Raw genomic sequence first — 54,870 nt, 5'->3', positions numbered from 1 at the left:
ACACCGGCATGTTCGAGCTCTATGGCGACGCCGCAAAAGTGTTCCAGAAGAACATCCTCGACAAGCATCCGGTCATCCTCGGCCTGTTCTCCGGCGCCGGCGGGCGTTTGATCCTGTATCGGCCGGGCCAGCCGCCGGCCGAAGCGCCGCAGGTGCCGATCGTCTATCAGCTGCTGAAATCCGTCGGCCACAGCACGATGGCGCTGGCCGAGGTGGTCGGCCCCTACGTCGACAATCCCGACAACAAATCCTGGCGCGGGTCGATGATGGCCTATCGCAGCCGCATGCAATCGGCGCTCGACGGCCTCGATGCGACGCCGATGCAGGCGGACTGGCGCGACAACAATCGCGCCATCCTGACCAACAACCTCGCCTTCATGGACGAGTGCATTTCTGCCGGCGCGATCCCGTTCGCGAAGCTGGAAGCATTCGGCAAGAAACAGGCGCCGCTGCTGGCCAAGAACGTCGCCTGGGCCGCGCAAACCCAGGTCGGGCACTGGATGGGCGTGATCGCGGACTGGAAGACCCAGCTCGGCGCCGACTGGGACAAGACCTATGCCGCCAGCAACACGATCTACGTGGCGCGGCAGAACAACGTGATCTTCAGCGTGCTGGCGCAGTTCTTCGGCCCCGATGCCATCAACACCCGCCTGATGCTGATCGAAACCATCTCCTTCACCACGACGCCACAGGACATGCTGGAATCGCTGACGCGGATCATTGCCGATCGCTCGGTCGGCGCGCTGTTCTTCGGCAGCTATCACCTGATGGACTATGAGCTGATGGGGGGCGATGCGCGCGCGGCGATCATCGCGGAGGCCGGCAAGCGCGGCATGGCGCCGTTCCTGCCGCCGCTGGTTCCATTCGGCTCCAAGCAATGGCCGACACTTGTCACGCCGGGCCCCGGCCCCGCGACGATCGCCGATCTCAAGTAAGCCGCCGCCCGACGATTGTCGGCGTTGCGAATCATCGCGGCTTTGCCGCAACACTTGCAGGACCCGCGGGCGCGTCTGATGAGATCGGCCGCGTCACGCCGTTGAAGCGTTGATGGGGAATGAAGAGCATGCGGCCTTCGCGACGTGAGTTCGTGAAGTGGTTATCGGCGGGAGGCATCTCGGTCAGCCTGTCGCATCTCGCGTCCGCCAAGGACGCCGCCTTCGCGACGCATGAGACGCTGCCGGGGCGCGGCAAATTCAATCCGGCAATGCGCGGTGCCGGCCGTGTCGACGGCGTCGCCAAGGTCACCGGCGCCAAGCTCTACGCCTCCGACTTCCGCGCCAACGATATGCCCGGTTGGCCGCAGACCACCTCGCACGCCATCCTGGTCCGCGCCAATGACGCGACCCATGTCTATACCGGCATGGACCTCGGCCGGTTGACGGGTGCGATGAAGCCGTCGGTTGTCGTCACCGCCGCCGATCTCGACCGCATCGGAACGCGCGTGCCGGAATTCTACACCGGCGACCTGTTCTGCCCGGCCGGCAAGACGCCGACCTATCTCGGCCAGCCGGTCGCGCTGCTGATCTTCGAAACCTTCGACGCCTACGACCGGGCCCGCCTCGCGCTGCGCGACGGCACGTTCGTGATGTTCGGCGAAGAAACCGGCCCCGTCGAAGTCCCGCATTACGGCGCCTATCGCTTCACCCGCGTGGCCGGCGCCACACCCGACGCGCCTGACGTCTACTCGCCGCTGCAGGCCGGCTGGGTCTCGCCGAAGAAGCTGCAGAGCGCGCCGCTGCCGGTATGGTCGCCGCTCGCCAAGGAAACGCCGGCGGACTATTCGAAGGCCGCGACCCATGGCGAGCAGATCCGCGCCGAGCTTGCGGCGGACAATGCGTCGTTGCTGGTGCTCGACCGCGAGTTCGAGACCCAATCGGTCGATCCGATGTTCCTCGAGCCCGAATGCGGCATCGCCTGGTACGGCAAGGCTGGCAACCTCGAACTGGTGCTCGGCGTGCAGTCGCCCTATGAGGCGACGGAGTCGATCACCTATCTCCTCGACAAGGCGCGCGCGCCGTTCAAGCCGGCGCAGATCAACGCGCAGTTCGCCTATGTCGGCGGCGGCTTCGGCGGCCGCGATCACACGCCCTTCGTGCTCTATGTCGCGCTCGCCGCGGTGTTCTTTCAGGGACGCCCGGTTCGCCTCGCCCATGACCGCTACCAGCAGTTCCAGGGTGGCATCAAACGCCACCCCATCAAGATGCGCTCGCGGATCGGCATCGATCGCGCAACCGGCCTGATCAAGGCATTCGCCGCCGATCATGTGCTCGACGGTGGCGGTCTCGCCAACTTCTCGGTCAATGTCGCGACGGTCGCGGCGACGGCTGCGATCGGCATCTATGACGTTCCCAAGGTCGACGTCACCACGGTCGCCCTGCATTCGCGCGGCGTGACTGCGGGTTCGATGCGCGGCTACGGCACCTTGCAGAGCATGACCGCGCTCGAGGTGCTGATCGATGAAGCGGCCGCCGAGCTGAAGCTCGACCCGATCGAGTTCCGCCGCCGCAATGCGCTGAAGCAGAACGGCCGGACCATGACCGGCAATCCCTACATCGTCTCGGTCCGCACGCCCGAAATCCTCGACAAGCTCGAGAAGCATGCGATCTGGCAGCAGCGCGCGCAGTTCAAGCAGGCCACGTCCGGCGTGCTGGTCGGCACCGGGCTCGCCTGTGTGACCAAGGACTACGGCACCGGTGCGGATTGTTCGCTCGGACGGGTCGAGCTCGAACCGGACGGCCGGATCGCGATCTTTTGCGATCACGTCGAGATGGGCAATGGCATCGGCACGGCGCTCGCCAATCGCGTCGCGCAGCATCTTGGTGGCATCGCCGACGAGGTCGCGGTCTCCCGCGTCGACAGCTACGACGTGCTTGGGCTCGTCACGTCGGGCGATCCCTACACGATGGACCAGAAGACCCAGGACGCGGCGGAGAAGAGTCCGCGCTGGGTGCCCTCGATCAGTTCGGCGACCTCAGCCTCGATCGGCGCCCATGTCGGCACCCACTCCTCCGCCGAGGCGGCGCGGGTCATCTTCCGTTACGGCCTGTGGCCGGCGGCGCTGGAGCTGTGGCGCATTGCAAAGACCGACCCGCGCGCCAGGCAATGGGCCGGCGCGACCTGGAAGGACGGGCAACTCGTGATGCCCGGCCTCGAGCCGCTCGCACTCCCCGTACTGGCTGCGACCGCGCATGCGCGCGGCTTCGTCACCGGTGCGGTCGCGCACAGCTTCTCGCGCTGGGGCTGGTCACGGGCGCGCTTCCCTATGTTCGGGGAGCAGTATCGCGCCGAGATCGACGCGCTGGCGATCCGCAAGGGCCGCGGCAAGTTCGAGCGGATCGACCGCGTCAGCGTCAAATTCCCGCCGACCGACAACAACCGGATCGGCGTCGCCTACACTTCGATGTGCGGCACGGTGGTGCGGATCGAGATCAACCGCGCCACCGGCGCCTTGCGCATCGCCAAGGCCTACAGCGTGTTCGAATGCGGCCAGGCGCTGGTGCCGGAGGTCGTGATGGGACAGTCGTATGGCGGCTTTGCCATGGGGGTCGGCTACGCGCTGCTGGAGACGCTGCCGCCGTTCGAGGGCGGCCCCGGCAACGGACAATGGAATCTCGGGCAATACCTGATCGCGCGTGGCTCCGACCTGCCGCTGCGCGACCTCGAACTCGAGCTGCTGCCGCCGCTGACGCCCGACGAGCCGCCGAAGGGCATCGCCGAGGTCGTGATGATCCCGATCGTGCCGGCGCTGCTCAACGCCATCCATGACGCCACCGGACATCGCTTCCGCTCGCTGCCGGTGACCACGAGCCTGCTGAAGGGAGCGCTCGCGTGACGACACTCAGCCTCACCATCAACGGCCGCAAGCACGGACCGCTCGAGGTGCGCGACGACCTCACGATGAACGATTTCCTGCGCGAGGTACTCGGCATGACCGGCACCAAGTTCGGCTGCGGCGCCGCGCAATGCCTGAGCTGCGCCATCATCGTCGATAACCCCGATGGCACCAGCACCACCACGCCGACCTGCATCGTGCCGGCGGTGGCCTTCCAGGGCAACAGCATCCGTACCGTCGAAGGCCACGCCAAAGACGGCGAGCTCTCGGCGCTGCAAAAGGCCTTCATCGACCATTTCGCCTTTCAGTGCGGCTACTGCACCGCCGGCTTCCTCAATGAGGGCCAGGTGCTGCTGGAGCGGCTGGCGCGCGCGCCGGTCGCGCGCAACGAGCTGGAGCAGACCATTGCGGACGCGCTCGACAGTCATCTGTGCCGCTGCACCGGCTACGTTAGATATCACGAGGCGGTGCGCGACGTGATCCTCGCGGATTCCAAACGCTATCTGATCGCCAACAACTGAACGCGCGGGAATATCTGACATGACATCCGAGGCGCGGTTTCGGGTTGTTGCGGTGGTGGCAGCGCTGGTCTCAAGCGCCTGCGCCGGCTATGCCGCGTCGGAAACCAAGAGTCACGCGCTCGCCTCGCCGGAGAGCTTTGCGGCGATCACGGATGTCGAGAAGCGCTCGGCCGCAATCTTCACCGAGCTCGGCAAGGTGCTGACCCATCCCCGCTGCACCAACTGCCATCCCGCCGGCGACAGCCCGCGGCAGACCGATTTCGGCCGCATGCACCAGCCGCCGGTGACGCGCGGCGCCGACGGTCACGGCACCGAGGCGATGCGCTGTCCGGTGTGCCATCAGAAAGCGAATTTCGAACCGGGCCGCGTGCCCGGCCATCCCGAATGGCACCTGGCGCCACGCGAGATGGCATGGGAGGGCAAGTCGGTCGGCGAGATCTGCGCCCAGATCAGGGACCCCGCACGCAATGGCGGCCGCAAGATGGAAGACCTGATCGAGCATATCGGCAAGGACACCCTCGTCGGCTGGGCCTGGAAGCCCGGCTTCGGCCGCTCGCCTGCACCGGGCACACAGGAGCAGGCCGGCGCGCTGGTGGAAGCCTGGGTGAAGACCGGCGCCGCCTGCCCCGCGCCGTGAGCTCAAGCGTCAAACACCGCAAGACCCGCCGCGGCGACTTGCGCGTCCTGGGTTGACTGCATGCCCGATACGCCGATCGCACCGATCACCCTGCCCTCACGCAGGATCGGAAGACCGCCTTCCAGCGGCGTCAGGTTGGTCATGCCCAGCAGCCGCAGGTGAAGGCCGCCGTCGGCAAGCGCGGACTCGAACGCCGCTGTCGGTCGCCTGAAATCGACGCTGGTCCTGGCTTTCTGCTGCGCAACGAGCACGCTGCCATGCTGCGCCTGATCGAGGCGATACAGCAGCACGAGATGGCCGCCACTGTCGGCAATGGCGATCACCATGGGCCAGCCATGATGCTGCGCTTCGGCACGCGCCGCGTCGGCGATGCGCGTCGCCTCGTCGAGCGTGATCGGGTTGCCATAGAGAGGCATCAGGGCCGCGAGAGGCGCTGTTGCCGTGCAGGCGTCTGGTTTCGTCATGAGGAAGCTCCGGTTCATTGGGGAGCCCACTCAGACCACGTCACAACTCCGGTGATAATACCCGACAGAATTGATATATTATCTCGACCTTCGGGAGAATGACCCTGACCTCGTTTGCGGATTACACGACGTTTCTGACCATCATCGACGAGGGCAGCCTGACCTCGGCAGCCACACGTCTCGGCAAGTCGCTCCAGTCGGTGAGCCGTTCGCTGGCGCGGCTCGAGGACGATCTTGGCGTCGAGCTGGTATCGCGAACGACGCGGCGGCTGCGTCCGACAGCGGTCGGCCTCGAATTCGCCGGCCGCATCCGCCTGGCGCTCACGACCATCGACGCAGCGCGCGAAGATCTGCTCGCCAGCGACCGGCGGCTTGCCGGCACCATCCGCATCGGCACGTCGAGCCTGTTCGGCCCCGAATATGTGGCTCCTGTCCTGAGTCAGTTCCTGACACGGAATCCGGACATCGACATTGAACTCGTCCTCTCTGACGAGCGCGTCGACCTCGTCGCCGAGAAGCTGGACTTCGCCATCCGCATCGGCCATTTGCCGGACTCGAATTTGCGAACTCGCAGCCTCGGTGGACTGAACTGGGCCGTATTTGCCGCACCGGCCTATCTCGCCGCACATGGTCGTCCCGAGCATCCGCGAGAGCTGTCCGGTCATGAATGCGTGCTGCGAGCCAGCGATGACGACCGATGGGTGTTTGGCGGCAACAGGCGGCGCATCGAGGTGCATGGTCGTTTTCGCTCGGAAAGCGCTGCGGCCCGCAATGTGGCCGTCTCGTCCGGACTTGGCATCGGCCTCGCCCCGCTCTGGCAGGTGCGCAAGCTCATCGAGCAGGGCATCGTCGAGCAGATCCTTGTCGGCCACGAGCCACCGGCAATTCCGCTCCAGATCATCTGGGTCAGGCCGAGCACCGGCACCCTGCCGCGGCGCGTCCGTGCCGCGATGGAATTCCTCGCGGCGCGCCTCTCTGCCCTGCGAATATGAGTAGCAGCCTTCCCCACATCGCAGCCGTCGGCGCCGGCGCCGGCGCCGGCAAAACCCCCTTCCCGCGACGATGGCATCATACCCCTGATTTGCCCGACGGGTCAAGCGAATTTCGCCAAATCGAAAAAGCGCAATGCCAACCAGGCCGGCTACTGTGCATGGGGTTGTTTTCGCGTTTTTTGTCGATCGGCCCCGGACGGCACGCGTTAGTGCCGCTTGAAATACTGCACCTCACGCTCGTGCTTCTCGGCCGCTGAGCGCGACTTGAACGTGCCGAGATTGCGCCGCCGTCCCGTCTTCGGATTGGCCTTGCGCGAATAGAGCCGGTACTCGCCGGATTTGAGTTTGCGGATCATGTCGTCACTCCTCGTCCGTCTCCGACGTCAACGAGGTGCGCGCAACGAACGTTCCAAATAACGCCGGCGAGCGGTCAGGGTTCGAGCCCGGTCTCGCGCAACACCGGCGCGACGTCGGGCGAAGCGAGATAGCGCAGCAGATGATCCGCCGCGTCAGCCTTCGGCGACGCCGCCATGCGACCGGCGGAGAACACGGCCGGCGTTTGCAGGTCGCGCGGGATCGGACCGATCACCTCGGTGCCATCGACCTGCTTCAGCTCGCTGATCTGCTGGACCGCCAGATCGGCCTCGCCGGTGACGAGCTTCTCGGCGGTGAAACCCTGCGGAATGATCACGGCGCGCGCGTTGATCTCGGCGGCAATGCCGAGACGCTCGATCAGCTGCGCGAACAGGATGCCGCTGGCGCCGAGCTTCGAATAGGCGACCGCGCGAGCGTCGAGCAGCGTTGCGCGCAACGCGGCTTCGGTTGCGATATCGGGATGCGCAGCGCCGGCCTTCACCGCGAGACCGACATAAGAGCGCGCGAGATCGACGCAACTCGTGGCAACGACGTGCCCCTCGTTCGCCATTTCGTCGAGGCCCTCACGCGTGAGGATCACGAGATCGGCCCCCTCGCCGCCGCGCAGGCGCTGCAGCAGCGCCAGTGTCGGCGCGAAATCGGCATCGATGCGGACACCGTGCGCGGCCTCATACTGCGCTGCCAGCCGCGCCACCGCGCCCTTCAGCGCCAGTGTCGACAGCACACGGACCACATCGACCATATCGGTCACGCCCGCCGCATCAGCTTGAGCACGGCGGTCAGCCGCAGACTGCGCTTGCCGGCGAGCGCGGTGGCGTCGAGCACGGCACTCTCATCATCATAGCTGCCGGAAAAACCGATGCCGACCTCGTGACCGCCGAAGATCGGGTGCTCGCCCATCGCCGAGGTGTGCTCCTGATTGAGGATCTGGCCCTTCCAGCGGCCGTTCTCGGCGGTGTAGCTGCCGAGATAGTAGAAGCACGCATCACCGCCGAGGATGCGGCCCTTGTTGAGCAGCATCACGCCGGTCAGCCCGCCATCGACGCCGTCGAGCATGCGGATGTGGATCGAGTAGAGGCCGTCGACGATACCGCTCTCGCCGACCCCGCCGGCGATCGGGATCTCATCCTCGCGGATCGGCGTCATCACCGACTCGAAAGCGACGCCGGGCAATTCCTTCAATTCGCCCTTGAAGCGATACAGCTCGCCCTCCGGTCGGCCGATGGCGATCAGCGTCGCATCGTCGGTGCCGGCCATCGCGCGGTAGTTCGGATCGGGATTGTGCCGGACGGTCTTGATCTCGGTTGCGACCTCGTCGCCGGTCTTCTGGTAGGTCCCGATATGGGCAAAGGCCGAATTGCCGCCCAGCATCTTGCCGTCGCGCGCAGACATGACACTGCGCCCGACCGCCTGGCCGAGTTGAAACCGAACCTTGTAGAAGCCTTCAAACAAGTGCCGTGTCCCCGGCGCCCGAAATGCACCCGCAATCTATCGCGTTTTCGAGCGAAGTGGATACCGGTTCGCGCGAAGAAAACACGTCGAACAACAACCAGTGGTTCATAACGCAGGGAAACGGCTTTCGCTGTGAAGCAGCGCACATGCGTGCAAATCAAATAAAAAGTCCGCCAGGGCAGTCGCCCTGGCGGACTGAATTGTGGTCCCAGACGAGATGTCGGGGTCCGAACGCCTTAGGCCGCAGCCTTCGCGCCGGTCGGAACTTCCGCGATCGTCTTCAGGATCTGCGAAGCGATCTGGTAGGGGTCGCCTTGCGAGTTCGGGCGGCGGTCTTCCAGATAACCCTTGTAGCCGTTGTTGACGAAGGAGTGCGGAACGCGGATCGAAGCGCCGCGGTCAGCCACGCCGTAGCTGAACTTGTTCCAGGGCGCGGTCTCGTGCTTGCCGGTCAGGCGCTTGTCGTTGTCCGGACCGTAGACAGCGATGTGATCCATCAGGTTCTTGTCGAAGGCCTTCATCAGGCTCTCGAAGTACTCCTTGCCGCCGACCGTACGCATGTACTCGGTCGAGAAGTTGGCGTGCATGCCCGAGCCGTTCCAGTCGGTGTCGCCGAGCGGCTTGCAGTGGAATTCGATATCGATGCCGTAGCTCTCGGTGAGGCGCAGCATCAGATAGCGAGCCATCCACATTTCGTCAGCGGCCTTCTTGGAGCCCTTGCCGAAGATCTGGAATTCCCACTGGCCCTTCGCCACTTCGGCGTTGATGCCTTCGTGGTTGATGCCAGCGTGGAGGCAGAGGTTGAGATGCTCTTCGACGATCTTGCGGGCGACGCTGCCGACGTTCGAGTAGCCGACGCCGGTGTAGTACGGGCCCTGCGGCGCCGGATAACCGGACGTGGGGAAGCCGAGCGGACGGCCGTCCTTGTAGAAGAAGTATTCCTGCTCGAAGCCGAACCAGGCGCCGGAATCATCCAGGATGGTGGCGCGCTTGTTCGAGACGTGCGGCGTCTTGCCATCGGGCATCATGACCTCGCACATCACGAGAACGCCGTTCTCGCGGGCGCCGTCCGGATAGCAGGCAACCGGCTTCAGCACGCAGTCAGAGCTGTGGCCTTCAGCCTGATTGGTGGACGAGCCGTCGAAGCCCCAGAGCGGGAGCTGTTCGAGGGTCGGGAACGACGCGAATTCCTTGATCTGCGTCTTTCCGCGCAGACTCGGCGTCGGCGTATATCCGTCGAGCCAGATATACTCGAGCTTGTACTTGGTCATTGAGCCTCTCTGTTGATGATGCAGACTGTTGATGATGCAAACACGTGAGGAACCGAAAGCCAGTCGGTCGCCGCACGCGTACCCGGCCACCATCGGCCGGCTCCTACCAAGCAATTAAAATGCCAGTCGCTGCAATGCGGCACCCGTCGTTCTCGCGGATGTCCACACTCTGCATGACATTTTTTGCTGCGACATAGGAGCGCGGCTGGCATGCGCCGGGGGCAGTCGGATTCCGCTTTCGAGCCCGCCGGAGCGCCCGATTCTCCGGCAAATCGGCCCTTACCCAGCCCCGCCGATTAAAGCGGCGGCACCCCCGTGCGACAATCATCGTTGTCGACAGCGGCCCCCGGCAACCATCCTCCGCGCTCAAGCGTTGGTCAGGCGATCGCTGCCCCACAGGAAGCAAACCCGACTTTGCCCACGAATTAGCCAGAATATGACTTCTTCTTAGGCATCTTGCGCCCTGAACGGACCAGGCAGATATCCAAACCAGTAACCAACCGAGAAGGAGTCGGGCGCAGCATGGAGGCTCGCGTTCCCGACGCAAGGAGCGACTGCGATGATCAACCAAGGGTTAAGTCAGGGATCTGCCAAGATCTATCAATTCCCGGCCGGTGGCCGGGCCGCACTCGGCGGCCGCCGCTATGGCGAGCCACGGACCTCCCTCGAGGTCGAGGCAATGAACGCCGCCAACTGCAGCGATAGCTGGTACCATCAGGCGGCGATCGAGGACGCCAAGCCGGGTCGGGATCACTGATGACGGACCGATGTGGAGACGAGGCGCGCCGGAGAGATCAGGCGATGCCAGGCAAGTGAAGAAGGGTCGGAACGAAACGTTTCGGCCCTTTTTCTTTTAGGTGAGATCGCAAGACGTCACCGGCCGTTTTGCATGTTTGAGCGTGGCCAGTCCGGCCTTGCTGATCTTCAGCGTGACCCCGCCCCCCGTGTAGCGCGAGCCCGTCAGCGCCAGCCGCTTCTTCAGCGTCACCGCCTTGCCATCGAGCTGCAGATGCGCACGCGTGTCATATTGGAAAAAACCGGCCACGAACTGCGTTCCGTCGGCGCAGCGGTAGCTCCTGAAGGACTGCGCCGATGCGGGCTGAGATGCCAGCGCCCCGCTCAGAATTGCGCCGCACAGAATGCCGATCCCACGATAATTCATATTCTCACCCCGACAGGACGGTTATAGACCAAGACGCTCCTCTTTGAGCATGATCTTTTCGGAAAACCGCTTCACACTTTTCCGGATCATGCTCGATCGAGCCAACACGCCTTTGTCTCCAGCAGGTCTTGTCCGATGCAAAAATCCCCTGCCCGTCATCTCAACCTCGCCGGCGCCAGCAATTTCCGTGACCTCGGCGGCTATGCGACCCGCGACGGCCGCACAATGCGGTGGCGACAGATCTTCCGCTCCAACCATCTTGCGCACCTCACCAACGACGATGTGACGGTGGTGCGTGGGCTCGGCGTCACGCGTGCGTTCGATTTTCGCGGCGTCGCCGAGCGCACCGAGGCGATGTGCGGCATGAACGACGTGACGGTGCATTCGCTGCCTGTCGAGCCAACGGTGGTCGCGGCACTGCGCGCGATCGCAAGTGAGCGGGCGCTGACGACGGAGGACGCCATCGACGTGATACGCGAGTCCTATCGCGGCTATGTGCAGGACAATACGCAGCGCTACCGCACGCTTTTTGCACACCTCCTGGAAGACCGCGCGCCGCTGGTGATCCACTGCACCGCCGGCAAGGACCGCACCGGCTTTGCCTGCGCGCTCATCCTGCACGCGCTCGGCGTGCCCGACGAGGTGATCTCCGAGGACTATCTGCTCACCAACCAGTTCTACAAGCGCGACCCGTCCGTCACCAGCGATCTGCCCGACGAGGTCAGGCAGGTGCTCGGCTCGGTGCGGATGGCGTTCCTCGGTTCGTCGTTCGAGGCGATCGAAGCCGATTACGGCGGTCTCGACGCCTATTTCCACGATGGCCTCGGGCTTGGCGCAGTCGAGCGCAAGGAGCTCGAAGGTCGCTACCTGCAGTCCTGATCATTCACCGCTCTTCTGCACCGAGACGATGCGCGCCGCCGGCTTGCCGTTCTTGCCCGCAATATCGACCTGCACGCGGTAGTACGAGAACGGATCGCTCTTTGGGATGTAGAGCATCACGCCAAAGCGCGCGTGGCCGCCATTGTCGAGCTTGATCGGCGCGTCGTCGCGGACGCGGAAGGCATAGTTGTCACGCTTGGCCGCCGGCAGCTTCCCTTTCAGCGCCGGCGAGACCAGCGCCAGCAGATCGACACTCTCCGCGGTTGCACCGTCGATGCGATGATAGCCGAACGCATCGGTATTCCAGCGGCTGTTGGCGAAGTCGATCACGGCGCGGCTGTCGGGCGACCATGCGGTGACGAAATCAAAGCGGTTCGGCCGCATCTCCCCGTTCATCCAGTACTCGCTGCCGAGCTTGGCGAGCACCTGGCCGTCGGAAAGGCGGATCAGGAGATTCTCGACGTCGCCATTTGGAAATTCACCCTTTGCCGGCAAGCCGGCCGAACTGCGCCACGCGACCGCGTACTGTTTGTTGGGAGAGATCGTATCGGCCAAGACGCGCATCGCGCCCTTGCCCTCGCCGCAGACAAAGCTGTCGCCATCAGCCACGCAGGCATCGGCATGAGCACTCAGCGGGGCGAGCAATGACACGGTAAAGACGAGATACCTGAGACCGATGCGCATCGGCCGATCCTACCGGCCGCGTGCATCAGTCGTAAAGCACGACTTGAACGCGCCGGCCATCAGGCCGCCGCTTCAAGCTCCATCTCGGCGTCGAGATCGGCGATGACGTCCTCGAACGCCTGGATCGCCTGCTGAAGCGCTGCGATCTGCATCAATTCCCAGCTGCCAACTGGTCCGTTGCGGTTTTGCAGCGCCACCACGAGATCGCGCCGCTGCTCCTTAAGCTGAATGAGCGGTAAACCGTGATCCGGAAGACTTCCCATTGACGAACCCCCTGCTGGTCGAGGCCTGCTTGTATCCGACAGGGTTCTGCGAACGGCTTACAGAACTGGCGCAAATTTTAGCGAACAGGCGTACCCCGTAGTCTTACGTAGTCGGCGTGGATGTGCGTGCCAGAGCGTCGATGATCGCCTCGAACAGCGCCTGGGTGATACAACCGGTCGCCCATTCTCCGGTGTGAAGATTGTTCTCCTTGCCATCGTCGAGTTCAGGAAGCGGAATCCCGTCAGCAACCCATCGTTTCATGAGCGCAAATCGGCGAAACAAGTTGACGTTCCTGCCGGCGGAGACTTGGGCGATCATCGACATGAAATCATCGGCCCGCTTGGGCTTGTTGGCGATCGCCTGGGTAAACTGGGAATCCATGACCACGACGTCGAGCGGCAGCACGGCGAGCACATCGAGGCCGGCCTCGAACGTCGCTTGCACCTCGGCGATATTGTAGCTGTCCTTGAAGATCGCGTTGGTGCCGACCTGCCAGATCACCAGCGCAGGCGCCTCGGCAACGACGTCAGCCTCGATGCGCGAAAATTCTTCCGGCGCCTCCTGTCCACCGACCCCGCGGTTGACCACATCGATCAGCCGGCCGAAGAACTGATCCTGGCGCCGCAACAGCGTTTCGAGTCGCGGCGGATATGGCTGAACGCCGTCGCGGGTGCCAGCCGTGGATGACGATCCGAACGCGACCACCTTGATCTTGCGCTGACGCTTGAGCGCGGCCGCAAAACGCGGCAGCCCGTGTTCCAGCTTGACGATCTCGGGATGGGTCTGACACGGCCTTGGCTCGGGCATCGCAAGACATCCTGTGAGCGAACAATCCTCTGAATGCCCGCATCAGGACCCGCTTTTCGCGGCATTGCAAATGAAATCCGCCTGATCATAGTGGGCACTGCTGCAAGCGCCGAGGAGAACCGCATGAAAGGACAAGCCATCGTCATCACTGGTGCCCTCGGTGCGCTCGGCAAAGTGGTCGCAGCGGAAGCGCTGGCGCGCGGCGCGCGGGTCGCCGGCATCGATCATGCGGCATCACAACTTGCGGCCACGGCCGATCGCATCGAGCTCGGCGGCGTCGATCTCACCGATGTTGCACAAGCCAAACAGGCGATCGACAAGGCAGCCGCGCATTTCGGCCGGCTCGACGCATTGATCAATATCGCCGGCGGCTTCACCTTCGAGACGGTGACGGATGGCGATCCCGCGACCTGGCAGCGCATGTACGCGCTCAACGTCGCGACCGCACTCAATGCCTCGCGCGCCGCGATCCCGCATCTGGTCGCCGCGAGCAACGGTCGCATCATCAATATCGGCGCGATGGGGGCGCTGCAGGCAGGCAGCGGCATGGGCCCCTACGCGGCATCCAAGGCCGGCGTGCATCGCCTCACCGAAGCGCTCGCCGCCGAGCTCAAGGGCAAGATCACCGTGAATGCCGTGCTGCCCTCGATCATCGACACATCAGCCAACCGCGCCAGCATGCCGAAAGCCGAATTCGCCAAATGGGTGACGCCGAAGGAGCTCGCCGATGTGATCCTGTTCCTCGCCAGCGACGCCGCCAGCGCCATCACCGGCGCGCTGCTGCCGGTGAATGGACGGGTCTAATCCGGGATCAACAACCTCAGCCGCGACCTGAACCGGATGCTCTGCTTGCCGGCGAGCGCCATGCCTTCGGTCTCCGCAGTCGTGTCGGTGTAGCTCCCGGAGAAGCCGATGGTGACGACCTTGCGTTCCCAGACCGGGCGCTCACCATAGGTCGGCGAGTGCTCCTCGTTGGTGCATTCGCCCTTCCACTTGCCGTCGGCCGCGGTGTAGCTGCCATAGGCATAGAAGAACGAGTCGCCGCCGCGCAGCTGGCCGTCGCGCACCATCATGACGCCCTGATTGCCGCCGCTGACACCATCGAGGAACTCGATGGCGATGTGATAGAGCCCGTTTCTGATCATTGAAGTGGTCGCGCCTTGTCCCGGCCCCACTTTAGCCGTTCCGCTAACGCCCGGGCAATGCGCTGGCCTGATCCGCGCTATGCTCGGCCAAATGAGTCGCGGCGTAGCCGCCGGAGCCTGTCTGTTGGAAACCGCGCTTTACCTGCCCGTCAAACGCTTCCTCGAAAAGCTTGGCTTCACGGTCAAGGGCGAGGTCGGCGGCTGCGACCTGGTTGCGCTCAGCGATGGCGATCCCCCGGTCGTGGTGATCGGAGAGCTCAAGCTCGCCTTCAATCTCGAGCTGATCCTGCAGGCGGTCGATCGCGCTGCTGCTGCCGATGAGGTCTGGATCGCCGCAAAGATTTCCGCCCGCGGCAAGGGCCGCGAGAGCGATTCACGCTACCGCAATCTCTGCCGCCGGCTCGGCTTCGGCATGCTGGGCGTCACCAGTACCGGTGACGTCGAGGTGCTGGTGAAGCCGCCGACTGCAGCCCCTCGCCGCGATCCCAGGAAGCGCTCCCGGCTGATCGCCGAGCACCAGAAGCGCAAGGGCGATCCGGTCGCCGGAGGCTCGACCCGCGCGCCGATCATGACCGCCTATCGCCAGCAGGCGCTGGCCTGCGCCGCGGCGCTGTCGGCCGGTCCGCGCAAGGTGCGTGACCTCCGCGCCGCAGATCTGCCTGACGCCGGCAAAATCCTGCTGCACAATGTCTATGGCTGGTTCGATCGCGCCGAGCGGGGCGTCTATGTGCTGACCGAGGCCGGCCGCGCCGCCTTGAAGCGCTGGCCGCAGACGCCAATTGATCTCACGGGCGCCGCAGCGCCCTGACATTAACCAAGCAGAGGGGGGCGACATGATCATCGTAACCGGCAGTGTGACGGCCCGCCCGGACACTTTTGACGATGTCCGCAAGCTCAGCCTCGCCCATGTCCACCGCTCCCGCACCGAGCCGGGCTGCATCTCGCACAGCGTCAATATCGACTGCGAAAACCCGCTTCGACTGGTGTTTTTCGAGCAATGGGCCGACCGGGCCGCGCTGCAGGCCCATTTCACCGTACCCGCCTCCCGGGAGTTCGTCCGGTCCGTCCAATCGCTGACGGCGGCCGGAACCACGACCACCCTCGGGCTTTATGACGCCCAGAAAATTGAGAAGCTCTGACAAGGCGATTTCGAGCCAAATGGCGACCGCCCCTTGCATGGCTGGGATGCCACACCAAATTCATATTGCAATGCAACATAAGGAAGCATAGGTATCACCCGCGATTCAGAAATGAGGCTGAGATGAGCGGCGATTGGAATACCAAGTATGGCACCCGGCGCGTTCGGCATGACCCGCCGACGCTGGAGGAGGCAATCTTCGCCGCCATCGGCATCACCGACGACCAGGAAGCCCAGGCCGAGATCGCCTCGTCGCTGATGGGCCTGCCCTATGACGACGTGCTGGCCGAAGTGAAGAAGACCGCCCGCGTCTCGGCGCGCACCGGCATCGCCACCCGCGTCATCGCCGGCGAGCAAGGCGCCCAGCGTTCGGTCGTGGTCGAGCGCCGCGTCGTTCGCCGCTTCGCCACCGACAAGCGCTCGGCTTAAGAACCCACCTTTCAAGCAAAAGGGCAACTCGCTCACGCGGGTTGCCCTTTTTGATTCCTCTTTTGATTCCTGGCGACGTGGTCGACCCCTACGCGGCGCGACCCCAGCCATACATCTGCATCACCATTCGCCAATAGGCGCGGTTCATCTTGACGATGGTGTGCGCGGCCTCGATCGGCGTCACCGCGGCGGCGGTCGCCGCCAGAGGCTCCGGCTTGCTGTCCTGGCTCAGATCGATGCTGCCGGTGGATTCACCGTGGCGGAAGGTCAGATGCGCGCCGAACTTGTGCGCCAGCGCCTTCATCGCATCGTTCTGCGCGCCGGTGGTGATGCGCAGGCTCTGGTAGCCCTTGGCGTGGGCCTCCGCGATCAGCTTGCGGAACAGGATGCTGCCGACGCCCTTGCGCCGCACCGACTGCTCGACACTGAAGGCGATCTCGGGCTGCGCATCCGGCGACTGCTCCGGCGGATGCAGCTCGGCCGCGCCGCGCACGATGCCGTCCTCGAAATAGGCGATGATGACGGTGCCGTCATTGGCGCACTTCTCGGCATAGCGGGCGATGAAGCTGTCGTCGATGAACCCGTGAAACCGATCATGCCGGCTGGTTCGGTCCAGTCTTAACAGATGATCGCGCAGCAGGGGCAGCTCCTCCTGCTGGCTGAGAGTCCGCACGGTGCCGACAGCGCTCGCGGAACGTGTAGAATGGTAGTTCATTTCATATCTCCTCGTGGCAGCCCTCGAGGAGGCGTCGACTCCCTAACACCAGCTATATTGTGCGCCGCACCATAAAATTCAAGTATCAGGATTCATTTAAGTCTATACATTGGTATGATTGAATAAAATGTCGCTTTGGCGACCCTTTACCCCGATCATAATACCATCTGCGTTTGGGTTACGATCGCGACCAGCCTGCCATCCTCCGTCTCAAGCCGCGTGGTCCAAACCTGGGTCCGCCGTCCACGGTGAACCGGCGTCGCCGTCGCAACCACCGTGGCCCCCTCCTTCGCGCCGCCGATGAAATTGGTCTTGCTCTCCAGCGTCGTGGTGCCCTTGGCGTCCTCAGGCAGGTTGATCACGGTCGCGGCCGCCCCAACCGAGTCGGCAAAGGCCATGATTGCCCCGCCATGGATGGTATGATTGAGAGTGCAGAGGTCCGGCCGCACCACCATTTTGGCGACGACGCGATCCCTGTCAGCTTCGGTGAAGGTGATGCCCTTCAGTTCCGCGAACGGCATCTTCATCGACTGGATCTTTTCGAGCGGCGTCATGGACCCTCCGTTCCGTCGTTTCGTGGTTGATGCGGAGAATGGCCGCCGCGGGTCATTGAGGCAATGACGTCAGAGGTAATGGCGCCGTGACAAGGCGCCGCCGATTTTGCATATCCCTCCGATGCACCACTTCCCTCCCCGCCGGATCGTCTGCCTCACCGAAGAGACGGTGGAGACGCTGTACCTGCTCGGCGAGCAAGACCGCATCGTCGGCGTCTCCGGCTATGCGGTGCGGCCGCCGCAGGTCCGTCGCGAGAAGCCGCGTGTCGCCGCCTTCATCTCCGCCGATATTCCAAAGATCCTCGCGCTCGAGCCGGATCTCGTGCTCGCCTTCTCCGACCTGCAGGCCGACATCGTCGCCGACCTCGTGCGCGCCGGGGTCGACGTCCACGTCTTCAACCAGCGCGACGTCGCCGGCATTTTTGCGATGATCCGCACTCTCGGCGCCATGGTCGGCGCCGCCGAACGCGCCGACCAACTCGCGCGCGATTTCGAGCAGCGCCTCGCTGCTATCGCAGCTCAGCCCCGCCCCGGTTCGCGCCCAAAGGTCTATTTCGAGGAATGGGACGATCCGCTGATCTCCGGCATCGGCTGGGTCTCCGAGCTGATCGAAATCGCCGGCGGCGACGATGCGCTGCCGGATCTGCGCCGGCACCAGGCGGCGAAGGACCGCATCATCGCGCCGGAGGTCGTGCGCGAGGCTGCGCCCGAGGTGATCCTGGCGTCCTGGTGCGGCAAGAAGGTCGTGCCCGATCGCATCCGCAAACGCGACGGCTGGAGCGATATTCCCGCCGTGCGCAATGATCGCATCGTCGAGATCAAATCGACGATCATTTTGCAGCCGGGCCCCGCCGCGCTCACGGACGGGCTCGACGCAATCGTCGCAGCATTATGGCCGCAGCGCGATTGAACGAACGGTCAGGCACGACACACCAACAGCCATGAACAACATTGTCCGCAGCCTGGCGCTCGCCATCGGGCTCATCGCGAACCTTGCATCCGCGTTCGCCGATCCCGTCACGCCGCCCGGCAGTCGCATCAGCCTGACGCCGCCCAAAGGCTTCGGTGTCGCGACGACCTTCACCGGCTTCCTCAACCAAGCAAACGGCGCCTCGATCATGCTGGTCGAATTTCCACCGGTCGCCTTCAAGCAGATCAGCAGCGGCCTCAACGCGGAAGCCGTCGCCAAGCACGGCATGCGCCTCCTCTCACGCGAGACCATCGACGGCCTGCCCTATGAGCAGGTGACGATCCGCGCCGAGCAGCGCCTGAACGGACAGCAGTTCGACAAATGGATGATGACGATCAACGGCCTCGACGTCGTCGGCATGGTCACCGTCACGGTGCCGAAGCCCGCGCCCGCGCAACTGTCCGACGCAGTGATCCGCGCGGCGCTCGAGAGCGTCCGCATCAATGCGACATCGGCCGGCGATCCCATCGCCGCGCTGCCGTTCTCGATCGAGCCGACCGCGCGCTTCAAGTACCGCAAGCCGCTGGCCGGCCGCGGCATGCTGCTCAAGGAGACGCCGCCCCCGCCGGAGGGACAGCTCGACGACATCGGCTTTATCGTCTCGCTCGCTGCCGACACGACGGTCGCGTCAGCCGATCAGAAGAGCTTTGGCGAGCAGCAATTCCAAAACTCCAAAGCCATCACCGACAAGACGATTTTGAGCTCAAAGCCGATCACGACGCCGACCGCCAGCGGTTTCGAATTTCTCGCCGAGGGCAAGCAGTCGAGCGGCCGCCCGCTGCGCTATCTCATCGTCGCGCTCTACCCGGCCGGACGTCCCTTCATGCTGATGGGCGTCGCGCCGGCTGAGCGCTTCGACGAGGCGCTGCCGGAATTTCGCGCGATGGTGGAGAGCTTCAAGTCGAAGATGTAGCTTGCTCGCTTTCGTAGGGTGGGCAAAGGAGCGTAAGCGACGTGCCCACCACCCGCGGCGTGCTCGCGATGGTGGGCACGCTACGCTTTGCCCACCCTACGGCATCACGCCTTCTCCACACCGCACCATTCGGCAATGAACAGCGCGGTCGCTTTCGTCGACTTCCGCAGCGAGTCCAGCTCGACATATTCGTTGAAGCCGTGCATCGCCGCGCCACTGGCACCGAAGCACAGGCTCGGGATGTTGTGGTTCAGCCCATAGAAGCGCGTATCGGTCAGCGCGGTGAAGGCGCGGTCTTGCACCGCGCCGCCATAGACCGCCTGATGCGCCTTCGCGAAGGCCGCTTCCGGCGCCTCGGAATTCACGAGCTCATAGCCCTCCGACAGGAAGCCCGACCACTCCACGACAGGCGGATTGTTGGACAGGAAGCGATGATCGCGCGCGGCCGCGGAGACGCAGGCCAAAATCTCCTTCTGGCACTCCGCGATCGACCAGCCCGGCAGCACCGCGATCCGGCAATCGACGTCGCACCAGGCCGGCACGCTGGAAGCCCAGTCGCCGCCCTTGATGATGCCGGGATTGAAGTTGATGGGATGGACGACGTCCTTGAAATGACGGTCGGCCTTGGCGCGCTCGTTCCAGGCGATCTCGAGCTTCTCGATCGCATGGATCAGATGATACGCCGCCATGATCGCGTTCGAGCCGGCGCCGGCCTCGAACACATGCACGGGGAAGCCGCGCACCTTCAGGCGAAACCAGATCACGCCGACCTGTGAGCGGATCATCGCACCGTTGGTCGGCTCCGGGATGAAGCAGGCATCGGCGCGATAGCCGCGCTGCAGGGTCGAGAGCGCGCCGACGCCGGTGCTCTCCTCTTCGATCACGGACTGGAAGTGAATGCGCGCGGTCGGCTTCAAGCCGGCATTCTTGATCGCATCGAGCGCATAGAGGGCGGCGATGGTGCCCGACTTCATGTCGCAGGCACCGCGGCCGTACATTTTGCCGTCCTTGATCACCGGCGAGAACGGCGGCGTCTCCCACATCTCGAGCGGACCGGTCGGCACCACGTCGCAGTGCCCCTGCAGGATCAGCGATTTGCCGCCATTGGTGGTCGGACGGTAGGTGCCGACCACGGTACGCGCCCTGGAGAAATCGTGCTCGATCGGCCCGAAGCCGCGCAGATCCTTGAGATCATCGAGATTGATGTGCCAGTCGTCGACCTCATAGCCGCGCTCGCGCAGGAGATCGCCGATCATGTCCTGGCATGGCCCCTCGGCGCCGCGCGTCGAGGGGATCGCGACGAACGCCTGCGTCGTCGCGAGCTGCGCATCGAAGCCTGAGTCAACCGCGTCCAGGATTCGTTGTTGCGTGTCGGCGTTCATGCGGCAGCTCTCCTTTTTGAGATTTTGTGAGAGCCTATAGCCCGATTTCACCCCTCGGGGTATTGCACAAAATAGGCATCCCGGAGCGCATCATCGAGCACACGGCCTTCCCTGTAACCATCGAGGCTGTCCGGCCGCGTCACACCATCCAGCAACCTTGAACAGGGTTCCGGCTTGCCGAGCACGGTGCGCACGGGAATCTTTTCGGCATAAATCGGCAGCTCGTAGTCCTCGTCATCATCGGCCACGCCCTTGGCACGGATTTTCGCCGAGGCCTCCTCGATCTCCATCGCGATGAACGACGTCGCCTTGATCTCCTGCTTGCTGCTGGCACGCAGGCTCGCGGTGCGATCCGGAAAGAAGCGATCGACCATCGCCACGACCGCGCGCTGCTTCTCGTCGGGATCGGTGACAAGGTAAGCCGATCCGAACACCATCACCGCACGATAATCGGCCGAGTGGTTGAAGCCGCAGCGCGCCAGCACCAGGCTGTCGAGATGGGCGACCGTGAGGCAGACCTTCTGTCCCTCCGATTGGTTCTCCAGCATCCGGCTTGCGCTCGAGCCGTGCCAATAGAGCTTCGTCCCCTCACGCCAGAAGAAGGTCGGCGTGCAATAGGGCTGGCCATCGATCACGTACGAGACATGGCACAACATCGACGAGTCGAGAATCCGGTGCACGGTCTCGTGGTCGTAGAAGCCGCGGTCGTGGCGGCGCTTCACCCGGTTGCGGGATGACAGCGGATAGGAGGTGGAAGCGCCTTCAGTCACGGCAGGTCCTCGTGCGTTGATGTCGCGGCACAGTTGTACCTGCCGATTTGGTCTGCGATAGTGCCAATTCCATGCGAAAAATTCCGACCAATTCCGGTCCCTCGCCGCGCAAGGCCGAGCTGCCGCTCGACCTCTCCGGTCCGCACATCACGGCAAGCGCCGCTTCGCAGCACCGCCTCTATCAGGCGCTGTGCCATGCGATCGTCGGCGGCCTCGTCAAACCCGGCGAGCCGTTGCCGCCGTCGCGGATGCTCGCCAGGCAGACCGGCTTCCGCCGCAACGCCGTCACCACGGCGTATGAGCGGTTGATCGCGGATGGATTTGCCGAGGCGACCGTCGGCTCCGGCACCTTCGTCGCGTCGCGGATTCCGGCCCGCGCCGCCGACGCGAGGCAACGCAAGATCGAGATCGCGCCGCCGCAGCACACACCGTTCGCGCTCGGCTGCACCCATATCGACGAACGCGCGCTGCAGAATTTTCGCGCCTTCGCCGGCCGGCGGCTGCGCACCTTCGGCCCCGAGCATCTGCACTATGGGGATCCCCGCGGCACCCGCGAGCTCCGCGCCGCCATCGCCGATCACCTGATCGCGGCACGCGGGCTGCGCTGCGACCCCGATCAGATCATGCTGGCCTCCGGCACGCTGCATGCGCTGCGCATCGTACTGTCAGCGATCCTGAAACCCGGCGACCAGATCTGGTGCGAGGACCCCGGCTACCCCGCGGCCCGGCGCGCTTTTGAGCATTGCGGTTATCGCCCTGCGCCGGTGCCGGTCGATGCGTCGGGACTGCAGGTCGCCAAAGGCCGCGCGACGGCACCGACCGCACGCGCGGCTTACGTGACGCCGTCGCACCAGTTTCCGCTGGGCGTGCAGATGTCGATGCCGCGCCGGCTCGAGCTGCTCGACTGGGCGCGCGAGGCCGATGCCTTCATATTCGAGGACGATTACGACAGCGAGTTTCGCTACGACGGCGCGCCGCTGCTGTCGCTCGCCGGCATCGATCACCTCCGCCGGGTGATCTACATGGGCACGTTCTCGAAGACGCTGTTTCCGGGCCTGCGCATCGGCTACTGCGCGCTGCCGGAAAGACTGGTCGGGCCAGTCACCGCGGCGCGCGCCGCGCTCGACCGCTTTCCCGGCACGCTGCTCGAAGGCGCCGTCGCCGACATGCTCAACTCGGGCGCCTTCGCCGCAAACTTGCGCAAGGCGCGCAAGCGCTACCGTGAGGCGCGCGACGCGCTGGCCGCAACGCTAACCGACGCCTCCGACGGCCGGCTGACGGTCCCGGTGCCCTCGCAGGGCCTGCACCTCGTGGCGCGGCTCGATCCGGCGACCGATCCGGCCGTCGCCGCGCAAGCCAAAGCCGCCGCCAGCGTCGAAGGCTGGCTGCTGGCGGAGACCTACAGCCGCGCGCGGCCGCTGCCTGGTTTCGTGCTCGGATTTTCCGGCCACCCGATTCCACACCTGGTCCGCGCGGCGCAGGGCCTGGCGAAGGAAACGCTCGTCGCGCTCCGCACCGGCCGCAAGGTTCCAAAAGCGGCGCGCCTATGAGAATCGCCGAGGCCTGACTAAGTTGGCCGCCCGAAATCGGCACGGAGAATTCAGATGCCCGGTCGTCGCCACCTCTACGCTCCGGCCATGGGTTTGGCGATCGCGCTGAGCCCGTTCGCCCTGCCCGCGCTTGCCCAGCAACAGGTGGTGCACAACGAGCGCGACATCGGCGATCTCCGGGTCGGCCAGCGCATCTGGATCGATGACGGCAGCTGCCCGGCCGGGCAGATCAAGCAGGTCACGGGGTCGCAGCTGACGCAGAGCGGCGTAGTCCGCACCCGCACCTGCGTGCAGCGCTTCAAAAAATAAGCGCCGCTCTCGGAGCGCCCGTTGTCGTGATCGCGTTTTTGCAAGTCGATTAGTTGGTCGACGGCTCGAACATGCATTGCAGCGTCGGCTTGGCGATCCTGGTGAAGGTCGGGCCGATCTCGGACTGCTTGGATGCCGGCACCCACTCGTTCTCGATGGTCGGCACGCCGGTCTCGCTGATGCCGCGCAGCAGCGCCTCGCGCAGATCATGGTCTTCGACGGTGGCGGCCGCATAATCATGCAGACACGTGCAGACGGCTTCGGGATGCGCCCAGCGCCCAACCATATGTGGCGCGCAGAGGCGCACGAACTCGCCACGCGGGTCAGGCAGCTTCTTGAAGAAGGTACGGAATTGAATCGGCTGGACTGGCTGGGACTCCGCCTGGGCTGTGCCTGCGAGGACGAACACGGCAAGCAGCGCGGCGGAACAGATGCGGAGCAACTGGGACAAGGTGCTGTCTCGCCGCTGGATTACTTGGCAGCAACCAGCAGCGGCGCAGCGCCTGCGATCGGCGCGCCATTATAGGCGAAGGTGCCCACACCCGGGAGATTGTCCACCGAACCCGCCATCGTCGGGCCGGCCATCAGGAAGGCGAAGGCGAGGATGAAACTGATGGTCCGCATTTGACTGTCTCCGGTGTTGCTGCCGGCGTCCCCGCCGTTTTGTTGGCAATTTGATAACCAACCGCCGTTTCCACTGATCTGCGCCAAAAGGGGAAAATGGTTTCGTCGGGCCGAGGAATTATTTCGTCGCCGGGTGCCGCACGAAACATTGACCAAAAAAGCCGAATGATTTCAGTGAACGGCCCGCTCCGCGGAACCGTTCGGCTACTGGCCAGACACCGCGGCCATATCCGGCGCAGGCGTCACGATCGGCGATCCGCAATAGGTGAAGGTGCCGATTCCCGGCATGTCCCGATCGGCATTGCCGGCCAGCGACGGGCCGGTCAGCGACAGAACCAGGGCGATCACAAATGAGAAGGCGCGCATCTCAAGTCTCCATCGAGCATTTGCCCGTGAGACACAGCGACGCGATCCGCGGTTCGAGCGCTGTCTCTGTTTTTTAACAATCCTCTGCTGAAAAGAGAACGCAGTGCAGCAAGACGGCGATGAACCGGTCTCCGGTTGACGTCGTCTCAAAGGGCGCGCACCGTGCAACCAATTCGGTCGGTCGCACGTTGTTCGTCTCCTATCCAATGAAGGATGACCGTCGTGGGCAATGGCAACATCGGTGTTGGCAATTCATCCGCGTCCCACAAGCCTGGCCAAACCCAGATGGCGGGCGCGATGTCGCAACAGGGCACCTATGTGATGGGCGACAATGAATGCGCCCCACAAAAGCTGGTTCGGCTGGTCGGGTGCCGCGATTCCAAGGTCCGCCCGGAAAAGGCAGCCGGTACCACGCGTCAGCGGCAGTTCGGCCAAACTCAACGCTAGCTCGTGGCATGCGTGAGTTTGGCCGGGTAACACCCTGCACCAGCTATCGAATGAACTCGCCGCACTTCTGCACGTTGGTCTCGCTTGCCCCCCAGGGCATGATCGGGACCGACGAGGTCGAGTTTTTCGGCGAGCCCTCGATCAGCCTGTCCGAATAGACCATGTAGACCAGCACGTTGCGCTTGGCATCGCAGCCGCGGACGATCTGCATCTTCTTGAAGAACAGCGAGCGGCGCTTGCTAAACATGTCGTCACCCTGGCTCATCTTGTCCTTGAAGTGGATCGGCCCGACCTGCCGGCAGGCCAACGAGATATCAGACACTTCCTCGGCCAATCCCAACCAGCCCTTGAAGCCGCCCTTCTCCGGCACCGTGAAATGGCAGGCGACGCCATCGACCTCGGGGTCATCGACGCCATAGGTCGCGAGCTTGTCGTTCGGACTGAGCAATTTGAACACGGTTGAGCGGCGGAAGATCAGGTCCGGCTCGTCGGCCGCGACAGCAGGCGCCGCCTGCCCCAGCGTCACAACGAGAAGCAGTAGCGACACCCCCCACCGAGACAGAAGATTGACGTCACACAGGCTCACACTTCTCGTCATAAAAGTCTCCGTTGGCGGGTGCCGCCTATGTAGTGCGCAAAAGCCTCACAGGAAGGCTCGCGGCCGTCTGCGACCGCGGGGCTTTAACCTTATGTGAGGCTTTTTTGCTACGCTTTCCGCGAAAATCACCAGATCACGTAAGGGTTAGAGGCCTTATTCTGGTGAACGTTTTTGGCGTCTGCGACAACCAATCGATAGTTGGACTTGGGATTCGAGAAGACTTGGGATTCGGGAAGAACTTGGAATTCGAGAAGATTTGGGATTCGGGAATATGCGCGTGAGCGGGCGTCGGAATTCGATTTTTGATGTTGCGAATGAGCGGTTTTGGCAGATTGCAATTCTGACGGCGGCCGGCACGCTTGGCGTGTCCTCGCAGGCCGATGCTGCGTTGTATTATTGGGGCGATAGCGACTCCAGCTACTACCGCCCCTACGAGCCGGCCCAGGCGCCGAAGCGGCAGAAGGCGCGCCGCAATCAGGCGAAGAAGGAAGCTCCGGAGAAGGAAACCAGCACCAAGCCGCAGGGCGCGCTGATCATCGCCGTGTCGATCGAGCAGCAGCGCGTGCGGATCTACGATTCCAACGGCCTGTTCGCCGAGAGCCCGGTATCGACCGGCATGAAGGGTCACTCGACCCCGATGGGTGTGTTCAGCATCATCCAGAAGCACAAATTCCATCACTCCAACATCTATAGCGGCGCGCCGATGCCGTACATGCAGCGCATCACCTGGTCGGGTGTCGCGATGCACGCCGGCGTGCTGCCCGGCTATCCCGCGTCGCATGGCTGCATCCGCATGCCGATGTCGTTTGCGATGAAGATGTGGAATTGGACCAGGATGGGCGCGCGCGTCATCGTCACACCCGGCGAGATGACTCCAGCCAATTTCTCGCATCCGCTGCTGGTCACCCAGAAGGTCACGCCGCAGCCGGTCGCCGACGATCTGCTCAAGCAGGACGCGCCGTTCGGGACCAAGAGCGACAAGGGCGTCGAGCCGAAACCCTCGACCGAAAATCTTGAGCTGCGCCCGTCCGTCGGTCATGCCGCGGCCCAGTGCTCGCTGCGTGATAACACCCACACCGCGGATGCCAGCGGCGCGATGCCCGCAGCCAGCGCCTCCGTGATGTCCGATGCCTCGCCGGCGGCCGGAAAATTGGACGAGGCCGCAAAGCCGGTTGAGGCAAAGTCTGTCGCGGCGAAGCCGGAGAGCGTGGCAGCCCCCGGCAAGAGCGAGACCGCAGCGACCGAGGCCAAGCCCGCCGAGGCAAAGTCTGCCGACACGGCCAGCACCGAGACAAAGCCCGGGGTTTCCGCAAACGACGCCGCCAAGGCGGAAGCCAAGGCCGACGAGTCCAAGGTTGAAGCGCCCAAGGCTGATGTCGCCAAGTCCGACGTGCAGAAGGCTGATGCCGCCAAGGCCGCCGATAAGCCGGCCGAGACGGTGAAGGCTGCCGACACACCGGCCGCCGCAGCGCCGGATGCCAAGAAGGACCCGGCCCGCCTGCCCGGCCTTGCGAAGACCGACGCACCGAAGCGCACCGGCCAGATCGCGGTGTTCATCAGCCGCAAGGATTCCAAGCTCTATGTGCGGCAGAATTTTGCGCCGCTGTTCGATGTGCCCGTGACGATCGCCGCCAGCGACCGCCCGCTCGGCACCCATGTGTTCACCGCCGAAGCCGACAAGGCCGACGCCAATCTGCTGCATTGGTCGGTCGTCACGCTGCCCGCGCGCAATGCCGCGCGCGTCGACGACGAGGAGCGTTCGTCGCGCCGCCGCAAGGTTGCCGCTGCGGCGCCCGTCGAGGTCAAGGCCGCGCCGGTTGCGAACAGCCCGGCGGAAGCGCTCGACCGCATCACGATCCCCGCCGACGCGATGGCCCGGATCACCGAAGCGCTCGGCACCGGCGGCTCGATCATCATCTCCGACCAGGGCATCAACCAGGGCGAGACCGGCGAAGGCACCGACTTCATCGTCTCGCTGCGCTGATCGGTATCCCCGCCATAACGGGGTGTTGAAGCTCGCTCCTTGCACAATGGATTATGATCCTCCGGCATCGCTTCGGGGGATGACGATGATTGATCGCAGGACGCTACTCGTCACGGGACTTGCCGCCGTAATCGTGCCGTCAGGCGCGGCGCCGCTCCGCGCGCAGGTCAGCCGGATCACCGCTTACGCATTCTCGTTCCCGGCCCTCGAGGGCGGCGACATCCGTCTCGCCGACTACACCGGCCGTCCGATGCTGATCGTGAACACCGCATCGCTGTGCGGCTTCACGCCGCAATATGCCGGGCTGCAGGAGCTCTGGAGCGAGTTTCGCAGTCGCGGCTTTGTCGTCATCGGCGTGCCCTCGAACGATTTCGGCGGCCAGGAACCCGGCGGCGCCGCCGAGATCGGCGAGACCGCGCATCACCAATACGGCGTCACGTTCCCGATCGCGGCCAAGGCCGTGGTCAAGGGATCGAACGCGCATCCTTTCTACAAATGGGCGGCGGAGGCGCGGCCAAAGGATGTTCCGCGCTGGAACTTCCACAAATACCTGATCGGCCGCGACGGCTACATCGCCGAGGTGTTCCCGGAGTCGGTTGCGCCGGATGATACGCGGGTCAAGACGGCGGTCGGCCGCGCGCTGGCAGACTCCTGAGAAATCAACGGAGTAATCCACGGAATTAACGCGTTCGCTAATGATTTGGCGACCAAACACGCACCCTCGCTGCCTTGGCGGCAGCCGGCCAACTAGGGTACCATCGGTTGGGGTGGAAGGCGTCCCGGCACGGACACGGCTGGGAATGGACCGGGTTTAAGGGATCAACATCATGCGTATTGCGGCAGGTCTGATTTTCGCAAGCACGGTTTCGCTGCTGGCATCGAGCGCAGCCTGGGCCCAGACGCCCGCCGCCAAGGGGGCGCCTCCGGCACCGGCCGCTGCCGCCAAGGGCGCGGCGCCGGCGGCGACACCTGCCGCAGCTCCCGCGGCCGCCCCCGCTCCGGCCGCCGCGGCAGCACCCGTGCCGCCGCAACAGCCGCCGCAGCCGGCGCGCGCCGCCTGCAACACACCGGGCGCGCTCGGCGTCGGCCGCACCGTCGAGATCGACACCACCGGAGGTCCCGGTTTCGGCTTCGAGCACTTCAAGCAGCTCGACTTCCTGCGCGACCATGAGGTGGTGCTGACCTTCGACGACGGCCCGTGGCCTGTGAACACGCCTGCCGTGCTGAAGGCACTGGCGGATGAATGCACCACCGGCATCTTCTTCCCGATCGGCAAGCACGCCACCTATCACCCCGAGATCCTCAAGCAGGTCTACGCCGCCGGCCACACCGTCGGATCGCATACCTGGTCGCATGCCAATCTGAACAACAAGAAGCTGACCGAAGACCAGAAGAAGGACGAGATCGAGCGCGGCTACGCCGCGGTGAAATGGGCGCTCGGCGTCTCGCCCTCGCCGTTCTTCCGCTTCCCGGCGCTGCAGCATCCGCCGGAGATGGTCACCTATCTCGGCGAGCGCAACATCGCGATCTTCTCCTGCGACCTCGACTCCTTCGACTTCAAATCGAGCACCTCGCAGAAGGTGATCGAAACCGTGATGAAGAAAGTCAACAAGCTCGGCAAGGGCATCATCCTGATGCACGACTTCCAGAAGCACACCGCGGAAGCGCTGCCCGAGCTGCTGAAGCAGCTGAAGGCCGGCGGCTACAAGGTGGTCGCGATGCGCGCCAAGTTCCCGGTGACGGTGCTGCCGCAATACGAGCAGGAACTCGCCAAGGACGTGAAGCTGCCGACCGTGAGCTCGCGCCCGGTCAACAGTGTCGTCACCACGGTGAACGAGTAGACGTCGTCCACGACGAGACCGCGCCGGTGCTGCGTTTCGAGGGCTTTGTCATCGTTTCCGCCGATGGCCGATTGGCCAACGAGCGCAACGTCATGCCACGCGAGCTGAAGATCGAGGGCGACAAGCGCTTCTTCACCGCAGCCCTCGACCGTGTCGATCTCATCGTGCACGGCCGCCCTTCGCAGGAAGAGCAGCCGAACGCGCCCAGGCGTCGGCGCGTCATCCTGACGACCAAGGTTGCGACGTCAGCGCCAGATCCATCCAATCCGAAGGCGCTGCTGTGGAATCCCGCAGGCTGCCCGTTCGACGTGGCGGCGCGCGAGGCCGGTGTCGCCTCCGGCACCGTCGCGATCATCGGCGGCCCCCGGGTCTTCGACATGTTCATGGACCGCTACGACGTGTTCTGGCTCTCGGTCGCATCGCGCGTCCACCTGCCCGATGGCGAACCGTGTTTTCCAGGTGTCCCTGCCCGCTCACCGCGGGAAATTCTGGCGTCGCACGGCTTGCGCGCGGGCGAGCCGCAGCTGATCGACGCCGAGCATGACGTCAGCGTCACGCCGTGGCGGCGGGTGGCATAAGCCTCATCTACCAATCGCATAGCGAGGCGGCGCACCACCGCGACGATTGGCAAACTTTGCCATATCTGTTATGCTGCCCCAGAATACGGAGCAGAGAGACATGCCCACGCGCAATATCAGCCTCACCGACGAGCAGGACGCGTTCGTCGAAAAGGTTGTGAGAACCGGCGAGTACCAGAATGCTAGCGAAACGGTGCGCGACGCACTCCGCGCCCTGCAGCAACGTCGCCGGGAGGACGCGTTGAAACTGAAGGTTTTGCGCGCCCAGATCAAGGCCGGTGTCGATGCACTTGATCGCGGAGACTTCGTCGAAGTGGACGATGCCGAACTTGACAACTATCTCGATAGATTGACGACTCCCTCCGATACCCGCTGATTGGATGGCGCGCTTCCGCCTTTCAGCCTTGGCGCAAGACGATCTTGCCCAAATTCTCGTCGTCAGCGCTGAACGGTGGGGGCCTGAAGGCAGACGCCGTTATGCGGCTGTCCTGGCGGCAGCGATGCGCAAAGTCGCGGCTGAACCGAACGGTGCCGCGACACGTGCTCGCGCCGACTTGTCAGGGGCGGTTCGGAGTTTTCATCTTCGACATGCGGGTATCGGCAGCAGCAAGATCAGGGTGAGAAGGCCTGTGCACGTTCTCTTTTACCGTGTCGTTCGGCCAGGCCTCGTCGAGATCGTAAGAGCTCTCCACGAGCGCATGGAGCCAAGCCGGCACTTGGGTGTGGAGCCTGAAGAATGAGGTGCTGAGGCGTGTTCAGCACCGCCTCTGAAGGATGCTGCGCGTCGCCAGGCGAACCACGAGGCCCGACGGGTGGCCTCGTCCTTCGAGACGCTTGCTTCGCAAGCTCCTCAGGATGAGGAGCAAAAACCGTCTATGACGCGATCAGGCTACACATCCCCATACGCCGGCTCGGCATTGCGCGGGCCGCGGCCGTAGCCGGCGATGATGAAGAGCGCGCCGATGATCGACAGGTTCTTCAGCGCAGCGATCAGGTTCGCCTGATTGTCGGGGGCGGCCTGATTCCAGAAATCGTGGAAGTAGAAGGTTGCCACGCAGACGAAGATGATCAAGAGAATCGCAAAGAAGCGGGCGAGGAAGTTCAGCGCGATCATCAGCCCCGCGAGGATCTCGAATACGCCGACGGCGATCGTGAGGATCTGGAAGAACGGCATCCCCGCCATGGTCTGCAGTTGCTCGGTATACGGTGCCACCAGAGCGGGGATCGTCACCTTGGCCTCGATCATGCTTGCGGTGCCGGGAATTCCGAGCAGCTTGGTCGCCCCCGAATAGATGAACAGCACGGCGAACAGAACTCGCCCGAAAGTCACGAACGCTGGCATGGGGACGGCCTCATGGGATGGCGGGAAAAGCAACGACGGGAGCGAGAACGATTATGGTCGTTCCGCTCCCGCCGATCAAATCGAATCCATCTTGCCGGGGAACCGCGGCCGACTTAAGCGAACAATGTCGGCTGCGCCCGTCCTGCGCGTTCCTGCGCTTCGACCGCGGCAACCGCCGTCATGTTGAGCACACCACGCGCGGTGACCCCGGGCGTGAGGATGTGCGCCGGACGCGCCGGGCCGATCAGGATCGGTCCGACCGGCAGCGCATCCGCCAGCGACTTGATGGTCTGGTAAGCGATGTTGGCGGCATCCAGCGTCGGCATGATCAGGATGTTGGCCTCGCCTTCCAGCGACGATTGCGGCAGCACCAGGCGCCGCGCTGCCGAGGACAACGCGGTGTCGGCCTGCATCTCGCCGTCGGCCTCGATCTCCGGATGCCGCTCCTTCAGAAGCTGCGTCGCGCGGCGCATCTTGCGCGAGGAGTCGGTGTCGTAGCTGCCGAAATCGGAGTGTGACACGAAGGCGATCCGCGGCTTGAAGGTGAAGCGCTGGGCGTGGAGCGCCGCAAGCGAGGCCACCTCCGCCAGTTCCTCGGCACTCGGATTCGGGCGCACCTGGGTGTCGGCGATGAAATAGGCGCCCTTGCTGGTGATCAGCAGCGCCAGCGCCGCATACTCGCTCACCCCCGGCTGGAAGCCGATGATCTCGCGGACATGGCGCAGATGGCTCATGTAGCGGCCCTCGACGCCGCACAGCATGGCGTCGGCCTCGCCGCGATGCACGGCGAGCGCTGCGATCACGGTGTTGTTGGTGCGGACCACGGTGCGCGCCGCTTCCGGCGTCACGCCGCGCCGGCCGGCGACGTCGATATAGGACTGCACATAGGAGCGATAGCGCGGATCGTCCTCGGGATTGACGAGGTCGAAGTCGCGCCCGGCCTTGATCGACAGGCCGAAGCGCTTCAGCCGGGTCTCGACCACCGACGGACGGCCGACCAGGATCGGCCGCGCCAGCTTCTCCTCCAGCACGACTTGCGTCGCGCGCAGCACGCGCTCGTCCTCGCCCTCGGCGTAGATCACGCGGACCGGCTGGGCCTTGGCCTTGGCGAACACCGGCTTCATGGTGAGGCCGGAGCGGAACGCGAAGCGTTGCAGCCCGGCGCAATACTCGCCGAAATCCTTGATCGGCCGCGTCGCGACGCCCGATTCCATCGCGGCCTTCGCCACTGCCGGCGCGATGCGCAGGATCAGCCGTGGATCGAACGGGCTCGGGATCAGCGAGCCCGGGCCGAAGCCTTGCGTCTCGCCGGTCTCGAAGCCGTGGGCCACCGCATCCGACGGCGGATCGCGCGCCAGTTGCGCGATCGCCTCGACCGCGGCGTGCTTCATCTCCTCATTGATCGCGGTGGCGCCGACATCGAGCGCGCCGCGGAAGATGAAGGGGAAGCAGAGCACGTTGTTGACCTGGTTCGGGAAGTCCGAGCGCCCCGTGCAGATCATCGCGTCCGGCCGCGCCTGGCGCGCCTCCTCCGGCATGATCTCCGGCACCGGATTGGCCAGCGCCATCACCAGCGGCTTGTCGGCCATCTGCTTGACCATCTCGGGCTTCAGCACGCCGGGTGCCGACAGGCCGATGAAGATATCCGCGCCGGGAATCACGTCAGCCAGCACGCGCGCGTCGGTCTTCTGGGTGTAGACCGCCTTCCAGCGGTCCATCGTGGTGTTGCGGCCCTCATAGACCACACCGTCGATATCGCAGACCCAGATGTTCTTGCGCTGCGCGCCCATCGAGACCAGCAGATTGAGGGTCGCGATCGCCGCCGCACCGGCACCCGACGTAACGATCTTCACATCGGAGAGCTTCTTGCCGTTCAGCAGCAGCCCGTTGACGATCGCGGCGGCGACGATGATGGCGGTGCCATGCTGGTCGTCGTGGAACACCGGGATCTTCATGCGCTCCTTGAGCTGCGCCTCGATCTCGAAGCATTCGGGGCCGCGGATGTCTTCCAGGTTGATGCCGCCGAAGGTCGGCTCCAGCGCCTCCACGGTCGAGACCACGCGGTCGATCGTGTCGGCCTTGATCTCGATGTCGAACACGTCGATGCCGGCGAATTTCTTGAACAGCACCGCCTTGCCTTCCATCACCGGCTTGGACGCCAGCGGGCCGATATTGCCGAGGCCGAGCACGGCGGTGCCGTTCGAGACCACCGCGACCAGATTGGCGCGGGCGGTATACAGCGCGGCATCCCCCGGATTCTTGGCAATTTCAGTGCAGGCGGCGGCGACGCCGGGCGAATAGGCCAGCGCCAGGTCGCGCTGGTTGGCGAGCGGCTTGATGGCCTGGATCTCGAGCTTACCCGGCCGCGGCAGGCGATGATAGGCAAGCGCCGCGTTATGCAGTTCTTCAGACGATGACGACATGCGGGCTCCCCACGTTTCCGACCCTGAAGTCTTGTTCTATGCTAGTCCAAGAGAGGTCAGTATTCCGGCAAATCGAGCCGGATGTGAAGCACGCCCAACCACTTGGATGCAACATCCGATAACACTCCCTTCAACAAGCCACGGCAAGCCATTCATCAAAGCCCACCCTTTCCCCGATCGTCCGGCCGGGAAAAAGCAATTTTATTCTCTGCATGATCCGGAGCTGACCGAATGAAGAAAATCCTGCTCGCCCTGGTCGCGGTGGCCATCGTCGCGGTCGGCGGCTTTTTCGGCTTCAACCTCTATGTGCAGCAGCGGGTCAAGGCCGAGGTCGAGGCCGCCTTCGAGCAGGTCCGCAGCCGGGGCGGCAAGGCAAGCCACGGCCCCGTTTCGTTCGATCTGTCCAGGCGCACCGTCGTCATCCCTGACATTGCCATGGAGCTGGCGACAGAGCCGCCGCTGATCCTGAAGGCGGCCAATCTCATGGCGAGCGGCGTCAGCCAGCCCGACACGACACGCTTCTCCGCCGACAGCATCGAGGCCACCGACGTCGAGCTCGACTATGCGATCGCCGGTCAGGCCGCCCTGAAGATCAACTACAAGGCGCCGAAGATCGCGATCAAGGACTATTCCGGGCCCGCCGGCCAGACCGTGCCAACCCAGATGTCGGCGATCGACATCTACCGTTACGGCTTCGAACAGTTCGCGAAGATGTCGTTCAGCTCGGTCACGATTCCGAGCATTGCCGCCACGTTCAATACGGGGTCGGGAACGCCGGGCGGCGGCGAGTTCACCTATTCCGACCTCGCCATGCGCGACGTCAAGAACGGCAAGATCGCCAGCATGACGGCCGGCCACGCGCTCTACACGATGCGCATGCAGGCGGCCGCGGGCAAGGCAGACAAGCTCACGGGCGACCTCGCCAATCTCTCCGCAGAGGACATCGACCTCTCAACCCTCGCCGCTGTCCTGGATCCGCAGAAGGCCGGCGACGACACTTATCACCGGACTTACGGAAAAGTGTCGGCCGGGCCCTATCTGGTCACGTCCGATCTCGGCATGCGCATGCGCATCGAGAAGATCTCCGCTGATGAGATCGGGATTCGTCCCTCGAAACTGCAGATCGGCACGCTCACGGCACTGATGCCGCAGCCCGGCGGTCGGCCTCCGACGCCGGCGCAGGTGCGCGCTTTGGTCGGGAAGGTCGCCGACATCTATGACGGCATCCGGATGGTCAATGCGGAAATGCGCGGCACCTCTGTGGAGCTGCCGGAAGGTCCGTTCAAGATGTCGGCGCTGCGCTACAGCCTGGACAACGGCCAGGGCGACTTTGTCATCGAAGGCGTCGACGGCCGCTCTCCGAAGGGCGCGATCAAGCTCGACCGTTTCACGCTGAAGGCGCTCAATGCGCCGAACTTCATGCGCCTCGTAGCCCTTTATTCCGATCCGCTGCAGCGGCCGCCGCCCGAGCAGGCGGTCGCCCTGCTCCGCGTGATCGAGGGCGCCGAGGTCAAGGGCCTCGCCGCGCCCTACAACGACACCAACAAGCCTTTCAACGTCGACACGTTGAGCCTGAGTTGGGGCCAGTTCGTCGGATCGATTCCGAGCCAGGCGCATTTCATCGCGAAAGTGGTCATGCCCACCGACGCTGCTCAGTCGGCGCAGCGGCCGCTGATCGCGGCGGGGATCGACAAGCTTGCGCTGAATGTCGATCTCGGCGCCGGCTGGACCGAACAATCCGGCGCCTTCGTGGTCGCACCCGCGACCATCGATATCGGCAATGTGCTGCAGGCGTCCGCCCGCATTTCGCTCGCCAACGTGCCGCGCGGGGTGTTTTCGGCCAATGTCGCCCAAGCTGCGACCATGGGCGCGCAAGTCGAGGCCGGCACGATCGAGCTCACCTTGCGTGATGCCGGCGGCGTCGATCTCGCGGTGGCGCAATTTGCCCGCGGCCAGAACGTCGACCGTGACACCGCGCGCCGTGCGATCATCGAAGCCATCAAGAGCAACGGCGAGCAGATTGCGGCAAGCAATCCCGATACAGCAGCCGTTGTGCAGGCATTGGTCCGCTTCGTCGAAACTCCCGGGCAGACGCTGGCCCTCAAGCTGACGCCACGCGCCAAGGTACCGGCGCTTCAGCTCGTACAGCTGTTCAAGAGCGACCCGGAGCAGGCGCTCGCGCAATTCCGGATCGAAGCTTCGACCGGACTTTGACTGAGAGTTGGACTCGCGGAGGGTCCCCTCACCCGGATCGCATCTAAAGATGCAATCCGGCCTATCCCCGCGGGCGGGGAGAGGCGAAGACGATCACTTGTTCGGCAAATTGGTCCGGATGTGCAGCTCGCGGAGCTGCTTGGTCGTGGCCTCCGACGGCGCGCCCATCAAGAGGTCCATGGCCTGCTGGTTCATCGGGAACAGCGAGATCTCGCGCAGATTCGTCGTGCCGCAGAGCAGCATGACAATGCGGTCGACGCCGGCCGCCATGCCGCCATGCGGCGGTGCACCGTACTGGAACGCACGGTACATGCCGCCGAAGCGGTCGACCACTTCCTGCTCGCCATAGCCAGCAATCTCGAACGCCTTCACCATCGCTTCCGGCACGTGGTTGCGAATACCACCGGAGGCGATCTCGTAGCCGTTGCAGGCGATGTCGTACTGGAACGCCTTGATGGTGAGCGGGTCCTGGCCCTTCAGCGCATCGAGGCCGCCCTGCGGCATCGAGAACGGGTTGTGCGAGAAGTCGACCTTCTTGTTCTCCTCGTCATACTCGTACATCGGGAAATCGATGATCCAGGCGAGTTCGAACCGGTCCTTGTCGATCTGGTTCAGCTCCTCGCCAAGCTTGGTGCGCGCAAGACCAGCGAATTTCCAGAACTTCTCGGGATCGCCGGCGACGAAGAAGGCGGCATCGCCCTCCTTGAGGCCGAGTTGCGTGCGGATCGCCGCGGTCCGTTCCGGCCCGATGTTGTTGGCCAAGGGACCCGCGCCCTCGCCGGCCTCGCGCCACATGATGTAGCCGAGACCGGGCTGGCCTTCGCCTTGCGCCCACGAGTTCATGCGGTCGCAGAAGGCACGCGAGCCGCCGCCCGTGCCCGGGATCGCCCAGACCTGGTTCTTCGGGTCTTCCAGCATCCGCGCGAACACCTTGAAGCCGGAGCCGCGGAAGTGCTCGGAGACCTCCTGGATCACGATCTTGTTGCGCAGGTCGGGCTTGTCGGAACCGTATTTGCGGATCGCCTCGGCGAACGGAATGCGCGGCCAGTTCTTCGTGACGGGCTTGCCCTTGGCAAAGTCTTCAAAGACGCCCGTGATCACGGGCTCCATGGCCGCGAACACGTCGTCTTGGGTCACAAAACTCATCTCGACGTCGAGCTGGTAGAACTCGCCCGGCAGGCGGTCGGCGCGCGGGTCCTCGTCGCGGAAGCAGGGCGCGATCTGGAAGTAGCGGTCGAAGCCCGACATCATCAAGAGCTGCTTGTACTGTTGCGGCGCCTGCGGCAGCGCATAGAACTTGCCGGGATGAATGCGCGACGGCACCAGGAAGTCGCGCGCGCCTTCCGGCGACGACGCGGTCAGGATCGGGGTCTGGAATTCGAAGAAGCCCTGCTCCTTCATCCGCTTGCGCATGGAGTCGACGATGGCGCCGCGGGTCATGATGTTCTGGTGCAGCTTGTCGCGACGCAGGTCGAGGAAACGGTACTTGAGCCTGATGTCCTCAGGATACTCCTGCTCGCCGAACACCGGCAGCGGCAACTCGGCCGCCGGGCCTAGCACCTCGATCTCCTTGATGTAGACCTCGACCATGCCGGTCGGCAGTTCCGGATTGTCGGTGCCCGCGGGGCGGCGGCGCACCTTGCCGTCGATCCGCACCACCCACTCCGAGCGGAACTTCTCGACCTCGGCGAATGCCGGCGAGTCCGGGTCGGCCACGCACTGGGTGATGCCGTAATGGTCGCGCAAATCGACGAACAGCACGCCGCCATGGTCCCGGACACGGTGGACCCAGCCGGACAGCCGGGCCGTCTGGTCGATATCGCTCTCTCGGAGCGCGCCGCATGTGTGTGACCGGTAGCGATGCATAGTCGTTCCAAAACTGATGTCGGTGGGGAATCAGACCAGGCCAAAGTGGCCTATCCGAAGTTGCCGAGGGTTTACCCGACGAGACCGGAGGCGGCAACCAAGGGAACGACGGGTTTCACCCCGAAACCGCAGATTTTCGGCCGTTTTGGCGCGAAGCGTTTGCCTATTCGCCCCATCGGCCTATCTTTCTGACATGACCGTCCATTTCCCGTTCCAGAACACCTATTCGGCGCTTCCGGCCAACTTCTTTGCCCGGGTGGCGCCGACCCCGGTGGCCGCCCCCCGGCTGATCAAGCTGAACCGGTCCCTCGCCGTCCAGCTCGGCCTCGATCCGGACCTGCTGTCGACCCCCGAGGGGGCCGAGATCCTGGCCGGGAAACGCGTGCCCGATGGAGCCGACCCGATCGCCATGGCCTATGCCGGCCACCAGTTCGGACATTTTGTTCCTCAGTTGGGCGATGGCCGCGCCATCCTGCTCGGCGAGGTCGTCGGCAAGGACGGCGTCCGTCGCGACATCCAGCTCAAGGGCAGTGGCCCAACCCCGTTCTCCCGCCGCGGCGACGGCCGCGCCGCGCTCGGTCCGGTCTTGCGCGAATACATCGTCAGCGAGGCGATGTTCGCGCTCGGCATCCCCACCACCCGCTCGCTCGCCGCGGTCACCTCAGGCGAGCCGGTGATGCGCGAAACGGTGCTGCCCGGTGCCGTGCTGACCCGCGTCGCCGCCAGCCACATCCGCGTCGGCACCTTCCAGTTCTTCGCCGCCCGCGGCGACACCAACGGAATCCGCGCGCTCGCCGACCACGTGATCGCCAGGCACTATCCCGACATCAGAAGCGCCGAGCGCCCCTACCACGCGCTGCTCTCGGCGGTGATCGGCCGTCAGGCCGACCTCATCGCGCGCTGGCTCCTGGTCGGCTTCATCCATGGCGTGATGAACACCGACAATTGCTCGATCTCGGGCGAGACCATCGACTATGGCCCGTGCGCCTTCATGGACGCCTACAATCCGGGCCAGGTGTTTTCCTCAATCGACGAGATGGGCCGCTACGCCTATGCCAACCAGCCGCGCATCGGCTTATGGAATCTGACCCGGCTCGCCGAGTGCCTGTTGCCGCTGTTCAACGACGACAATGACAAGGCGATCGAGGAAGCGCAGTTCATCCTCAGCGAATTCCCGGACAAATTCACCGCCGCCTATCAGGCCGGCCTGCGCGCCAAGGTCGGCTTCTTCACCGCGCAAGACGGCGACGAGGCGCTGATCCAGGACCTGCTCGACGCCATGGCCAAGAACGAGGCCGACTTCACCAACACCTTCCGCCACCTCGGCAACGCCGCGGGCGACGACGGCGCCGCCGACGTCCGCGCCCAATTCATGGAGCCGTCAGCGTTCGACGAATGGGCCACCCGCTGGCACGCTCGCCTCGCGCTGGAGCCGCAGACGCCAGCCGAGCGCAAGGCCGCGATGCACGCCGTCAACCCGGCCTTCATCCCGCGCAACCACCGCATCGAAGCCGTGATCCAGGCCGCGACCATGAACGACGACTATGCGCTGTTCGAGGAGTTGATCACCGTGCTGGCCAAGCCGTTCGAGGATCAGCCGCCGTTCGCGGCCTACGCCGATCCGCCGTTGCCCGATCAACGCGTGCTGCGCACGTTCTGCGGGACGTAGCTATGATTTGTAGGGCGGATTAGCGTCAGCGTAATCCGCCGTTTGCGTGCCGCGGCGGCGGATTACGCCTTCGGCTAATCCGCCCTACGATCACAACGCGAGTTGCCTCACCGCTTCTCGATCCCGGCTTCATCAACCACGCGCGTCCAGGTCGCGATCTGCTTTGTGAGCAGCGCGCGCAATTCCTCGCTGCTCGATGGCGCGGGCTGAGCGTCGAGCGCGCGGAGCCGTTCCTGCACCGTCACGTCCGCAAGCGCGCGTTTGACTTCGGCATTCAGCGCAGCGACCACCGCATCCGGCGTGCCGGCGGGCGCGCCGATGCCGGTCCATGAGATCACGTCGAAATCGGGCGCCACGGTCTCCGCGACCGTCGGGACCTTTGGCGATTCCGGCCAGCGCTCGCGGGAGCTCACGCCGAGGATGTCGAGCGCGCCCGCCTCAGCCTGACCGCGGATCACCGTGCCGGTGTCGACCAGGAAATCGACGTCGCCGCGCAGCACCGCGGTGACCGTCGCGGGACCACCCTGATACGGGATGTGGATGAAGCGCACGCCGGTCTGTTGCGCCAGCAACTCGCCGGTCAGGTGCTGCGTGGTACCGACGCCGGCGGTGGCGAAGCTGAGGCTGCCCGGCTTCTCCTTGGCCTTCGCAATCAAGTCCTGCAGCGAAGCGAATTTGCCGGCGCGCGCGGCGATGAAGAACGGGAATTTCGCCACCGTCGAGACGAAGGCGTAATCCTTCACGGGATCGTAGCGCAGCGTCTTGTACAGCGCGGGCGACACCGCGTGGCCGCCGACGAGGAGCTGCAGCGTGTAGCCATCCGGACGCGCCTTGGCGACGACGGCGGAGGCGATGTTGCCGCCGGCGCCGGGCTTGGCCTCGACCACGACGGGCTGGCCGAGATCGCGCGACATCTGGTCGGCCATGATCCGGGACATGGAGTCGGCGTTGCCGCCCGGGGCAAAGCCGTGCATCAGCGTGATCGGCCGCGATGGATAGGCTTCCTCAGCGCTGGCCATGCAAGTCGTTTGCACGAGCACGGCAAGACACAACAATCCCGTCGCCAATCGCATCTCGTTCCTCCCCTGATGTTTTTGTATTTGTCTGCTGCGCTCTTCGGCGCGTTATGGTCCCGCCCTTGTCTGTGGCGGACTGACGCCAAGTTTTTCGGCGAGCTTGGCGAGCCGCGTCACCGTGCCCGCGGGCAAAGGAATCCCACTCGTCTCGCGCGCTGCCGCGGTCGCAAAGCCGCGCTCACCGGGCATCAGGATTTTGGCCGTGTCCGCGGCACGCGGCACGCCCCTCAAAGCTGTCGCGAGCCGCTCCACCTCCGCGCGGAAATGATCGAGTGCACCGAACGCACCGACCTGCACGGCGACCGCGAGGCCATTCATTGTCCCGCCCCCGCTCTTTTCGAGCGCCGGCGCGATCACGGGATTGGCGACGAGCACGCTGGTCAGGATCTCGATCATCAGCGAGAGACCGGAGCCTTTCGGTCCGCCCAGCGGCGTCAGCGTCTCAACCTTCTTCGGATCGGTGGTCGGATTCCCCTCGGCATCCACGCCCCAATCCGGTGGAATTGTCTGGCCGGCATCGCGCGCCGCCATCACCTTGCCGAGCGCAACGTTGGCGGTCGACATGTCGAGCACGATCGGATCATGCTCGGACGGCACGGCGATCGCGATCGGATTGGTCGACACCGCCGACGACCGCGAGCCGTGATAGGCCATCAATGGACCCGATGCCGTCATCACGATGCCAACAAAGCCCTCGCGCGCGGCCTGCAGCGCGTAATAGCCGACTGCGCCGGCATGGGTGATGTTGCGCACCGCGCACCAGCTGACGCCGGCGTCCCTCGCCTGGCCTACCGCCTCGCGCATCGCCGCGATCATCGCCGCAGCACCAGGCGCGCGCGAGGCCTCCAGCCGCGTGATCGCGCCCTTGCGCTCCTCGACCACGATGTCGGATGCCGGATTGATCAGGCCAAGCTCGACCATCTCGACATAGCGGGGAATCCGCAGCACGCCGTGCGAGTCGACGCCGCGCGCATTGGCCCAGACCAACACGTCGGCGGTTTGCTCCGCCTCGGCCGGCCGGAAGCCGCCGGCCGTCAGCAGCGCCGCTGCATAACGGCGCAGTTCGTCGACATCGAACCGGATCTCGCCGGTCATCCGCGCGACCTCAACGGCGTCGGGAAGAACTGATCGAGCCAGGAGCGGATCAGAACACGCGTGCGCGGCGCGTCCTTCTCCGACAACGGGAAATGCGAGGTGCCGTTGACGAGCATCAGTTCGGCGGGCTGACCGGCCTTCTCGAACAGCCGCACCGACTGCTCGGTCGGCGTGATGCTGTCGTTGGCGGTATGGAACAGCAGCAGAGGGCGCGGCGCAATGTTGGCGACGACGTCCTCGGCACGGAATTGGTACATGCTGATCGCGGTCTCAACCGGCACCTCCATCAGCGCCTTCGGCGACAGGTTCTTCCGTAGCGCTTCCGGAATCGGTACCACGTCGAAGCGCGACACCCACATGCTTTTGCCGGTTTCGGCCTTGTGCTTCCGCCCCTGCTCCAGGATGCCGGTGAATTTCGCCCAGGCTTCCGGCGTCGGATGCTGGCCGCGGAATTTGCGCTCGCCGTCGCCCCAGCCGCAGGACGAGATCACGCAGGCAAAGCGCTCGTCGATCCCGGCGGTATAGAGCGCGACCGCCGCGCCAAAGCTGTGGCCGATCACGCCGATCCGCGCAGGATCGACCTCCTCACGTCCGGCGATGAAGCTGAACGCATTCTTGGTGTCGGCGACCTGGTCGAAGCAGCGCACCTGGCCGCGCTCGCCTTCGCTCTCACCGCAGCCGCGCAGATCGATCCGGAACGCGCAGTAGCCGAACTCCTCCAGCATGCGCGCCTGCAGCTCGGCATGCGATTCATCCTTGGTGCCGACGAAGCCGTGCAGCACGATGAAGGTCGGCAGCTTCTCGCTTTGCTTCCGCTGCTCAGGCACGTGCAGCACGCCCGATAGTTTGAGGCCGTCGGACATGAACGACAGTTTGTGCTGCATGGTCAGCTCCGTGATTGCGATATCGTGCGACGCGGCTCAGGCCACCGGCGCGTAGGGAAAATGATGCGCCAGCCAGGGCTGCGGCGCCGGCGTGCCCCAAACGTTCAGAACACGAACGTTCTCCGGCCGCTTCAGCGTCGTGATGATGTTGGGCTGGTAATTCTCGTCGTCGGCGACCAGCGCCATACCGCTCGAGCATTCGACCATCGCGCCGGCGGCATCGACATAATAGGCGTAGATGTTGTCGCCGGGCCGATGCCGCCCGGGGCCCCAGGCGAGCTGTTTCTCGAAACGATCGAGAAGATCGCCGAGCCGGCAATATTGGCCAAAGTTTTCCAGCTCGAAGGAATAATGATGCAGCCCGGTCTGGCCGCGCACGATGCCCATGATGTGATGCTGCCGGTTGCCGCCGCGCATCCAGATCAGGCCGTCGTCGACCATCTTCTCCGACAGTTTGAGGCCCATGATCCGCTCGACCTGGCGCTGGGTCTCCGCCGGCTCCGGCGAGGTGATGTTGACGTGATCCATCCTGATCGCGTCGACGCCCGCGCCGAAATGGCGGCGGTCATAGATCCGGTCGGGGATCGGCGTGTGGATCTCGAAGGTGTGGCCCTGGGGCGTGGCGAACACCACGCCGGCCGCGCAGCAATCCAGCGATGGCTTTTCCGACAGCACCCGGCAGCCGGCCTCCGGCACGCGCCGCGCCGCCTCCTCCACCGCACGGACCGTCAGCGCCTCGAAGCCGACGCTGCGCACGGCGTTGGCCTCGGCGCGGTGAAACACCAGCTCCGCCGTACGTCCGCTGCAGGCCAACCAGGTCTGCTGCGTATCACTACGGGTGACGTGCAGGCCGAGCAGTTCGGTCGCCTCCCGTACCACAGGCGCCATGTCGGTCACGTTGATCTGCACGTGCCCGAGCGCATTGACGAGATAGGTCACGCCAGCCTCCCCTGTTCTTTCGTCGTTGCCGGAATTGCTAACACCAATTTCCCGGCTCGGCAAGAAAGTTTCGAAACTTTTATAATATTCGATATACCGTCTCAGATTGAATATCCAGGACGAAGCAGATAGACACAGGCGAGCGCGGCGGCGTGCCGCGCCTCGCGTGCCACCTTTGGGAGCGCATCCTGAACATCCATCTGAAAAAGCCGCGAAAAGCCGAGCCGGGCGACGAGGCACCCGCATCATCGGGCGGCCAGGATCTGCTGGCGCGGCTGCGCGACGACATCGTCCGGCATACTTTTGCGCCGGAGACCAAGCTGAAATTCGCCGACCTGACCGAGCGCTACGGTCTCGGCATCGGCACGCTGCGCGAGGCGCTGTCGCAGCTGGTGTCGGAAGGCTTTGTCACGCTCGAAGCCGGCAAGGGCTTTCGCGTCGCGCCGGTGTCGCGCAGCGATCTCATCGAGGTCACCGACCACTATGTCGGCTTCGAGACACGTGCGCTGAGCTCGTCAATCGGCCGCGGTGACGACGAATGGGAGACCAATGTCGTCGCCTCCTTCCATCGCTTAGGCATCATCGAGGATCTGTCGTGGCAGGAGCGGATGCGCCGTCATGGCGACTGGGTCGAGCGCCACCGCCAGTTTCACGAGGCGCTGGTCGCGGCCTGCAGCGATCGCTGGCTGCTGCGGCTGCGCTCACTGATGTTCTATCAGCTGGAACGCTACCGCTTCCTGTCCAAGATGAACCGCGAGAAGAGCCAGACCCGCAAGGGCACCGAGCACCGCGCCATCATGGATGCGACGCTCGCCCGCGATCCGCAGAAGGCCGCGACGCTGCTGGAGCGGCACATTCGCGAGACCTCGGAGTCGATTTTGGGGACGCTGGCATGATCCGTAGGGTGGGCAAAGGTGCGCTTGCGCCGTGCCCACCAATTACGGCGTACTCGTGATGGTGGGCACGCTTCGCTTTGCCCATCCTACGACACTACGCTCGCAGTGAGCGTTAACTCACTCTCCACCATCTCTCCACGCACTCGCCGGTAACCAAGACCTTTAACAAGGCGTCAATTCGCTCCCGACAAATCTAGCGAATTGCTGGGGAGAATGACCCGTGGACGCCTTTGCTTTTGAATTTATGGGAATGGTGATGATCGGGCTTTGCCTGATCGTGCTGGCAATGCCCGCGGCACGCCGGCCGTCGAAGCGCGTGCGCTACGAGTAAGCCGACGCGGCGAAGATTGTCGTCGATCCCTGCCCCTATGCGGGCTTGAACAGAATACAGACCGGACTTCCGACCTTGACCACTTTGTCGGTCGGCGCGAGACGTCCGTCACCTCCACGCGTGAACATCGTCACGGTGTCGCTGTCTTCATTGGCGGCGAACAGCAATCTGTCCGACGCGCCCAGCGCAAAGAAGCGCGGTGTCTTGCCGCCGCTCAACGTCCAGCCCACCGGCGTCAGCCGTCCGCTCGCCGGATCGATCGCGAAAATCGCGATGCTGTCGTTGCCGCGGTTGGACGCATAGACATAGCGACCGTCAGCCGTCACCGTGATCTCCGCCGCGCGGCTGTTGCCGGTGAAGGTATCGGGCACGGCCGAGACGACCTGGAACGGCGCCAGCGCACCATTCGCCGGATCGAAGCGATAGGCCGTCACCGTCGAATCCAGCTCGTTGACGACATAGGCGAGCTTGCCGCCCGGATGGAACGCGACGTGGCGCGGGCCCGCGCTCTCGCGGGCCTGCACAGGCGGCGCGGCCTGCACCAGCTTGCCCTTCTCCGCATCGATCCGATAGGTGAAGACGAGATCGAGCCCCTTGTCCGGCACGACGATGAATTTGCCTGACGGATCGAACTCGACCTGATGCGGTTTTGCGAAGGGCTGCTCGACCCGATGCGGGCCGATCTTGCCTTCCAGCTTGACGAGGTCGATCACCGCGCCGAGCGAGCCGTCGTCATGGCGCGGCAGCAGCGCCAGGGTCGAGGTGATGTGGTTGGCGACCACGACGAAGGGGTTGCCGGGATCAACAGCGAGATGAACGGGGTTCTTGCCTTCGGTGCTCTGCCGATTGATCACCCGCAACTTGCCGTCGGCCGGATCGATCGCCATCGCCGTGATGTCGCTGAGGTCGCCATGCACGGTGTAGAGGAAGCACCCGGTGCGGTCGAAGGCGAGGAACGAGGGATTGACGAGATCGCCGAGCAGCTGGAGATGGGTCCACCCTCCGCTCGCATTGTCCATGCGGTAGACGTTGAGGCCGTCGCCGCGGGCGTTGCGCTCCCTGGTGGTGCGCGCGCCGACATAGACATACGAGGCCGATCCTTGCGTCATGGTCTGCTCTCCCGGCGCCTGACGCGCCTGTGCGTGTGATCGGGATGGCGCCGCAGCGGCAGCCACGCCGCCGATCATCAGATGCGCCAGGCTGCGCCGGGACATCCCGGCCGGCAAATGTGATGGCGACATCGGCCCTCCCTAGATTGCTTTTTATCACTTAAAACACAATTATGGGATAGATACAATGCCCAAACCGCCGCTTGTGCCGCTCCGGCCGGTCGGCCAATGATGCCTGCTCCGGACCCATTTTTGAGTCGTTCGTATGCCCCGCCCCAACCTCGCCAACCAGATGACCGCGCGGATCCTCGACTACATCCGCGTCAACGATCTCGAGGCCGACCAGCATCTGCCGAGCCAGACGCTGGCGGACGCGCTGCGGGTTTCGCGCGCGCCGATCAACGCCGCGCTGCAAATCCTGGAGGACATGAAAGTCGTCCGCTCCGAGCCGAACCGCGGCTTCTTCCTGGTCAAGAGCGCGCGTGAGCTGCCAGAGAGTGCCGACACCGGCGAGGCGCAGGAGGACGAATGGTATTTTGCCATTGCCGAGGATCGGCTGTCCGGCAAGCTGCCCGAGCGCGTCAGCGAGAGCGAGCTGATGCGCCGCTACGGCCTGTCGCGCACGCGCCTGTTGAAGGTGCTGACAAAAATCGCCGATGAAGGCTGGATCGAGCGCCTGCCCGGCAACGGCTGGGCGTTCGGGCCGCTGCTGACTTCGCGCGAGAGCTACCAGCAGGGCTATCAGCTGCGTATCGCGCTGGAGCCGCAGGCGCTGATGCTGCCGAGCTTTACCGTCGATCGTGCGGCGTTCGCGGCCGCGCGTGAAACCCAGCAATGGCTGCTCGACGGCGGCTACAAGCGCGCCTCGCGCGCGGAGATCTTTGCCGCCAACAACGATTTCCACGAGATGCTGATGGTCGCCAGCGGCAATCCGTTCTTCCTCGACGCTGTCAAGCGCGTCAACCGGCTGCGGCGCCTCGTCGAATATCGCATCACGGTCGATCGCAGCCGCCTGCCCCAGCAGTGCCGCGAGCACCTCAACATCCTGGATTTGCTGGAGAACGGGTTGCGCCAGGAGGCCGCCGACTTCCTCCGCGTCCATATCTCCGGCGCAGCCCTGATCAAGATCCCCCGCGCCTGACGCAACACTCCCGTATTGTCTTTTATAATTTAAAATGCAATAACGCTCCCGAAGGCGGCTGCCGCAGGGACGGACAAGCGCGCCAACCACAACCACAGGGAAGCGCCGCCATGTCCACGACGTCAGTCGAGCAATCCACCATGCGCAAGGTCACCTGGCGCATCGTGCCCTACTGCTTCGCGCTCTACGTGATCTCCTATCTCGACCGCGCCAATATCGGCTACGCCGCGCTGCAGATGAACAAGGAGCTGGCGCTGACCAGCGAAGCGTTCGGTTTCGCCGCCGGCATCTTCTTCGTCGGCTATTTCCTGTTCGAGGTGCCCAGCAACGTCGCGCTCAACAAATACGGCTCGCGGATCTGGATCTCGCGCATCCTGATCACCTGGGGCATCGTCGCGACCGCCACCGCCTTCGTGCAGACCGCAACACAGCTTTACGTGCTGCGCTTCCTGCTCGGCGTTGCAGAAGCCGGCTTCTTCCCCGGCATCATCATCTATCTGACCTACTGGTTCCGCGCCAAGGAGCAGGCCACCACGGTCGCGCTGTTCACCGCAGCCATTCCGGTCTCCTATTTGCTCGGCGCACCGCTGAGCACCTGGATCATGGATCACGTCTCCGGCTTCGGCCTCTCCGGCTGGCGCTGGATGCTGCTGCTCGAAGGCGGCCCGGCCGTGATCGCCGGCATCGTCAACTACTTCATCATGACCGACCGTCCCGAGCAGGCGCGCTGGCTCACCACGGAAGAGCGCGACTGGCTCACCGAGGAGCTGCGCAAGGACCACGCTGCGCGGCCCAATGTCGAGCACCTCGGCGTCGTCGCGGCCATCACCAATCCCAAAGTGCTGTTCCTGTCGGTGATCTATTTCATCTACCAGGTCGGCAATCTCGGCATCGGCCTGTGGATGCCGCAGATCATCAAGGGCATGTCGGGCCAGCTCTCCAATTTCGAGATCGGCCTGATCGCGATGATGCCTTATGCGTTTGCGACGGCAGTCATGATCCTGTGGTCGCGCAATTCCGACCGCACCGGCGAGCGGCAAAAGCATTCCGCGCTGCCGCTGTTGCTTGGTGCTACAGCGCTCGCCTGCACCGGCCTCGTCGCGCAGCCCGCAGTCGCGATGACGCTGATCTCGCTCGCGCTCGCCGGCATCTACGCCTTCAAGTCGCCGTTCTGGTCGCTGCCGGGACTGTTCCTCAGCCGCTCGACCGCCGCGATCTCGATCGCCGCGATCAACTCGATCGGCAATCTCGGTGGCTTTGCGGGCCCGTATGCGATCGGCGCGATCAAGGACTGGACCGGCAGCACTTATGGCGGCCTACTGTTCCTGAGCGGCCTGCTGTTCGTCTCCTTCCTGATGACCTGGTTCGCGCGGATGGAGAGCACCGCCGTCGCGGCCAAGCCGGCCGAGCAGCACGCCTGAGGACACCACGATGGACGACTTCACCACGCTCGACGTCGCGAACAAGAGCTACCGCATCGCCGATATCGCAGCCGTCGCGGGCGACGATCTCGCCCGCCTGCCGGTGATCCTGCGCATCCTCCTGGAAAACGTGCTGCGCAATGCCGGCGCGGAGTGCGACGAGGCGGTGGCCGCGATCCGCGGCTGGCTCGCGCATGGCACCAGCGAGCGCGAGATCGCCTTCCAGCCCTCGCGCATCCTGATGCACGACACCACCTGCGGCCCAGCTCTGGTCGATATCGCCGGCCTCCGCGCCTCGCTGGCGGAAGCCGGCGGCGATCCGACGAAACTCAATCCGGTGCTGCCGGTCGACGTCTCCACCGATCACTCGATCGGCGTCGACGTGTTCGCCCGTAAGGACGCGCTGCAGCTGAACATGCAACATGAACTGAAGCGCAACGCCGAGCGCTACCGCTTCATGAAGTGGGCGACGTCTGCTCTCACAGGCGTCCGCGTGCATCCGCCCGGCACCGGCATCATGCACACGCTGAACCTCGAACGCCTCGCCAGCGTCGTTACCCGCTTCGACCGCGGCGGCGCGTTGTGGGCCGCACCGGACACGCTGATCGGCACCGACAGCCATACGCCGATGATCAACGGCATCGGCGTGCTCGCCTGGGGTGTCGGCGGTCTGGAGGCCGAGAGTGTGATGTTCGGCATGCCCGTGATGCTGCGGGTACCCGATGTGATCGGCGTCCGCCTCGCAGGCCGCCTGCGCGATGGCGTGCTCGCCACTGATTTGGCGCTGACCGTCACCGAGCGGCTGCGCCGCATCGATCTCGCCGACCGCTTTGTCGAGTTCTACGGTCCCGGAGTCTCGACGCTGTCCGCCGGCGACCGCGCCGTGGTCGCCAACATGACGCCGGAGTTCGGCGCCAATTCCGGCTACTTCCCGATCGACCAGCACACGCTGGACTATCTCGCGCAGACCGGCCGCTCGGCCGAGCAGGTCGCCCTCGTCGAGGCCTATGCCCGCCGCCAGCAGTTGTGGTTCGATCCTAACGCGAACCCGCGCTACACCGACACGCTCACCATCGATCTCGACGAGGTCGAGGTCAGTCTCGCCGGCCCGCGCCGCCCGCAGGATCGCATCGCGGCTGGTCGTACCGCCGCGGCGCTCGGCACCACCGCCGGGCCGTCCGACGTTGCGATCGATGGCTCGGTCGCAATCGCGGCGATCACGAGCTGCACCAACACGTCGGATCCGCGCCTGCTGATCGCCGCCGGCCTCGTCGCCCGCAAGGCGCGCCGGTTCGGCCTGACGCCGCCGGCCTGGGTGAAGACGTCGCTCGCCCCTGGATCGCCCACCGCCGAAGCCTATCTGCGCCGCGCCGGCCTGATGGACGACCTTGAAGCGCTCGGCTTCGGCATCGTCGGCTATGGCTGCACCACCTGCATCGGCAATTCCGGCCCGCTCGCGCCCGTCATGGCCGAGGCCGTAACGGCGCGAAAGATCGCACCGGTCGCGGTGCTCTCGGGCAACCGCAATTTTCCCGGCCGCGTCCATACCCAGGTCGAGAACGGTTTTCTCGCCTCGCCGCCGCTGGTGATCGCCTTCGCGCTCGCCGGCGACGCGCGCCGCGACATCCTGCAGGATCCGATCGGGCGCAGCACGGATGGCCGCGACATCCGCCTCGCCGATCTCTGGCCAACCGGAGCCGAGATCGACGCCGCGCTCGCGCAGGCACGCGATGCCAGGGATTACGCGACCGCCTATGAGGCCGCCGAAGCCAGCGCCGATTGGGCCGCGCTCGATGCGCCGAACAGCGCGCTGTTTCCCTGGGATCAGTCCTCGACCTATATCCGTCGTCCGCCCTTCGCGAGCCTCGGCAAGGGCACGCGCCTCGGCCGCTATGCCGCAACGCCGCTGCTGGTGCTCGGCGACGACATCACCACCGACCACATCTCGCCGGCCGGTGCGATTCCCGCGGCCGATGACGCCGGTGTCTACCTCGTCGCACGCGGCGAGGCCCCGCATGATCTCAACGTCTTCGCCTCGCGCCGCGGCAACTGGGAAGTGATGCTGCGCGGCCTCTTCACCAACAAGAACGTGCGCAACCTGCTCGGTTCGGAGCTCCGCCCCGCCACCACGATTCACACGACTTCCGGCGAGCGCCTGTCGTTGTGGCGCGCCGCGGAGCGCTATGCCGAGGAAGGCCGCTCGATCGTCGTGCTGGCCGGCGAGCGCTACGGCATGGGCTCGTCGCGCGACTGGGCCGCCAAGGGCGTGGCGCTACTCGGCGTCCGCGCCGTGCTGGCGCTCAGCTTCGAGCGCATCCACCGCTCCAATCTGATCGGCATGGGCGTGCTGCCGCTGCGGCTGCCGGCCGATCGCCGGCCGCAGGGTCTTGGCCTGCGCCCGACCGACGAGATCGAGATCGATGCGCCCGCCGACGCCATCCGCCCCCGCGGCAGTGTCACCGTGCGCATCCATCGCGACGGCATCGAGATCAACCGCTTCGAAGCCACCGCCGCAATCGAGACCAGTCTCGAATGCGACATCCTCCGCGCCGGCGGCCTGCTGCCACTGATCCTGCGCGGCAAGCTGTCGTGAGAGGCTATTTCACCAGCGGCTGGAGCGCCTCGCCCTTCGGGTCGAGCGCCTGCACCTTGTCATCGATCACGAACGACATCAGATCGCGCCCGACCAGCAGCGGTCCGTCATAGGTCGCGCGCGTCCGCGCCACCAGCAGGTCCTCGGGCACGTCGGGCACCGGCTTCACCGTCGCGTAGACGATGTGCGAATAGACCACCAGTTTCGGACTCGCCTCGCTGAAGATCTTGCCAGCCTCCTCGGGCGAGGTGTGATGCGCTTCAATATCCTTGTACGACGGAAACTTTTCACGCAGCGCCGGATCGATCACGCAGACCTCGTGGATCAAGAGGTCGGCGCCCTTCGCGGCCGCCGCGATCCGCTCGTCATACTTCGTGTCGCCGGACAGCACGACGCGCTTGCCCTGATATTGCACGACATAGCCGAAGGACGGCTTGATCTTCTCGCCGTGATTGACCTCGATCGCCGTCACCTTGACGCCGTTCTTCTCATACACCGGCCCCGCGACGATATCGTGCGCGTCGAACGCGATGCCTTCCGGCGGCAGGTGTTCGTCGTCGAGGCGGATGCGGATGTCCTCCGCAAAGGCCTTGGTCAGGTTCTCGGTCATCGCGACCGTGCCCTTCGGCCCGAATACCACCATCGGCGCCTTGCGCGAGGCCCAGGGCGTGCCGAGCCAGCCGGAGAGCCAGATATCGGGTAGCCCCACCAGATGGTCGGAATGCAGATGGGTGATGAAATGCGCCGTCAGCGCGCCGAGCGGGATCTGTTTCTGGAACAGCCGCATGGTGGAGCCGCGGCCGAAATCGAACAGCAGTTTCTCCGGCCCCGCCTCCACCAGCGTCGCCGCGCTGAAATTGGAGACACGCGGCGTCGGCGTTCCCGTGCCGAGCAGCGTCACCTTGAGCGGATCGGCGAAGGCCGCATCCGCGAACGCCAGCAGCGCAACGGCTGCGGCCAACAGGGCTTTCCTCATCATGGCATTTCCTTTCAGGTGATCGTCCCGGCTCAGGTCGCCGCCGCAGCGCTGATCGGCATCGCAATCTCGAAGATCGTCCCATGTGGACCCGATCCGACAAGCTGCAGCTTGCCGCCATGACCCTCGACGATGGTGCGGCTGATCGCGAGCCCCAGCCCCATTCCGGATGGCTTGGTGGTGAAGAAGGCGTCGAAGATGCGGTCGCGGTTCTCGTTCGGGATCCCGGCTCCGCTGTCCTGAACCGACAGGACCACGGTTGACGCCGTCCGTTCGGTGGCCAATCTCAGCCGGCGAACGTCCGAAGGCAGCATCGCCATGGCGTCATTTGCGTTCCTGATCAGGTTCAGCAGAACCTGCTGCATCTGCGCGGTATCGACATGGACCTCCGCGAGATTGTCGCGAAACTCCGTGGTCACCGACACCTGGTTGGCCCGCAGCTCGGCGTCGGCAAGGTTCAGCGCCTGCCGCGCGAAATCCTCGGCCCGCACCGTGGTCCGCCGTTCGGTGGCACCGTCGAACAATCCGCGAACGACTGAAATCGCCTCATTGGCACGCAGGCTGTCCGCCGCGATATCAGCCAGGATGGCCCTGAGATCGTCGAGCACCGGCGGCTTGGCGCGAAGCTGATCGAGCGCCGTCCCCGCATTGAGCGCGATGGCGCCGAGCGGCGTTCTGATCTCATGGGCGATCGCTGCGGTTGCCGCATCGATGCTCATCAGCCGGTTGGCGCGCTCCCGCCGCAGCAGCGAAAATGCGTTGGCGAGGCGCGAATACAGCACCGTCATCTCTGTCAGCAAGACGGCGAGCAGCATGAAGCTCGCGAACAGGGCGAAGCCGCGCGCGGCATACCATCCGAGCGAAAATCTCACGGAGCTCGCGATCGCCGCGACCAGAAAGTTCGGCATCCACGCCATCAGGATCACGACCAGCCAGACGTCGAGGATCGTGCGCCGGCGTGCGAACAACAACGCAAGCACGCTGCCGTACCAGAGCAACAGAACGACATTGATCTGATTGCCGAACCGCGTCTGCTCCGTCACGCTGCCCGAATAAAACGTCGGCAGCCATCCGACGCCTGCTGTCACCAGCCACGCCAGCGCGGCGATCACGGCGACGACGAACAGCAGCGTGAGGCCGATCGCTCTCGCGGTCGACTTGCCGGCCGCCGCCGCAGGCCTGACCTCATCCTTCGACAGCGCATACACCAGGATCGCCAGCGGGAATGTGAGGTGCCATAGCACGAAGAACCAGGCCGGGCTGTTGAAGCCATCGCCGATCACACCCGCCGGGCCGTATCCGCCGGGAAAGGTCAGGGTCTGCAGGAATGCAAACGAGCCGCTGAAAACATATGCGCTCCCCACCGCCAGCAGCGCCCGCTGCGGCAGCAGCGAATACTGGGCGAACAGCAGGATCGCGGTCATGAAGTCGGCGAGCGCCAGCACGGTCTGAAGCACCGGGATGAAGGCGTCGATGCGCCCCAACCGCAGATGCGCAAACGGCGCGACGAATGCCGCAACGATCAGCAGGACAATGATGATTGCGGCCGCGGCCCTGCTGTGCTCCCGGGTCGCGGGAAGCGCTGCGATCGCGATCGGAAAATCCTGATCCGGCGCAGGTGCCACGTGACTGCTCGTCGAGCTTTTGGGCATCAGGTTATCAAATCAAGATCGGTCGAGCCTCAAAGCAGGACGATAACATAAGAGGCCACTGGCGCGATCTGCCCCCGACTTTCCCTGCGCCGCTCTGCACGCCAGGGGGCCATGAGGCGCCGGAGCGCGGGCGCGATTGGCGCCGCGAGCACGAAAGACCGTGCGAAATCGCCCGATCTGCCCTCCGGCGGGGCCGAATCCCCCGCAAGGCCCTTGACATCGCTGCGCTTTCGGCAGAACGCGTGTCCGGGAGCGTCATGGACTGTTCATGAATCTGATTACCACCACCCCTGATCTGGCGGCCGCCTGCGACCGCCTCGCCCAGCACAAGGTCATCACCGTCGATACCGAGTTCCTGCGGGAGTCGACCTATTACCCCCTGCTCTGCGTCGTGCAGATGGCGAGCGCGGACGAGGCCATCGTGATCGACGCGCTTGCGCCGGGTCTCGACCTCAAGCCGTTCTTTGCCCTGATGTCGAACGAAGCCGTGCTGAAGGTGTTTCACGCCGCGCGGCAGGACATCGAGATCGTCTGGCACATGTCGGGCACCATCCCGCATCCGATCTTCGATACCCAGGTCGCCGCCATGGTGCTCGGCTATGGCGACAGCATTGCCTATGATGCGCTGGTCGAGCGCGTCACCGGCCACCGCCCGGACAAGACCCATCGCTTCACCGACTGGTCGCGCCGGCCGCTGACGGAAGAGCAGATGCACTACGCGGTCTCCGACGTCACCCATCTGCGCGACGTGTTCGCTTCGCTCGATGCCGACCTGAAGAAGCGCGGCCGCAGCGACTGGGTCAGCGAGGAGATGGAGGTCCTGACCTCGCCGAAGACCTACGACTTCCACCCCGAACGCGCCTGGGAGCGGCTGAAGACCCGCGTCCGCAAGCCGAAGGAGCTCGCGGTGCTGATCGAGGTCGCAGCCTGGCGCGAGCAGGAAGCGCAGAGCCGCGACGTGCCGCGCTCGCGCGTGCTCAAGGACGACGCGGTCGGCGACATCGCGACCCACGCGCCGACCTCGCTGGAAAGGCTCGCCAATCTGCGCTCGCTGCCGAAGGGCTTTGACCGCTCCAAATGGGGAAGCGACATCGTCGCCGCCGTGCAGCGCGGCCTCGCCCGCGATCACGGCTCGCTGCCGAAGCTCGAGAAGCCACGCAACAATTCCAATGGCGCGGCGATCGTCGAGCTGCTGAAGGTGCTGCTGCGCATGACCTCGGAGCGCCATGCGGTCGCGAGCAAAGTGATCGCCACCGTCGATGATCTCGAGCAGATCGCCGCCGACGATCACGCCGATGTCGGCGCCCTGCACGGCTGGCGCCGCGAGCTGTTTGGCGAAGCCGCGCTGAAGCTGAAGCACGGCCAGCTCGCGCTCGCCATCGACAAGGGCCGCGTGGTGCGGGTGGATCGGGGGTAGATCGGGCGGCGCCGGAGCGGCACCGCGGCCTCGTGGTTCGAGACGCACGGCGTTGCCGTGCTCCTCACCATGAGGATCCCGGACCTCGCTCGAACCCTAAAGCGCGATGAGATTGGGTTGAATCGTCATCGCGCTTTAGGTCTTTGTTTGAGCATGATCTCCGCGCAAACGCC

Annotated in this window: 57 protein-coding genes (1 of these 57 only partly in view); 29 read left to right on the top strand and 28 right to left on the bottom strand. The window is 64.7% G+C overall.

Annotated elements, in window-relative coordinates:
* From JQ604_RS36925 to JQ604_RS36910, 4 genes are all read left to right on the top strand, one after another.
* Positions 1-935 carry the 3' portion of a hypothetical protein gene (locus JQ604_RS36925; RefSeq protein WP_212365657.1) on the top strand. 157 nt of this gene lie to the left of the window's left edge, so the window shows 935 of its 1,092 coding nt (coding positions 158-1,092); its start codon lies off the left edge, out of view; it ends in the stop codon at positions 933-935.
* A 128-nt stretch (positions 936-1,063) separates the two neighbouring features.
* Positions 1,064-3,832 carry a xanthine dehydrogenase family protein molybdopterin-binding subunit gene (locus JQ604_RS36920; protein ID WP_212365656.1) on the top strand — a complete coding sequence of 923 codons (2,769 nt, stop codon included), beginning with the start codon at positions 1,064-1,066 and terminating at the stop codon, positions 3,830-3,832.
* Complete coding sequence (locus JQ604_RS36915; protein ID WP_212365655.1) at positions 3,829-4,353, top strand: (2Fe-2S)-binding protein; 525 nt, start codon at positions 3,829-3,831, stop codon at positions 4,351-4,353. The genes JQ604_RS36920 and JQ604_RS36915 overlap by 4 nt, the downstream gene beginning before the upstream one ends.
* 19 nt (positions 4,354-4,372) lie before the next feature.
* The gene (locus tag JQ604_RS36910) at positions 4,373-4,990 is read left to right on the top strand and encodes an Isoquinoline 1-oxidoreductase subunit (RefSeq protein WP_212365654.1); all 618 of its coding nucleotides are present in this window, start codon (positions 4,373-4,375) and stop codon (positions 4,988-4,990) included.
* Between the two features lie 2 nt (positions 4,991-4,992).
* Here the strand turns inward: JQ604_RS36910 and JQ604_RS36905 are convergent, their stop codons facing one another.
* The gene (locus tag JQ604_RS36905) at positions 4,993-5,454 is read right to left on the bottom strand and encodes a GlcG/HbpS family heme-binding protein (RefSeq protein ID WP_212365653.1); all 462 of its coding nucleotides are present in this window, start codon (positions 5,452-5,454) and stop codon (positions 4,993-4,995) included.
* A gap of 98 nt (positions 5,455-5,552) precedes the next feature.
* On the opposite strand from JQ604_RS36905, the gene JQ604_RS36900 reads away from it, so the two are divergent.
* A complete protein-coding gene (locus JQ604_RS36900) occupies positions 5,553-6,446 on the top strand; it encodes a LysR family transcriptional regulator (RefSeq protein ID WP_212365652.1) in 894 nt (297 codons plus the stop codon).
* Positions 6,447-6,652: 206 nt separating this feature from the next.
* Here the strand turns inward: JQ604_RS36900 and JQ604_RS36895 are convergent, their stop codons facing one another.
* The 4 genes from JQ604_RS36895 to JQ604_RS36880 all read right to left on the bottom strand — a co-directional run bounded on the left by JQ604_RS36895 (position 6,653) and on the right by JQ604_RS36880 (position 9,544).
* Positions 6,653-6,802, bottom strand: a complete 150-nt coding sequence (locus JQ604_RS36895; protein WP_212365651.1) for a hypothetical protein — start codon at positions 6,800-6,802, stop codon at positions 6,653-6,655.
* Positions 6,803-6,876: 74 nt separating this feature from the next.
* On the bottom strand, positions 6,877-7,563 hold the full coding sequence (locus tag JQ604_RS36890; RefSeq protein WP_212365695.1) for a substrate-binding domain-containing protein: 687 nt from the start codon (positions 7,561-7,563) through the stop codon (positions 6,877-6,879).
* Positions 7,564-7,568: 5 nt separating this feature from the next.
* On the bottom strand, positions 7,569-8,273 hold the full coding sequence (locus JQ604_RS36885) for a GrlR family regulatory protein (protein ID WP_212365650.1): 705 nt from the start codon (positions 8,271-8,273) through the stop codon (positions 7,569-7,571).
* Positions 8,274-8,509: 236 nt separating this feature from the next.
* Positions 8,510-9,544: a glutamine synthetase beta-grasp domain-containing protein gene (locus tag JQ604_RS36880; protein WP_212365649.1), complete on the bottom strand. Its 1,035-nt coding sequence runs from the start codon at positions 9,542-9,544 to the stop codon at positions 8,510-8,512.
* A 559-nt stretch (positions 9,545-10,103) separates the two neighbouring features.
* On the opposite strand from JQ604_RS36880, the gene JQ604_RS36875 reads away from it, so the two are divergent.
* On the top strand, positions 10,104-10,301 hold the full coding sequence (locus JQ604_RS36875) for a DUF2735 domain-containing protein (RefSeq protein ID WP_212365648.1): 198 nt from the start codon (positions 10,104-10,106) through the stop codon (positions 10,299-10,301).
* A 96-nt stretch (positions 10,302-10,397) separates the two neighbouring features.
* Here the strand turns inward: JQ604_RS36875 and JQ604_RS36870 are convergent, their stop codons facing one another.
* On the bottom strand, positions 10,398-10,706 hold the full coding sequence (locus tag JQ604_RS36870; protein ID WP_212365647.1) for an MliC family protein: 309 nt from the start codon (positions 10,704-10,706) through the stop codon (positions 10,398-10,400).
* Between the two features lie 135 nt (positions 10,707-10,841).
* Here JQ604_RS36870 and JQ604_RS36865 point away from each other — a divergent pair, with 135 nt between their 5' ends.
* Positions 10,842-11,585 carry a tyrosine-protein phosphatase gene (locus JQ604_RS36865; RefSeq protein ID WP_212365646.1) on the top strand — a complete coding sequence of 248 codons (744 nt, stop codon included), beginning with the start codon at positions 10,842-10,844 and terminating at the stop codon, positions 11,583-11,585.
* On the opposite strand, the gene JQ604_RS36860 is transcribed toward JQ604_RS36865, so the two are convergent.
* The 3 genes from JQ604_RS36860 to JQ604_RS36850 all read right to left on the bottom strand — a co-directional run bounded on the left by JQ604_RS36860 (position 11,586) and on the right by JQ604_RS36850 (position 13,340).
* Positions 11,586-12,269, bottom strand: coding sequence for a hypothetical protein (locus JQ604_RS36860; RefSeq protein WP_212365645.1), 684 nt, complete (start codon positions 12,267-12,269; stop codon positions 11,586-11,588).
* A 59-nt stretch (positions 12,270-12,328) separates the two neighbouring features.
* On the bottom strand, positions 12,329-12,532 hold the full coding sequence (locus JQ604_RS36855; RefSeq protein ID WP_212365644.1) for a hypothetical protein: 204 nt from the start codon (positions 12,530-12,532) through the stop codon (positions 12,329-12,331).
* A gap of 103 nt (positions 12,533-12,635) precedes the next feature.
* Positions 12,636-13,340, bottom strand: a complete 705-nt coding sequence (locus JQ604_RS36850; RefSeq protein ID WP_212365643.1) for an SGNH/GDSL hydrolase family protein — start codon at positions 13,338-13,340, stop codon at positions 12,636-12,638.
* A 123-nt stretch (positions 13,341-13,463) separates the two neighbouring features.
* Here JQ604_RS36850 and fabG point away from each other — a divergent pair, with 123 nt between their 5' ends.
* Positions 13,464-14,144, top strand: a complete 681-nt coding sequence (fabG, locus tag JQ604_RS36845; protein ID WP_212365642.1) for a 3-oxoacyl-ACP reductase FabG — start codon at positions 13,464-13,466, stop codon at positions 14,142-14,144.
* Here the strand turns inward: fabG and JQ604_RS36840 are convergent.
* Positions 14,141-14,485 (bottom strand): hypothetical protein, encoded by a 345-nt coding sequence (locus JQ604_RS36840; RefSeq protein ID WP_212365641.1) that lies wholly within the window; start codon positions 14,483-14,485, stop codon positions 14,141-14,143. The two genes, fabG and JQ604_RS36840, sit on opposite strands and share 4 nt — an antisense overlap.
* Before the next feature lie 124 nt (positions 14,486-14,609).
* On the opposite strand from JQ604_RS36840, the gene JQ604_RS36835 reads away from it, so the two are divergent.
* The 3 genes from JQ604_RS36835 (at position 14,610) to JQ604_RS36825 (ending at position 16,052) form a co-directional block, all read left to right on the top strand.
* Positions 14,610-15,293, top strand: a complete 684-nt coding sequence (locus JQ604_RS36835; protein WP_212365640.1) for a DUF2161 domain-containing phosphodiesterase — start codon at positions 14,610-14,612, stop codon at positions 15,291-15,293.
* Between the two features lie 25 nt (positions 15,294-15,318).
* On the top strand, positions 15,319-15,624 hold the full coding sequence (locus JQ604_RS36830) for a putative quinol monooxygenase (RefSeq protein ID WP_212365639.1): 306 nt from the start codon (positions 15,319-15,321) through the stop codon (positions 15,622-15,624).
* Between the two features lie 122 nt (positions 15,625-15,746).
* Positions 15,747-16,052, top strand: coding sequence for a hypothetical protein (locus JQ604_RS36825; protein ID WP_212365638.1), 306 nt, complete (start codon positions 15,747-15,749; stop codon positions 16,050-16,052).
* An 88-nt stretch (positions 16,053-16,140) separates the two neighbouring features.
* Here JQ604_RS36825 and JQ604_RS36820 read toward each other — a convergent pair whose 3' ends face one another.
* Positions 16,141-16,767 (bottom strand): GNAT family N-acetyltransferase, encoded by a 627-nt coding sequence (locus tag JQ604_RS36820; protein WP_212365637.1) that lies wholly within the window; start codon positions 16,765-16,767, stop codon positions 16,141-16,143.
* Between the two features lie 155 nt (positions 16,768-16,922).
* Positions 16,923-17,321, bottom strand: a complete 399-nt coding sequence (locus JQ604_RS36815; RefSeq protein ID WP_212365636.1) for a PaaI family thioesterase — start codon at positions 17,319-17,321, stop codon at positions 16,923-16,925.
* 121 nt (positions 17,322-17,442) lie between these two features.
* Between JQ604_RS36815 and JQ604_RS36810 the strand changes: the two genes are divergently transcribed.
* Positions 17,443-18,231, top strand: coding sequence for a cobalamin-binding protein (locus tag JQ604_RS36810; RefSeq protein ID WP_212365635.1), 789 nt, complete (start codon positions 17,443-17,445; stop codon positions 18,229-18,231).
* A 31-nt stretch (positions 18,232-18,262) separates the two neighbouring features.
* Complete coding sequence (locus JQ604_RS36805) at positions 18,263-19,204, top strand: hypothetical protein (protein WP_212365634.1); 942 nt, start codon at positions 18,263-18,265, stop codon at positions 19,202-19,204.
* A gap of 104 nt (positions 19,205-19,308) precedes the next feature.
* Here JQ604_RS36805 and JQ604_RS36800 read toward each other — a convergent pair whose 3' ends face one another.
* Together JQ604_RS36800 and JQ604_RS36795 are read right to left on the bottom strand one after the other, a co-directional pair.
* On the bottom strand, positions 19,309-20,586 hold the full coding sequence (locus JQ604_RS36800; RefSeq protein ID WP_212365633.1) for an ArgE/DapE family deacylase: 1,278 nt from the start codon (positions 20,584-20,586) through the stop codon (positions 19,309-19,311).
* A gap of 47 nt (positions 20,587-20,633) precedes the next feature.
* On the bottom strand, positions 20,634-21,356 hold the full coding sequence (locus JQ604_RS36795) for a pyridoxamine 5'-phosphate oxidase family protein (protein WP_212365632.1): 723 nt from the start codon (positions 21,354-21,356) through the stop codon (positions 20,634-20,636).
* Between the two features lie 71 nt (positions 21,357-21,427).
* Here JQ604_RS36795 and JQ604_RS36790 point away from each other — a divergent pair, with 71 nt between their 5' ends.
* A complete protein-coding gene (locus tag JQ604_RS36790) occupies positions 21,428-22,906 on the top strand; it encodes a PLP-dependent aminotransferase family protein (protein WP_212365631.1) in 1,479 nt (492 codons plus the stop codon).
* Positions 22,907-22,960: 54 nt separating this feature from the next.
* A complete protein-coding gene (locus tag JQ604_RS36785; RefSeq protein WP_249159193.1) occupies positions 22,961-23,215 on the top strand; it encodes a DUF6719 family protein in 255 nt (84 codons plus the stop codon).
* Positions 23,216-23,264: 49 nt separating this feature from the next.
* On the opposite strand, the gene JQ604_RS36780 is transcribed toward JQ604_RS36785, so the two are convergent.
* The 3 genes from JQ604_RS36780 to JQ604_RS36770 form a co-directional block, all read right to left on the bottom strand.
* Positions 23,265-23,573 carry a hypothetical protein gene (locus tag JQ604_RS36780; protein WP_349631184.1) on the bottom strand — a complete coding sequence of 103 codons (309 nt, stop codon included), beginning with the start codon at positions 23,571-23,573 and terminating at the stop codon, positions 23,265-23,267.
* Positions 23,574-23,686: 113 nt separating this feature from the next.
* The gene (locus JQ604_RS36775; RefSeq protein ID WP_212365630.1) at positions 23,687-23,839 is read right to left on the bottom strand and encodes a hypothetical protein; all 153 of its coding nucleotides are present in this window, start codon (positions 23,837-23,839) and stop codon (positions 23,687-23,689) included.
* A gap of 204 nt (positions 23,840-24,043) precedes the next feature.
* The gene (locus tag JQ604_RS36770; protein ID WP_212365629.1) at positions 24,044-24,205 is read right to left on the bottom strand and encodes a hypothetical protein; all 162 of its coding nucleotides are present in this window, start codon (positions 24,203-24,205) and stop codon (positions 24,044-24,046) included.
* Between the two features lie 213 nt (positions 24,206-24,418).
* Here JQ604_RS36770 and JQ604_RS36765 point away from each other — a divergent pair, with 213 nt between their 5' ends.
* Positions 24,419-24,652, top strand: a complete 234-nt coding sequence (locus JQ604_RS36765; RefSeq protein ID WP_212365628.1) for a hypothetical protein — start codon at positions 24,419-24,421, stop codon at positions 24,650-24,652.
* A 43-nt stretch (positions 24,653-24,695) separates the two neighbouring features.
* On the opposite strand, the gene JQ604_RS36760 is transcribed toward JQ604_RS36765, so the two are convergent.
* The gene (locus JQ604_RS36760) at positions 24,696-25,250 is read right to left on the bottom strand and encodes a CreA family protein (protein ID WP_212365627.1); all 555 of its coding nucleotides are present in this window, start codon (positions 25,248-25,250) and stop codon (positions 24,696-24,698) included.
* A gap of 271 nt (positions 25,251-25,521) precedes the next feature.
* Between JQ604_RS36760 and JQ604_RS36755 the strand changes: the two genes are divergently transcribed.
* From JQ604_RS36755 to JQ604_RS42240, 6 genes are all read left to right on the top strand, one after another.
* Positions 25,522-27,234, top strand: coding sequence for a L,D-transpeptidase (locus JQ604_RS36755; RefSeq protein ID WP_212365626.1), 1,713 nt, complete (start codon positions 25,522-25,524; stop codon positions 27,232-27,234).
* An 85-nt stretch (positions 27,235-27,319) separates the two neighbouring features.
* Positions 27,320-27,889: a glutathione peroxidase gene (locus JQ604_RS36750; RefSeq protein WP_212365625.1), complete on the top strand. Its 570-nt coding sequence runs from the start codon at positions 27,320-27,322 to the stop codon at positions 27,887-27,889.
* 172 nt (positions 27,890-28,061) lie between these two features.
* Positions 28,062-29,075, top strand: a complete 1,014-nt coding sequence (locus JQ604_RS36745; protein WP_212365624.1) for a polysaccharide deacetylase family protein — start codon at positions 28,062-28,064, stop codon at positions 29,073-29,075.
* Between the two features lie 29 nt (positions 29,076-29,104).
* Positions 29,105-29,653 (top strand): dihydrofolate reductase, encoded by a 549-nt coding sequence (locus JQ604_RS36740; RefSeq protein WP_212365692.1) that lies wholly within the window; start codon positions 29,105-29,107, stop codon positions 29,651-29,653.
* Between the two features lie 100 nt (positions 29,654-29,753).
* Positions 29,754-30,029: a type II toxin-antitoxin system ParD family antitoxin gene (locus JQ604_RS36735; RefSeq protein ID WP_212365623.1), complete on the top strand. Its 276-nt coding sequence runs from the start codon at positions 29,754-29,756 to the stop codon at positions 30,027-30,029.
* 4 nt (positions 30,030-30,033) lie between these two features.
* Positions 30,034-30,393, top strand: a complete 360-nt coding sequence (locus JQ604_RS42240) for a type II toxin-antitoxin system RelE/ParE family toxin (RefSeq protein WP_212365622.1) — start codon at positions 30,034-30,036, stop codon at positions 30,391-30,393.
* Positions 30,394-30,542: 149 nt separating this feature from the next.
* On the opposite strand, the gene JQ604_RS36725 is transcribed toward JQ604_RS42240, so the two are convergent.
* On the bottom strand, positions 30,543-30,995 hold the full coding sequence (locus JQ604_RS36725; protein WP_212365621.1) for a DoxX family protein: 453 nt from the start codon (positions 30,993-30,995) through the stop codon (positions 30,543-30,545).
* 113 nt (positions 30,996-31,108) lie between these two features.
* Positions 31,109-33,418, bottom strand: a complete 2,310-nt coding sequence (locus JQ604_RS36720; protein WP_212365620.1) for an NADP-dependent malic enzyme — start codon at positions 33,416-33,418, stop codon at positions 31,109-31,111.
* Positions 33,419-33,649: 231 nt separating this feature from the next.
* Here JQ604_RS36720 and JQ604_RS36715 point away from each other — a divergent pair, with 231 nt between their 5' ends.
* The gene (locus JQ604_RS36715) at positions 33,650-35,632 is read left to right on the top strand and encodes a hypothetical protein (protein ID WP_212365619.1); all 1,983 of its coding nucleotides are present in this window, start codon (positions 33,650-33,652) and stop codon (positions 35,630-35,632) included.
* Positions 35,633-35,725: 93 nt separating this feature from the next.
* Here the strand turns inward: JQ604_RS36715 and aspS are convergent, their stop codons facing one another.
* Positions 35,726-37,498, bottom strand: a complete 1,773-nt coding sequence (gene aspS / locus JQ604_RS36710) for an aspartate--tRNA ligase (protein ID WP_212365618.1) — start codon at positions 37,496-37,498, stop codon at positions 35,726-35,728.
* Between the two features lie 193 nt (positions 37,499-37,691).
* On the opposite strand from aspS, the gene JQ604_RS36705 reads away from it, so the two are divergent.
* The gene (locus tag JQ604_RS36705) at positions 37,692-39,167 is read left to right on the top strand and encodes a protein adenylyltransferase SelO (protein ID WP_212365617.1); all 1,476 of its coding nucleotides are present in this window, start codon (positions 37,692-37,694) and stop codon (positions 39,165-39,167) included.
* Positions 39,168-39,274: 107 nt separating this feature from the next.
* Here JQ604_RS36705 and JQ604_RS36700 read toward each other — a convergent pair whose 3' ends face one another.
* The 4 genes from JQ604_RS36700 to JQ604_RS36685 form a co-directional block, all read right to left on the bottom strand.
* Entirely contained in the window at positions 39,275-40,186 is a 912-nt protein-coding gene (locus JQ604_RS36700) for a tripartite tricarboxylate transporter substrate binding protein (protein WP_212365616.1), read from the bottom strand.
* A gap of 105 nt (positions 40,187-40,291) precedes the next feature.
* A complete protein-coding gene (locus JQ604_RS36695) occupies positions 40,292-41,338 on the bottom strand; it encodes an Ldh family oxidoreductase (protein WP_212365615.1) in 1,047 nt (348 codons plus the stop codon).
* The gene (locus JQ604_RS36690; protein WP_212365614.1) at positions 41,335-42,222 is read right to left on the bottom strand and encodes an alpha/beta hydrolase; all 888 of its coding nucleotides are present in this window, start codon (positions 42,220-42,222) and stop codon (positions 41,335-41,337) included. Before JQ604_RS36690 ends, JQ604_RS36695 begins: the two co-directional genes overlap by 4 nt.
* Before the next feature lie 36 nt (positions 42,223-42,258).
* Complete coding sequence (locus JQ604_RS36685; protein ID WP_212365613.1) at positions 42,259-43,161, bottom strand: VOC family protein; 903 nt, start codon at positions 43,159-43,161, stop codon at positions 42,259-42,261.
* A 152-nt stretch (positions 43,162-43,313) separates the two neighbouring features.
* Here JQ604_RS36685 and JQ604_RS36680 point away from each other — a divergent pair, with 152 nt between their 5' ends.
* The gene (locus JQ604_RS36680) at positions 43,314-44,057 is read left to right on the top strand and encodes an FCD domain-containing protein (RefSeq protein WP_212365612.1); all 744 of its coding nucleotides are present in this window, start codon (positions 43,314-43,316) and stop codon (positions 44,055-44,057) included.
* 366 nt (positions 44,058-44,423) lie between these two features.
* Here the strand turns inward: JQ604_RS36680 and JQ604_RS36675 are convergent, their stop codons facing one another.
* Entirely contained in the window at positions 44,424-45,629 is a 1,206-nt protein-coding gene (locus JQ604_RS36675) for a lactonase family protein (protein WP_249159189.1), read from the bottom strand.
* Between the two features lie 133 nt (positions 45,630-45,762).
* Here JQ604_RS36675 and JQ604_RS36670 point away from each other — a divergent pair, with 133 nt between their 5' ends.
* The 3 genes from JQ604_RS36670 (at position 45,763) to acnA (ending at position 50,652) form a co-directional block, all read left to right on the top strand.
* A complete protein-coding gene (locus JQ604_RS36670) occupies positions 45,763-46,638 on the top strand; it encodes a GntR family transcriptional regulator (RefSeq protein WP_212365611.1) in 876 nt (291 codons plus the stop codon).
* A gap of 110 nt (positions 46,639-46,748) precedes the next feature.
* On the top strand, positions 46,749-48,059 hold the full coding sequence (locus JQ604_RS36665) for an MFS transporter (RefSeq protein WP_212365610.1): 1,311 nt from the start codon (positions 46,749-46,751) through the stop codon (positions 48,057-48,059).
* 10 nt (positions 48,060-48,069) lie between these two features.
* Positions 48,070-50,652 (top strand): aconitate hydratase AcnA, encoded by a 2,583-nt coding sequence (gene acnA / locus JQ604_RS36660; RefSeq protein WP_212365609.1) that lies wholly within the window; start codon positions 48,070-48,072, stop codon positions 50,650-50,652.
* A 4-nt stretch (positions 50,653-50,656) separates the two neighbouring features.
* On the opposite strand, the gene JQ604_RS36655 is transcribed toward acnA, so the two are convergent.
* Positions 50,657-51,631 (bottom strand): MBL fold metallo-hydrolase, encoded by a 975-nt coding sequence (locus JQ604_RS36655; RefSeq protein WP_249159188.1) that lies wholly within the window; start codon positions 51,629-51,631, stop codon positions 50,657-50,659.
* 29 nt (positions 51,632-51,660) lie between these two features.
* Positions 51,661-53,253, bottom strand: coding sequence for an MASE4 domain-containing protein (locus JQ604_RS36650; protein WP_212365608.1), 1,593 nt, complete (start codon positions 53,251-53,253; stop codon positions 51,661-51,663).
* Between the two features lie 295 nt (positions 53,254-53,548).
* Here JQ604_RS36650 and rnd point away from each other — a divergent pair, with 295 nt between their 5' ends.
* The gene (rnd, locus tag JQ604_RS36645) at positions 53,549-54,697 is read left to right on the top strand and encodes a ribonuclease D (RefSeq protein WP_212365607.1); all 1,149 of its coding nucleotides are present in this window, start codon (positions 53,549-53,551) and stop codon (positions 54,695-54,697) included.
* Positions 54,698-54,870: the final 173 nt, after the last annotated feature.

Origin of the sequence: Bradyrhizobium jicamae, from assembly GCF_018130695.1 — a bacterium.
GTDB lineage: Bacteria > Pseudomonadota > Alphaproteobacteria > Rhizobiales > Xanthobacteraceae > Bradyrhizobium > Bradyrhizobium jicamae_B.
The sequence above is the reverse complement of the archived record's forward strand: the minus strand, read 5'-3'. Positions and strand labels throughout refer to the sequence as shown.

Excerpts from the sequence above, each read along its gene's own strand:
- JQ604_RS36920 (WP_212365656.1), top strand. The coding sequence starts at position 1,064 with ATGCGGCCTTCGCGACGTGAGTTCGTGAAGTGGTTATCGGCGGGAGGC.
- JQ604_RS36910 (WP_212365654.1), top strand. The coding sequence starts at position 4,373 with ATGACATCCGAGGCGCGGTTTCGGGTTGTTGCGGTGGTGGCAGCGCTG.
- JQ604_RS36905 (WP_212365653.1), bottom strand. The coding sequence starts at position 5,454 with ATGACGAAACCAGACGCCTGCACGGCAACAGCGCCTCTCGCGGCCCTG.
- JQ604_RS36900 (WP_212365652.1), top strand. The coding sequence starts at position 5,553 with ATGACCCTGACCTCGTTTGCGGATTACACGACGTTTCTGACCATCATC.
- JQ604_RS36895 (WP_212365651.1), bottom strand. The coding sequence starts at position 6,802 with ATGATCCGCAAACTCAAATCCGGCGAGTACCGGCTCTATTCGCGCAAG.
- JQ604_RS36890 (WP_212365695.1), bottom strand. The coding sequence starts at position 7,563 with ATGGTCGATGTGGTCCGTGTGCTGTCGACACTGGCGCTGAAGGGCGCG.
- JQ604_RS36880 (WP_212365649.1), bottom strand. The coding sequence starts at position 9,544 with ATGACCAAGTACAAGCTCGAGTATATCTGGCTCGACGGATATACGCCG.
- JQ604_RS36875 (WP_212365648.1), top strand. The coding sequence starts at position 10,104 with ATGATCAACCAAGGGTTAAGTCAGGGATCTGCCAAGATCTATCAATTC.
- JQ604_RS36870 (WP_212365647.1), bottom strand. The coding sequence starts at position 10,706 with ATGAATTATCGTGGGATCGGCATTCTGTGCGGCGCAATTCTGAGCGGG.
- JQ604_RS36865 (WP_212365646.1), top strand. The coding sequence starts at position 10,842 with ATGCAAAAATCCCCTGCCCGTCATCTCAACCTCGCCGGCGCCAGCAAT.
- JQ604_RS36860 (WP_212365645.1), bottom strand. The coding sequence starts at position 12,269 with ATGCGCATCGGTCTCAGGTATCTCGTCTTTACCGTGTCATTGCTCGCC.
- JQ604_RS36855 (WP_212365644.1), bottom strand. The coding sequence starts at position 12,532 with ATGGGAAGTCTTCCGGATCACGGTTTACCGCTCATTCAGCTTAAGGAG.
- JQ604_RS36850 (WP_212365643.1), bottom strand. The coding sequence starts at position 13,340 with ATGCCCGAGCCAAGGCCGTGTCAGACCCATCCCGAGATCGTCAAGCTG.
- fabG (WP_212365642.1), top strand. The coding sequence starts at position 13,464 with ATGAAAGGACAAGCCATCGTCATCACTGGTGCCCTCGGTGCGCTCGGC.
- JQ604_RS36840 (WP_212365641.1), bottom strand. The coding sequence starts at position 14,485 with ATGATCAGAAACGGGCTCTATCACATCGCCATCGAGTTCCTCGATGGT.
- JQ604_RS36830 (WP_212365639.1), top strand. The coding sequence starts at position 15,319 with ATGATCATCGTAACCGGCAGTGTGACGGCCCGCCCGGACACTTTTGAC.
- JQ604_RS36825 (WP_212365638.1), top strand. The coding sequence starts at position 15,747 with ATGAGCGGCGATTGGAATACCAAGTATGGCACCCGGCGCGTTCGGCAT.
- JQ604_RS36820 (WP_212365637.1), bottom strand. The coding sequence starts at position 16,767 with ATGAACTACCATTCTACACGTTCCGCGAGCGCTGTCGGCACCGTGCGG.
- JQ604_RS36815 (WP_212365636.1), bottom strand. The coding sequence starts at position 17,321 with ATGACGCCGCTCGAAAAGATCCAGTCGATGAAGATGCCGTTCGCGGAA.
- JQ604_RS36810 (WP_212365635.1), top strand. The coding sequence starts at position 17,443 with ATGCACCACTTCCCTCCCCGCCGGATCGTCTGCCTCACCGAAGAGACG.
- JQ604_RS36805 (WP_212365634.1), top strand. The coding sequence starts at position 18,263 with ATGAACAACATTGTCCGCAGCCTGGCGCTCGCCATCGGGCTCATCGCG.
- JQ604_RS36800 (WP_212365633.1), bottom strand. The coding sequence starts at position 20,586 with ATGAACGCCGACACGCAACAACGAATCCTGGACGCGGTTGACTCAGGC.
- JQ604_RS36790 (WP_212365631.1), top strand. The coding sequence starts at position 21,428 with ATGCGAAAAATTCCGACCAATTCCGGTCCCTCGCCGCGCAAGGCCGAG.
- JQ604_RS36785 (WP_249159193.1), top strand. The coding sequence starts at position 22,961 with ATGCCCGGTCGTCGCCACCTCTACGCTCCGGCCATGGGTTTGGCGATC.
- JQ604_RS36775 (WP_212365630.1), bottom strand. The coding sequence starts at position 23,839 with ATGCGGACCATCAGTTTCATCCTCGCCTTCGCCTTCCTGATGGCCGGC.
- JQ604_RS36770 (WP_212365629.1), bottom strand. The coding sequence starts at position 24,205 with ATGCGCGCCTTCTCATTTGTGATCGCCCTGGTTCTGTCGCTGACCGGC.
- JQ604_RS36765 (WP_212365628.1), top strand. The coding sequence starts at position 24,419 with ATGACCGTCGTGGGCAATGGCAACATCGGTGTTGGCAATTCATCCGCG.
- JQ604_RS36760 (WP_212365627.1), bottom strand. The coding sequence starts at position 25,250 with ATGACGAGAAGTGTGAGCCTGTGTGACGTCAATCTTCTGTCTCGGTGG.
- JQ604_RS36755 (WP_212365626.1), top strand. The coding sequence starts at position 25,522 with ATGCGCGTGAGCGGGCGTCGGAATTCGATTTTTGATGTTGCGAATGAG.
- JQ604_RS36750 (WP_212365625.1), top strand. The coding sequence starts at position 27,320 with ATGATTGATCGCAGGACGCTACTCGTCACGGGACTTGCCGCCGTAATC.
- JQ604_RS36745 (WP_212365624.1), top strand. The coding sequence starts at position 28,062 with ATGCGTATTGCGGCAGGTCTGATTTTCGCAAGCACGGTTTCGCTGCTG.
- JQ604_RS36735 (WP_212365623.1), top strand. The coding sequence starts at position 29,754 with ATGCCCACGCGCAATATCAGCCTCACCGACGAGCAGGACGCGTTCGTC.
- JQ604_RS42240 (WP_212365622.1), top strand. The coding sequence starts at position 30,034 with ATGGCGCGCTTCCGCCTTTCAGCCTTGGCGCAAGACGATCTTGCCCAA.
- JQ604_RS36725 (WP_212365621.1), bottom strand. The coding sequence starts at position 30,995 with ATGCCAGCGTTCGTGACTTTCGGGCGAGTTCTGTTCGCCGTGCTGTTC.
- JQ604_RS36720 (WP_212365620.1), bottom strand. The coding sequence starts at position 33,418 with ATGTCGTCATCGTCTGAAGAACTGCATAACGCGGCGCTTGCCTATCAT.
- JQ604_RS36715 (WP_212365619.1), top strand. The coding sequence starts at position 33,650 with ATGAAGAAAATCCTGCTCGCCCTGGTCGCGGTGGCCATCGTCGCGGTC.
- aspS (WP_212365618.1), bottom strand. The coding sequence starts at position 37,498 with ATGCATCGCTACCGGTCACACACATGCGGCGCGCTCCGAGAGAGCGAT.
- JQ604_RS36705 (WP_212365617.1), top strand. The coding sequence starts at position 37,692 with ATGACCGTCCATTTCCCGTTCCAGAACACCTATTCGGCGCTTCCGGCC.
- JQ604_RS36700 (WP_212365616.1), bottom strand. The coding sequence starts at position 40,186 with ATGGCCAGCGCTGAGGAAGCCTATCCATCGCGGCCGATCACGCTGATG.
- JQ604_RS36695 (WP_212365615.1), bottom strand. The coding sequence starts at position 41,338 with ATGACCGGCGAGATCCGGTTCGATGTCGACGAACTGCGCCGTTATGCA.
- JQ604_RS36690 (WP_212365614.1), bottom strand. The coding sequence starts at position 42,222 with ATGCAGCACAAACTGTCGTTCATGTCCGACGGCCTCAAACTATCGGGC.
- JQ604_RS36675 (WP_249159189.1), bottom strand. The coding sequence starts at position 45,629 with ATGTCGCCATCACATTTGCCGGCCGGGATGTCCCGGCGCAGCCTGGCG.
- JQ604_RS36670 (WP_212365611.1), top strand. The coding sequence starts at position 45,763 with ATGCCCCGCCCCAACCTCGCCAACCAGATGACCGCGCGGATCCTCGAC.
- JQ604_RS36665 (WP_212365610.1), top strand. The coding sequence starts at position 46,749 with ATGTCCACGACGTCAGTCGAGCAATCCACCATGCGCAAGGTCACCTGG.
- acnA (WP_212365609.1), top strand. The coding sequence starts at position 48,070 with ATGGACGACTTCACCACGCTCGACGTCGCGAACAAGAGCTACCGCATC.
- JQ604_RS36655 (WP_249159188.1), bottom strand. The coding sequence starts at position 51,631 with ATGATGAGGAAAGCCCTGTTGGCCGCAGCCGTTGCGCTGCTGGCGTTC.
- rnd (WP_212365607.1), top strand. The coding sequence starts at position 53,549 with ATGAATCTGATTACCACCACCCCTGATCTGGCGGCCGCCTGCGACCGC.